The following is a 57,671-nucleotide window of genomic DNA, read 5'->3' as shown; positions in this document are numbered from 1 at the left end:
AACTCACGGCCACTCCCGCGCTGTAGTTGTACGCCGCGCCGTTCGATGCGGAGTAACTCGTTCGACGATCGCCCGCAGCGACGCGCACAATGTTCTTCCACGTGCCTGTCCTCGTGCCAGTCCCGGTGTAGCCGTAAGGCACTCCAGTGGACGAGGTCATGCAAGCGCTCGTCGTCGTGCATCCGGGAGTGACCGGAGTCAATGCACGAGTCGATGCGGTGTATGCAGCGAGGACCTCACCGGAGTCCGGATCAACGAGCGCCTGGACGTTCCCCCCGCGGTCGACGATCTTCTCGAACGCCTCCGGAGACTGCGTGCCCCGCAGCGCCGCGAGGCGCGCATCCACAATTGCGTAGCTGTTCGCTTCCGGAGCGGCTGACGCCGCCTGTGGTGCGAACACGATGCCAGCCACCACGATCCCCGATGCCATCAGTGCAACGTTTTTCGTCTTCATACTGAATGCCTCCCAATGTTGGCAAAGTTGCCTGTCGCAACGTAGCAGCAACCCGAACTCTGGACAATGGATATCGCACATCGATGATCACGGAGTGGCCGTCGAGTATCGTGTGGGACACCATGCAGACAAAGCCAGACCGCCGCCGCGTCGTCCTCCTCGGCAGCACTGGGTCGATCGGCACCCAGGCGCTCGACGTCATCGAGCGGAACCCCGACCGCTTCGAGGTCGTCGGCCTCACCGCGGGGTCCAACGCCGACCTCATGGCCGAACAGGCCGCCGCCCACGGGGTCCGCGACACCGCACTCGGCGCCCCCGACGCGGAGCGCCTCGTCCGGAGCGTCGAGGCGGACGTCGTCCTCAACGGCATCACCGGCTCGGTCGGCCTCGGCCCGACGCTCGCCACGCTCGAGACCGGCGCGACGCTGGCCCTGGCGAACAAGGAGAGCCTGATCGTCGGGGGCGCGCTCGTGCAGGCTGCCGCGGCGCCCGGCCAGATCGTCCCGGTCGACAGCGAGCACTCCGCCATCGCGCAGGCGCTCCGTTCCGGCACCGACACCGAGGTCCGGCGCCTGGTCCTGACGGCGAGCGGCGGACCGTTCCGTGGCCGTTCCCGCGACGAGCTGCGGGGCGTCACCCCGGCCGAGGCGCTCGCCCACCCGACGTGGGACATGGGCCTCGTCGTCACCACGAACTCGGCGACGCTGGTGAACAAGGGCCTCGAGGTGATCGAGGCGCACCTGCTCTTCGGCGTCCCCTACGACCGCATCGACGTCACGGTGCACGCGCAGTCGATCGTGCACTCGATGGTCGAGTTCACCGACGGTTCGACGATCGCGCAGGCCTCGCCGCCGGACATGCGTCTGCCGATCGCGCTCGGTCTGGCATGGCCGCACCGCGTGCCCGGTGTGGGCGTCCCGCTCGACTGGACGACGGCGAGCACCTGGACGTTCGAGCCGCTCGACACCGATGCGTTCGGCGCGGTCGCGCTCGCGAAGCGCGTCGGGGTGCTCGGCGGGACGTACCCGGCGGTCTTCAACGCGGCGAACGAGCAGGCGGTCGCGGCGTTCCACGCCGGTGCGATCGGGTTCCTCGACATCGTGGACACGGTCGAGCGGATCGTGGAGTCGCACACGCCGGGGGAGTCGTCCCTCGCGGGTGTGCTCGCCGCGGAGCGCTGGGCGCGCGACGCCGCCGACCGCGCGTTGGCACGCTGACCGACGGGCAGCGCTGACACGCATCTGGCCGGGAGGCTCGACCCACCACCCAGCGCACGCTCGGCTGGTTCTTTGGCTGCGTCCCGTACGCTCGTCCGGTGACCGTCGGAACCGTGCTCCTCTTCGTCCTCGGCGTGGTCGTCTTCATCGTCGGCCTGCTGATCTCGATCGGGCTCCACGAGCTCGGTCACCTCGCGTTCGCGAAGCTGTTCCGCGTCAAGGTGACGCAGTACTCGCTCGGGTTCGGCAAGGCGATGTGGTCGTTCCGTCGCGGCGAGACCGAGTACGGCATCCGACCGATCCTGCTGGGTGGCTACATCTCCATGGTCGGGATGCTGAAGCCCCGCGCCTCGGGCCGGGCGATCACGAACACCGGCATGTACAGCGCGTTCGTGCAGGACGCCCGCCAGGCCAGTGCCGAGCAGATCGCCGAGGCCGGCGGGGACGACTCCCGTGCGTTCTACCGGCTCACGCCGTGGAAGCGCATCATCGTGATGGTCGCGGGCCCGGCGATGAACCTCGTGATCGGCATCGTGCTCTTCGGCGTGCTGCTGGTCGGCTTCGGCGCCCCGACGACGACGTTCACCTCGAGCGTCGACTGCGTGCTGCCGACGACGGCGACCACGACGTGCTCCCCGAACGACGCGGTGTCCCCGGCGAAGGAAGCCGGCATCGAGTCCGGTGACGTCGTCCTGGCGGTCGGCGGGGTCGAGGACCCGACCATCACCCAGGTGTCGGACACGTTCCAGAAGGCCGCGGACAAGTCGGTCACGGTGGTCGTCGAGCGCGACGGCTCGCGGAAGACGCTCGAGGTCACGCCGGCCCTCGCCACCCGCGACGTCTACGACGCCGAGGGCAAGGTCGTCAAGAACGACGACGGCACCACGAAGACGCAGCAGGTCGGCGTGGTCGGCGTGTCGATCGGCCAGACGCTGGTGCGGCAGCCCGTGACCTCCGTCCTGCCGGCGACCGGCGCGCAGATCGCCGCGTCGGCGCACCTCATCATCGACCTGCCGCAGCGGCTCGTCGCGGTGTGGAACGCGGCGTTCGGCAGTCAGGCGCGCTCCGCCGACAGCCCGGTCTCGGTGGTCGGCGTCGGTCGTGCGATCGGCACGGTGTCCTCGATGAGCGGCGTGCCGGTGGTCGACAAGATCTACACGATCCTCGGTCTGCTCGCCTCGCTGAACATCGGGCTGTTCGTCCTCAACATGGTGCCGCTCCTGCCGCTCGACGGCGGGCACATCGCGGGTGCACTGTGGGAGGCCGTGAAGCGCCGGTCGTTCAAGCTCGTCGGCAAGGCGGACCCGGGGCCGATCGACCTCGCGAAGACGATGCCGCTGACGATGGCGGTCGTGGTGCTCCTCGCCGGGATGAGCGCGCTGCTGATCTACGCCGACATCGTCCGGCCGGTCAACCTCTTCGGCTAGCCCGCGCCGGTACCAGGACGCACGACGCCGCTACGCTCAGCCCATGAGCACAGCGCCCGAGGTCCGCACCGTCGAGCGGCAGGGCATCGACGTCATCGCCGAGTCCGAGCGGAAGGGGCGCCCGCGCGGGCTGTTCTGGCCGTGGTTCGCGGCGAACATCTCCGTGCTCGGCCTGAGCTACGGCTCGTTCGTCCTCGGCTTCGGCATCTCCGCCGCTCAGGCGACGATCGTCGCGGTCGTCGGCGTGGTGTTCTCGTTCCTGCTCTGCGCGATCGTCGCGATCGCCGGCAAGCGTGGGTCCGCCCCGACGATGGTCCTCAGCCGTGCCGCGTTCGGTGTCCGGGGGAACCGGCTGCCGTCGTTCCTCAGCTGGATCCTCACCGTCGGGTGGGAGACGTCACTGGCAGCGCTGGCGGTCCTCGCGACGTCGACGGTCTTCCGCGAGCTGGGCTGGGACGACGGTGTCGTGACGAAGCTCGTCGCCCTGGTCGTCGTCGCCGCGCTCGTGATCGGCGCGGGCATCGCCGGGTTCGACGTGATCATGCGCCTCCAGACGTGGATCACCGTCATCACCGCGGTCCTGACGGTCGTCTACATCGTGCTCGTCGCACCGTCGATCGACCTCGGCGCGATCGGGGCCCTGCCGGCGGGCAGCGCGCAGAACGTGATCGGCGCGCTCGTCCTCGTGATGACCGGCTTCGGGCTCGGCTGGGTGAACGCCGCGGCGGACTACTCGCGGTACCTGCCGCGGTCGTCGTCGACCGGTGGCGTGGTCTGGTGGACGACCTTCGGCGGTGCGCTCGCGCCGGCCGTCCTGGTCGTCGTGGGGATCCTGCTCGCCGGCTCGTCGAAGGACCTCAACACGGCGATCAGCGCCGACCCGATCGGGGCACTGACGACGCTGCTGCCGGTCTGGTTCCTCATCCCGTTCGCGATCGTCGCGATCCTCGGGCTCGTCGGCGGCGCGGTGCTCGACATCTACTCGTCGGGCCTGGCGCTCCTGAGCGCGGGCATCCGGATCCCGCGTCCGGTGGCGGCCGGGGTGGACGGCGTGTTCATGATCGCCGGCGCCGTGTACGTGGTGTTCTTCGCGACCGACTTCATCTCCCCGTTCCAGGCGTTCCTCGTCACGCTCGGCGTCCCGATCGCGGCCTGGTGCGGGGTGTTCGTCGCCGACGTCGTGCTGCGCCGGACGGCGTACGCCGAGGCAGAGCTGCACGACCGCCGTGGCCGCTACGGTGACGTCCGGTGGGGCGCGATCGGGCTCGTCGTCCTCGGGACCGCGCTCGGCTGGGGGCTCGTGACGAACACGTACGGCGTGCCGTCCTGGCTCAACTGGCAGGGGTACCTGCTGGAGCCGTTCGGCCTCGGCGGGCGGGACGGCGCGTGGGCGTACGCGAACCTCGGCGTGCTCGTGGCCCTGGTCGTCGGCTTCGTCGGCACGCTCTTCTCCCGCGGCGCGATCCGGAGCCAGGAGGCCGGGACGGTCTCGCGGGAGTCCGGGACGAGCGCGCACGAGCCGCGGACGAGCACACCGGGACCCCGGGCATGACCCAGCTGGACACCGACGACGCCTGGCTCGTCGCGATCGACATGCAGCACGTGTTCACCGGGGACAGCCCGTGGGCGACCCCGGGGTACGACCGAGCCGCAGCGGGCATCGAGCGACTCCTGCCGCGGTTCGCCGGCCGCACGGTGTGCACCCGCTTCGTCGCGCCGGTGCACCCGCAGGGTGCGTGGGTCGACTACTACCGGGACTGGCCCTTCGCGCTGGTGCCCGCGGACGACCCGCTCTACGACCTGACGGAGCCGTTCGCGGCACTGGACGGCCCCGTCGTCACCGCGACGACGTTCGGCAAGTGGGGGACGAGCCTCCAGGCCGTCGTCGGTGACCAGCAGCACCTGGTGCTCACCGGCGTCTCGACCGACTGCTGCGTGCTGTCGACCGCGTTGGCGGCGGCGGACGCGGGCGTCCGGGTGACCGTCGTGGCGGACGCGTGCGCCGGGGTCAGCGACGCGGACCACGAACGGGCGCTCGACGTGATGCGGCTGTACGGCCCGCTCGTCACCGTCGTCGACACCCTGTGAGCCAGCGCGCGGTCGTGTCGGCACGAGCGCGTAGAGTTCGAATCGTGCCCGCAGTGAATCTCGGTATGCCCAAGGCCCCCGAAACCCTCGCCCCCCGCCGCAAGTCCCGCCAGATCAGGGTCGGCAAGGTGCTGGTCGGTGGTGACGCGCCGGTGTCCGTGCAGTCGATGACCACCACACCGACGACGAACATCAACGCGACCCTGCAGCAGATCGCCGAGCTCACCGCCTCGGGCTGCGACATCGTGCGCGTGGCCGTCCCCAGCCAGGACGACGCCGACGCGCTGCCGATCATCGCGAAGAAGTCGCAGATCCCGGTGATCGCGGACATCCACTTCCAGCCGAAGTACGTCTTCCAGGCGATCGACGCCGGCTGCGCCGCGGTCCGCGTGAACCCGGGCAACATCCGCAAGTTCGACGACCAGGTCGGCGCCATCGCGGCGGCGGCCAAGGCGGCGAACGTCAGCCTCCGCATCGGCGTGAACGCCGGGTCGCTCGAACCGAGCCTCCTCCAGAAGTACGGCAAGGCCACCCCGGAAGCGCTCGTCGAGTCCGCGGTGTGGGAAGCGTCCCTGTTCGAGGAGCACGACTTCCACGACTTCAAGATCTCGGTCAAGCACAACGACCCGATCGTGATGGTCAAGGCGTACCGCCAGCTCGCCGAGCGCGGTGACTGGCCGCTGCACCTCGGCGTGACCGAGGCCGGCCCGGAGTTCCAGGGCACGATCAAGAGCGCCACGGCGTTCGGCATCCTCCTCGGTGAAGGCATCGGCGACACCATCCGCGTGTCCCTGTCGGCACCCCCTGCGCAAGAGGTGAAGGTCGGCCTGCAGATCCTGCAGTCGCTGAACCTCCGCGAACGCAAGCTCGAGATCGTCTCCTGCCCGAGCTGCGGCCGCGCGCAGGTCGACGTCTACCAGCTCGCGAACGACGTCACCTCGGGGCTCGAGGGCATGACCGTCCCGCTCCGCGTCGCCGTGATGGGCTGCGTCGTGAACGGTCCCGGTGAAGCCCGCGAAGCCGACCTCGGTGTCGCCTCCGGCAACGGCAAGGGCCAGATCTTCGTCAAGGGCCAGGTCATCAAGACCGTGCCGGAGTCCGAGATCGTCGCGACCCTCATCGAAGAGGCGAACCGCCTCGCCGACGAGATGGGCCCGGCGGCAGGGACCGGCAAGCCGCTCGTCGTCACCTCGTAGCCAGGCGCGCGAGCAGGCTCCGGCACCGCCGCTAGGCTTGCCCCGTGGTCACTCGGCTTTCGCATCTGTTCCTCCGTACGCTCCGCGACGACCCCTCCGACGCCGAGGTGACGAGCGCCAAGCTGCTCGTCCGCGCCGGGTACATCCGTCGCCAGGCCCCCGGCATCTTCGCCTGGCTGCCGCTCGGACTCCGCGTCCGCGCGCGCATCGAGGGGATCATCCGCGACGAGATGCAGGCGGCCGGTGCACAAGAGGTGCTGCTGCCGGCGCTCGCCCCGCGCGAGCCGTACGAGGCGACGAACCGCTGGACCGAGTACGGCGACGGCATCTTCCGTCTGCAGGACCGCAAGGGCGCCGACTACCTCCTCGCCCCGACGCACGAAGAGCTCTTCGCGCTCCTGGTGAAGGACCTGTACTCCTCGTACAAGGACCTCCCCGTCACGCTGTTCCAGATCCAGGACAAGTACCGCGATGAAGCGCGGCCCCGTGCGGGTCTCCTCCGTGGTCGCGAGTTCACGATGAAGGACGCCTACTCCTTCGACGTCACCGACGAGGGGCTCGACACGAGCTACCAGACGATGCGCGACGCCTACGAGCGCATCTTCGCCCGCCTCGGCCTCGAGTACGCGATCGTCAAGGCCGACGCCGGTGCGATGGGCGGCTCGAAGTCCGAGGAGTTCCTGCACCCGATCGCCGTCGGTGAGGACACCTTCGTCCGGAGTGCCGGTGGCTACGCGGCCAACGTCGAGGCCTACGTCACCCCGGTCCCCGACGCGCTGCCGATCGACGGCCAGCCTGAGCCGGTGCTGCTCCCCGCCGCCGACACCCCGACCATCCAGACGCTCGTCGACCACGCGAACCAGGTCGCCCCGCGCGACGGCGCGCCGTGGACCGCTGCCGACACGCTGAAGAACGTCGTGCTGGCGCTGACCCACCTCGACGGCACGCGTGAGGTCGTCGTCGTCGGCCTCCCCGGCGACCGCGACGTGGACCTCAAGCGCGCCGAGGTGGCGTTCGCCCCGGCCGAGGTCGAAGCCGCCGGCGACGACGACTTCCGGAAGCACAAGGGCCTCGTGAAGGGCTACATCGGCCCGCAGGTGCTCGGCGCCGACAGTGCGACCGGCATCCGTTACTTCGTCGACCCGCGGGTCGTCGACGGCACCGCGTGGCTCACCGGTGCGAACGAGCGCGGCGTGCACGTGTCCGGCCTGGTCGCCGGCCGTGACTTCGTCGCCGACGGCGTCGCCGAGGTCTCCGACGTCCGCGCCGGCGACCCGGCACCCGACGGCTCCGGCCCGCTCGAGACCGCGCGCGGCATGGAGATCGGGCACGTCTTCCAGCTCGGCCGCAAGTACGCCGAGGCCCTCGGGCTCAAGGTGCAGGACGAGAACGGCAAGCTCGTGACCGTCACGATGGGCTCGTACGGCATCGGCGTGACGCGCATCCTCGCGATCCTCGCCGAGGCGCACAACGACGAGAAGGGCCTCGCCTGGCCGAAGCACGTCGCACCGTTCGACGTGCACGTGGTCGCGACGGGCAGGGACACCACGGCCTACGACCTGGCGACGAGCGTCGTCGCCGAGCTCGAGGGCGACCGCTTCGACGTCCTCTACGACGACCGGCCGAAGGTCTCGCCCGGCGTGAAGCTCCGCGACGCCGAGCTCCTCGGCATGCCGATCGTCGTCGTCGCCGGTCGCGGAGCGGCCGACGGCATCGTCGAGCTCTGGAACCGCGCGAGCGGCGAGCGCACCGAGGTGCCGGTCGCCGAGCTGCTGGACGCGGTCCGCGCGATCTAGCGGGTGGCGTGTCGCGCACCGGTCGCGACCGAGAACACGGCCTGGAGGCTCGTGGCGGGCCCCGCCACGAGCCTCCAGGCCGTTGACGGGCACGGTCCGCGACCCGCAGTGCGGTAGTCTGGACGCCGACTTCTGCGCGGTACCAGTGCGCCGGAGCGACTCAGCTGAATACGGAGGCCCTCGGTGAAGATCGATCTCGCAGTCCTGCGACTCATGGAGCGTGAACGGGAGATCCCGTTCGAAGAACTCGTCCAGATCATCGAGTCGGCCATCCTGACCGCGTACCACAAGCACACCGCCGAGAACGGCGAGCCGGCGGACGCGCAGTCGCGGGTCGAGCTCGACCGCAAGTCCGGTGAGGTCAGCGTCTTCGTGCCGGAGCGCGACGACGAAGGCACCGTCATCGGCGAAGCCGTCGACCAGCCGAGCGACTTCGGTCGCATCGCGGCGTTCGCGGCGAAGCAGGTCATCAACCAGCGTCTCCGCGACATCGGCGACGACAAGATCCTCGGCCAGTTCCGCGGCAAGGAAGGCGACATCGTCGCGGGCGTGGTCCAGCAGGGCCCGAACCCGAAGATGGTGCACGTCGACCTCGGCACCGTCGAGGCGATCCTGCCCCCCGAGGAGCAGGTGCCCGGCGAGACCTACGCGCACGGCTCGCGCATCCGCGTGTACGTGACGAGCGTCGGCCGTGGCCCCAAGGGCCCGCAGATCATCGTGTCGCGCACGCACCCGGGCCTGGTCCGGAAGCTCTTCGCGCTCGAGGTCCCGGAGATCGCGTCCGGCGTGGTGGAGATCACCTCGCTGGCCCGCGAAGCCGGTCACCGCACCAAGCTCGCGGTCAAGGCGAACGAGCCCGGCGTGAACGCCAAGGGTGCCTGCATCGGTGAGCTCGGCGCCCGCGTGCGGGCCGTGACGACGGAGCTCGGTGCCGAGAAGATCGACATCGTGGACTGGTCCCCGGACCTCGCGACGTTCGTGGCGAGCGCGCTGTCGCCGGCGAAGGTGACGAGCGCGTTCGTGCTCGACGTCTCGACGAAGGCCGTCCGCGCCCTGGTGCCGGACTACCAGCTGTCGCTCGCGATCGGCAAGGAAGGGCAGAACGCCCGTCTCGCCGCGAAGCTCACGGGCGCGCGCATCGACATCCAGCCGGACAGCATCCTGGACGACGACGAGTCCTGATCGACATCCAGTCAGGTCGTGGGCAGCATCCTGGACGACGACGAGTCCTGATCGACATCCAGTCAGGTCGTGGGCAGCATCCTGGACGACGACGAGTCCTGATCGACCAGTCCGAGAACGCGCGTCGGACCGCGTCGGCGCACGGCGTTTCGCCCGTGGCGATGCGGATCCGGGCGCGCCGGATCGCGGTCGTCAGAGGGGAGGAGTAGAGTGGTCGCCGTCAGAACGTGCATCGGCAGTCGTCGTCGCGCGCCCCGATCCTCCCTCCTCCGAGTCGTCGCCCTTGGCGAAGACCGTGTGGTGGCGGATCCGAAGGCAGTCATGCCGGGCCGGGGAGCGTGGCTCACACCGACCGTCGAAGCGTACGAACTGGCCGTCAAGCGCAAGGCTTTCCGCCGGGCGCTGCGGCTGGAACGTGAACCGGACACGTCTGCGGTGCTCGATCACCTGCGGAGCCTGCCCGACGTGGGACCCAACCACGCGGCGCAGGACGTTGCAGAAGAGCGCCCGGACACGACAGAACAGGCTGAACGGCTTATGGACAACTGATGAGCGGCTCGAAATGAGACCCATCATCCAGTGAGTCCTGCCCCTTGACGGGGTGGGACCCGTGAAGGAGAACAGTGGCGAAACCACGCGTACACGAGATCGCAAGCGAGCTCGGCGTCGACAGCAAGACCGCACTCGAGAAGCTCAAGGAGCTGGGCGAGTTCGTCAAGGGACCGAGCTCGAGTGTCGAGCCCCCCGTGGCACGGAAGCTCCGTGCCGCACTGCAGGCCGAGGGTGCTTCGGCATCCGCGAAGCCCGCAGCCGCAGCAGCCCCCGCTCCGGCGGCGGCGAAGTCGGCCGCACCGAAGCCCGGTGGCCCGAAGCCCGGCCCGAAGCGTCCCGCTCCGGCCCCGGAGCCCGAAGCCCCCGCGCAGCCGGCCGAGAACACCGACGTGCCCGTCACGCCGGCCCCCAAGTCCGTCGCGCAGCGGCAGGCCGAAGCCGAAGCAGCGCGCAAGGCCGCTGCCGAGGAGAAGGCAGCCGCCCCCAAGGACTCCGGTGACGCTCCGAGCGCGCCGAAGAACGACGCCGTCAAGCCGGGCAGCGCGAAGCCCGCGGCGGCCGGTCCGAAGCCGGGTGGCCCGAAGCCGGGTGCCCGTCCGGGCAACAACCCCTACGCGTCCAGCCAGGGCATGGGCTCGCGCCCGCCGCGCCCCGGCAACAACCCGTACTCGTCCAACCAGGGCATGGGTCAGCGTCCCGCCGGCGGTGCCGGTGGTGGCGGGATCCCGCGTCCGCAGCCCCCGCGTCCCGGCGCACCCCGTCCGGGTGCTCCGCGTCCGGGTGGTCCCGGTCAGGGCAACCGTCCGAACGGCTTCGGGCAGCGCCCGGGCCAGGGTGGCGGCGGTCGTGGCGGCCCCGGTGGCGGTCGTCCCGGTGCCGGTGGCGGCGCTGGTGGCGGTTTCCCGCGTCCGGCGTTCAGCGGCCCGCGTCCCGCCGGTGGCGGCGGTCGTGGCCGTGGCCCCGGTGGTGGTACCGCCGGTGCGTTCGGTCGCGGTGGCGGCAAGAGCCGTGCCCGCAAGTCGAAGCGGACGAAGCGCGCCGAGTACGAGATGCGGCAGGCGCCGTCGCTCGGCGGTGTGCAGGTCCCGCGCGGCGACGGCAACACGGTCGTCCGTCTGCGTCGTGGTGCGAGCATCTCGGACTTCGCGGACAAGATCGACGCGAGCCCCGGCAACCTCGTGACGGTGCTGTTCCACCTCGGTGAGATGGCGACCGCCACGGAGTCCCTCGACGAGGCGACCTTCGAGGTCCTCGGCGAAGAGCTCGGCTACAGGATCCAGATCGTGTCGCCGGAAGACGAGGACCGCGAGCTCCTCGAGGGCTTCGACATCGACATCGACGCCGAGTACGCCGACGAGGACGACTCCGTCCTGCAGCAGCGTCCCCCGGTCGTCACCGTCATGGGTCACGTCGACCACGGCAAGACGCGCCTGCTCGACGCCATCCGCAACTCCAAGGTGGTCGAGGGCGAAGCCGGCGGCATCACGCAGCACATCGGTGCGTACCAGATCGTCGCGGAGCACGAGGGCATCGAGCGTCCGATCACGTTCATCGACACCCCGGGTCACGAGGCGTTCACCGCCATGCGTGCCCGTGGTGCGCAGGTGACGGACATCGCGATCCTCGTGGTCGCGGCGGACGACGGCATCATGCCCCAGACGATCGAGGCGCTGAACCACGCGCAGTCGGCCAACGTGCCGATCGTGGTCGCGGTGAACAAGATCGACAAGGAAGGCGCGAACCCGGCGAAGGTCCGCCAGCAGCTCACCGAGTACAACCTGGTGGCCGAGGAGTACGGCGGCGACGTCATGTTCGTCGACGTCTCCGCGCGGCAGAACATCGGCATCCAGGAGCTCCTGGACGCCGTGCTGCTCACCGCTGACGCCGGGCTCGACCTGCGTGCGAACCCCGACAAGGACGCCCGCGGTGTCGCGATCGAAGCACGCCTGGACAAGGGCCGCGGTGCAGTCGCCACGGTGCTCATCCAGTCGGGCACCCTGCACGTCGGCGACGCGATCGTCGCGGGAACGGCCTACGGCCGCGTCCGTGCGATGGCGGACGAAGACGGCAACCCGGTGACCGCCGCGACGCCGAGTCGTCCGGTCCAGGTGCAGGGCCTGTCCTCGGTGCCCCGCGCCGGTGACACCTTCCTCGTCACGGAAGAAGACCGAACCGCCCGTCAGATCGCTGAGAAGCGTGAAGCGGCCGAGCGCAACGCCCAGCTGGCCAAGGCCCGCAAGCGCATCTCGCTCGAGGACTTCACCCGTGCACTCGAAGAGGGCAAGGTCGACTCGCTCAACCTCATCATCAAGGGTGACGTCTCCGGTGCTGTCGAAGCACTCGAGCAGTCGCTCCTCGACATCGAGGTGGACGACAGCGTCCAGCTGCGGATCCTGCACCGCGGTGTGGGTGCGATCACCGAGTCGGACATCGACCTCGCCACGATCGACAACGCCATCGTCATCGGCTTCAACGTCCGTCCGGACGTCAAGGCCCGTGAGCGTGCGGCGCGTGAAGGCATCGACGTCCGGTTCTACTCGGTCATCTACAACGCACTCGAGGACATCGAGCAGTCCCTCAAGGGCATGCTCAAGCCCGAGTACGAAGAGGTGCAGTCCGGTGTCGCCGAGATCCGCGAGGTCTTCCGGTCCTCGAAGTTCGGCAACATCGCGGGTGTCATCGTCCGCTCCGGCACGATCACGCGCAACGCCAAGGCGCGCGTCATCCGTGACGGCGTGGTCCTTGCGGACGGGCTGGCCATCGAGTCGCTCCGTCGCTTCAAGGACGACGTCACCGAGGTCCGTACGGACTTCGAGGCGGGTATCGGTCTGGGCAAGTACAACGACATCCAGATCGGTGACGAGATCGAGACCACCGAGCTCGTCGAGAAGCCGCGCGACTGATCGTGTGACTACCCTGGGCCCCGGCCTCCCTCGCGGGAGGTCGGGGCCCACCCATTCCCAAGGAGGAACCCATGGCTGATCCGCAGCGCGCACGCAAGATGGCCGACCGCATCAAGGAAGTCGTCGCACGTCGACTGGACAAGGGTCTGCGCGACCCGCGTCTCGGCTTCGTGACGATCACCGACGTCCGCGTGACCGGTGACCTGCAGCACGCGTCGGTCTTCTACACCGTGTACGGCACCGACGAGGAGCGCGCCGACTCCGCCGCCGCGCTCAAGGCCGCGACCGGCATGCTCCGCACCGAGGTCGGCAAGAACATCACGGCGCGGCTCACCCCGTCGCTCGAGTTCATCGCCGACGCCCTGCCGGACACCTCCGCGCACCTCGAGGACCTGCTCGCGCAGGCCAAGATGCGCGACGAGCAGGTCCGCTCGGCATCGGTGGGCGCCACGTTCGCCGGCGACGCCGACCCGTACAAGCGCGACGAGGACGACGACGAGTCCGAGGAACAGGCCTAGGCGGCGCCGCCGGGCAGCTGGTAGCCGCTCGCGTCGTCACCCACCGCGAGACCATCGCGGAGGAGCGACGCGAGCGCCCGGTCCCGCTGCTCGGCATCCGGCCAGACCATCGCGATCTCCGCGGGGGTGACGGGGACGTCGCTCGCGCGGAGTTCGGCCATCACGAGACCCCGCACCTGCCGGTCGCTGCCGGCGAACTTCGCCTGCTTCGGCGCGCGCGGGCCGTCGTGCTCCGGGTAGCCGGCCGCACGCCACGCGCAGCGGTCCGCGATCGGGCAGGCGTCGCACGCGGGGGAGCGTGCGACGCAGACGAGCGCACCGAGTTCCATCACCGCGGCGTTCGTCGCGGCCGCGTCCTCGCGGTCCTCCGGCAGGACCGAGGCCATCAGCGGCAGGTCCTGCTTCGCGTTCGCCGGTCCGGGTTCGCCCTGCCCGAGGAGCGCCCGCGCGAGCACCCGGCGCACGTTCACGTCGACGACGGGGTGCCGGTCGCCGTACGCGAAGACCGCGACCGCCCGCGCCGTGTAGTCACCGATGCCGGGCAGCGCGAGGAGCGCGTCGACGTCCCGGGGCACCACGTTGTCGTGCTGCTCGGCGATCGCCGTCGCCGCCGCGTGCAGCGCGAGCGCCCGTCTCGGGTAGCCGAGCCGGTCCCAGGCACGCACCGCGTCCGACGGCGGTGAGTCCGCGAGGTCGCGAGGCGTCGGCCACCGGGTGAGCCATGCCTCCAGGCGGGGGATCACGCGTGCGACCTGCGTCTGCTGCAGCATGATCTCGCTGACCAGCGTGCCCCAGGCGGGGAAACCGGGACGGCGCCAGGGGAGGTCGCGCGCCTCGGCGCGGAACCACGCGACGAGCGGGGTCGCGATGTCGGGCCGCGTCGCGCCCTGCAGACCGGTCGCGTTCTCCACAGGCTGACGGGAGGCTCGACTCGCGTTCACCACGACAGCCTACGGTGGGTGCATGGCACGCTGGGCACCCGAAGAGACCGACACGATGGCTGCGATCGCGGGAGAGGTGATCGCACAGGTCGGCACGAACCGCACTGTCGTCGGCATCGACGGGCAGGACGGCGTCGACCTCGAACACGTCGCCGCGGCCCTGGTCGCCGGCTTCGAGCAGCACGGCGTCTCGGCGATGGCCGCTGCCGCTCCCTCCGCCGACGTGGACGCGCTGCGCTCCGGGCTCGTCGCGCCGTTCCGGTCCACCGGTGCGGGTGACGGGGTCCTCGTGGTGCACGGCCACGGCGTCCTCGGCGCCGGTGCGCGCGGCCTGTGGCGCTGGTCGCTCTGGGTGGAGCAGGAGTCCGGTCGGCTGGAACGCCGCGCCGACGTCAAGATCGCCGCGTCCGCGGTGCTCGACGTCACCGACCCGGCGCACCCGCGTCGCGAGTGGAACGATGCCTGCTGACGTGCGCTGGTAATCTCCTCGGGTGCTCGTAACCGCTCCCGACGGCATCCTCCTCGTCGACAAACCGCAGGGGATCTCCAGCCATCGCGCGGTCTCGATCGCCCGACGCCGTCTCGACCTCAAGAAGATCGGCCACGCCGGCACCCTCGACCCGATGGCGACCGGATTGCTGCTCCTCGGAGCCGGTCCGTCCACGCGGCTCCTGACGCACCTGGTCGGCCTCGACAAGACCTACACGGCGACCATCCGGCTCGGCGTCTCCACCGACTCGGACGACGCCGACGGCGACCCCGTGGCGGCGGTGGGCGTGTCCGGCGCGGACGTCTCCGAAGCCGCGGTCGAAGCGGCCGTTGCACAGCAGCGCGGTCCCATCTCGCAGGTCCCGTCGACGGTCAGCGCGATCAAGGTCGACGGTCGACGCGCCTACGACCTGGCGCGGAAGGGCGAGGAGGTCACGCTCAAGGCCCGGGCGGTGACGATCTCGCGGTTCGAGGTCACCGGTCGGAACGAGGACGTCGTCTCCGTCGACGGGGTCCCCACGAGCGTGGTCGACCTCGACGTCGTCGTGGCCTGCTCGTCCGGCACCTACGTGCGGGCGCTCGCCCGCGACGTCGGTGCGACCCTCGGCACCGGGGCGCACCTCACGGCCCTCCGCCGGACGCTGGTCGGCCCGTTCTCCGTCGACGACGCGATCGACCTCGAGGACGACGCCGTCGACGTCCGCGCGGCCCTTGTCCGCCCGGCCGAGATCGCCCGACAGCTGTTCCCGGTCGTCACGCTCGACGCCGCCCGCGCGAAGGACCTCGCCGACGGCAAGCGCATCGACGCCGACCACCCGGACACCGACGGCCCGGTCGCGGCCGTCACCGCACGCGACGACCGGCTGATCGGTCTCGTCTCCGTGCGCCGCGGACTGCTGCGGGTCATCACCAACTTCCCCACGGCGTCAGGAGCGAACGCGTGATCGAGTGGTTCATGTGGGTGCAGCTCGTGCTGGCCTGCGTCGTCGGCGTGTTCGCCGTCGTCGTCGGCTTCATCGGCTGGAAGCCCAACGACTACACCGTCGGGTCGCTCGTGCTCATCGAGCTCCTGCTCATCGCGCAGCTCGTCGTGTCGCTGGTGCAGCCAGCGGTCGGGAACCCGGCGACGGGCAACCTGCTCGAGTTCTGGGTCTACGCGGTGTCGGTGCTGCTCGTCCCGCCGGCCACGATCGTCTGGGCGCTCATCGACCGCACGCGGTGGAGCACCGTCGTGCTCGGCGCGGGCGCGTTCACCGTGGCCGTGATGGTCTACCGGATGTACCAGATCTGGTTCGCCCTGAACTGAGGTGTGCGGTCCGTGACGCGTGCGGCCTGTGCGGTCTGCAGTCTGCGGTCTGTGACGTGTGCAGTCTGCGGTCTGTGACGTGTGCGGTCGGCGGTGTCGTCGGTCGTCGGTAGAATCGGTGCAATGGCGACCAAGTCCTCCCTCGCGACCGGCATCGGGCGCGTCCTCATCGCCGTCTACGGCATCCTCGCCCTGGCAGCGACGGGCCGCAGCGTCGTCCAGATCGCCGAGAAGTTCTCCTTCGCGCCGTTCTCGTACACGCTGAGCGCCATCGCCGCCGTCGTGTACATCGTCGCGATGATCGCCCTCATCGTGCCCGGACGCTTCTGGTACCGGGTCGCCTGCGTCACCATCGTCTTCGAGATGACGGGCGTGCTCGTGATCGGGACCCTGTCGCTCTTCGACCACGCGCTGTTCCCCGACCTGACGATCTGGTCGTACTACGGCATGGGCTACGCCTTCGCGCCGCTCGTGCTGCCGATCGCGGGCCTCTGGTGGCTCCGGAAGCACCACCGCACCGCCGGAGCACCCGTCACCGAACCCGAGCCCGCCGTGGCGGCCGGCGAGTAGGCGGGGGAGCGACATGCAGTACTACGAAGACGTCGAGGACGTCGCCCAGGGCTTCGGGCCGAGTGCCGTCACCATCGGCAAGTTCGACGGCGTGCACGTCGGGCACCGTGCGGTCATCGCGCACCTCGAGCGCGCCGCCCGCCAGCAGGGACTCGTGTCGACGGTCGTGACGTTCGACCGGCACCCGCTGAGCATCATCGACCCGGCGAAGGTCCCGCCCGCCCTGACGAGCATCGCGCAGCGTCGCGAGCTCCTCGACGACGTCGGTGTGGACGCCGCCCTGCTGCTGCGGTTCGACGCGGAGCTGCAGTCCTGGTCGCCGGAGACCTTCGTCGCCCGGATCCTCGTCGACACCCTGAACGCCAAGCTCGTCTTCGTCGGCAGCGACTTCCGGTTCGGGGCGAAGGGCGCCGGCGACGTCGCGCTCCTCCGGTCCCTCGGCGCCCAGCACGGCTTCGCGGTCGAGCTGATCGACGACGTCGACCTCATCGACGACGTCCGTCCCGCGGGTGAGCGCCGCGTCTCCTCGACGTGGATCCGGGAGCTCCTCGGCGAAGGCCGCGTCGCCGAGGCGGCACGGCTCCTCGGGCGTGAGCACGCCGTCCGCAGCGTCGTCGTCCGCGGGAACCAGCGCGGCCGCGCGATGGGGTACCCGACCGCGAACCTCGACCCGTCGTGCGAGGGGTTCGTCCCCGCGGACGGTGTCTACGCCGCACGCGTGCTGCACAACGGCACGACGTACCCGGCGGCGGTGTCGGTGGGGAACAACCCGACGTTCGAGGGGGTCCCCGCGAAGCAGATCGAGGCGCACCTGCTCGACGTCGACATCGACCTCTACGGGGACACCATCGCGGTGCTCTTCGTGTCGTACGTCCGCGGCATGGTGAAGTTCGGCTCGATGGACGAGCTCGCGACGCAGATGCGTCAGGACGACCTCGACATCCGCACCCTGCTCGGGCTCCCCGCCCCGGTCTGACCCGCGGTGCGCCGGGCGCGCACGACGCGGCTCTGTGCGCGCGACGCCGCGGTGTGCGCGAGACGCCGCTGTGTGGGTGAGACGCCGCGGTCTCCGGCGGCGTCTCGGCACGCGGGCGGCGTCTCGGGGCGCGGACGACAGCGGCCCCGCGACCGGATGGTCGCGGGGCCGCTGTCGTGGTGCCGTGATCAGCCGCCGAGGGCGTCGAGCCAGATCTTGCGGGCGTCCAGGGCTTCCTGCGCGTCCTTGATCTTGCGGGCGTCGCCGGAGGCCTTCGCTGCTTCGAGTTCGGCCTCGAGCTTGCCGATCGCGTCCTCGAGCTGGCTCGCGAGCCCGGTCGTGCGGGCCTTGCGCTCCGGGTTCGACTCGCGCCAGTGCGCGTCCTCGAGCCCGCGGACGTGGTCCTCGACGGCACGGAGTCGGTCCTCGACACGACGGACGTCGGCGCGGGGGACCCGGCCGATCTCGTCCCAGCGACGCTGGATGTCGGTCAGGGACTTCCGTGCGGCGGCACGGTCCTGCTGCTGCAGGAGCGGTTCGGCTTCGGCGACGAGCGCGAGCTTGGCCTCGAGGTTGGCGGAGTACTCCTCGTTCTCCGCGGCGCTCTCGGCGTGGCGCTGCTCGAAGAGGACGTCACCCGCGGCCTTGAAGCGGGCCCAGAGTGCGTCGTCGTGGCGCTTGCCCGCACGACCGGCGCGCTTCCAGTCGTCGAGGAGCTGGCGGTACGTCGGGATCGCGTCGGAGCCCCGGGGCGCGAGTGCCTCGGCCTGCTGGACGAGTTCCTGCTTCCGGGTCCGGGCGTCGCGGTGCTGCGCGTCGAGGTCCGAGTAGAACGCACGACGGTGCTGGTCCACGGTGGAGCGGGCCGAGCGGAACCGCTTCCAGAGCTCGTTGGCCTCGTTCTTGGGGATGCGCGGTCCCTCGTGCTGGTGCTGCTGCCAGCGCGAGAAGACGTCGTCGAGCTGCGCGGTGATCTGCTTCCACTGCGCGCGTGCCGGGTCGACGGCCGCCAGCGCCTCTGCCTCTTCGACGAGGCCGGTGCGGAACGCGAGCGCCTCGGTCAGCGCCTGCTGCGCCTGTTCGGCCTGCTCCTTGGTGAGCGACCCGAGCTGCTCGGACAGCGCCGCGACGCGGTCTTCGAGCGACTTGATGTCGCCGACGACCCGCGCTTCGGTGACGAGCGCCGTCAGGTGCTCGACCGTCCGGGCGACGTCGTTCGCCGATGCGCCGCGCTGCACGCGCTGCTCGGCGATCTTCACCTGGCCTTCGAGGTCGGCGTACTTCCGGGCGAAGTACGCGAGCGCTTCGTCGGCGGTGGCGTCCGGGTACTCACCCACGACACGCTCGGTGTCCTGGTACCGGACGTACACGGTGCCGTCGTCGTCGACGCGCCCCCAGGTCGTTGCTTCGTCAGATCCCACAGGTCTCGCCTCGATCGTGGTCGTGCATCACCGACGTCACCGTCGGCACGGTCAGGAAGCCACCCTATTGCACGGGCGGCCCCAGCGGCCCGCCGATGCGCTCGGCTGTGGACTACTGGTCCTGCTTGATGGTCGCCGCGGTGATCGTGGTGGCCACCTTCGGGGCACCGGTGCCGTCCGAACTCGCGTCCGAGATGCCCTTCGACGTGATCTTCGACTGGAGCTCGGAGAGCCCGCTCGTGACCTTGCCGACGACGGTGTACCCACCGGTGGAGCCGTCGAGCGTGGTGTCGCCGTAGACGATGAAGAACTGGGTGGACTGCGAGGACGTCGAGGAGCTCCGCGCGATGGCGATCGTGCCCTTGTCGTAGACGTCGTCGCTCGGGGTGTTCTCGATCGGGCCGTACTCGAAGCCGGCGTCACCCGTGCCGTCGCCGTTCGCGGAGCCGCACTGCAGGAACTTGAACCCGTCGGTGTCCGCGAGCCGGTGGCAGGTGGTGCCCTCGTAGAACTGCTTGCGGATGAGGTCGATCTCGACGCTCGTGGCCTGCGGCGCCTTCTTCCCGTCGAGCTCGATCCCGAGCTTGACGTCCTTGTTCAGCGTGATCGAGCCGGTCCACGTGCTGTTCTTCGCGATCGACTTGCTCGGCACGTCGCCCGTGTTGCTCGCGGTGGCGCTGGCGGAGGGGGTGGGCGTCGTGGTCGCACTGGCACTGGCGGACGCCGAGGCGCTGGCCTTCCCGGACGGCTGCGAGCCGGCGAAGGCGAGTTGCGACCCGGTGGCGAGGGCGGCGACGACGACGAGAGCAGCCAGTCCGACGAGGTTGTCGCGGCGACGGCGACGACGTTGGCGGTCGTGGAGGCCCTGTCGTGCCTCGTAGAGGCGGAGCCGCTCGCGCGCCTCGCGGTTGTCACGCGCCTGGTTCTTGGGTGCCACGGTGCTGATCTGCCCTCTCGTCGCAGTGTGCGACGAGCGTATCGGACCCCTCCCTATGAAGGAGGTGTCGGTGCGCCCGCCTACGATTGAGGACATGGCAGCGGACCGATCGGGCATGAACGCGCCCACGACCGGCGGTCGGACCGGCCTGGCGCAGGGCTCGGTGCCGCTCGCCGTGCGGATGCGGCCGACCAGTCTCGAGGAAGTGGCCGGGCAGCAGCACCTCCTCGGCCGGGGCTCGCCGCTCGTGCAGCTCGCCACCGGGACGCGGGAGAACCCCGGTGGCGTCTCCGTCATCCTCTGGGGGCCGCCCGGCACGGGCAAGACCACCCTGGCCCAGGCGATCGCCCGGCAGTCCGGGCGGGAGTTCGTCGAGCTCTCCGCGGTCACCGCCGGCGTCAAGGACGTGCGCGAAGTGATGGAGAAGGCCCTCACACACCGTGACCTCTACGGCTCGACGACGGTGCTGTTCCTCGACGAGATCCACCGCTTCAGCAAGGCCCAGCAGGACGCCCTGCTGCCCGGCGTCGAGAACGGCTGGGTGATCCTCATCGCCGCGACGACCGAGAACCCCTCGTTCTCGGTGATCTCCCCGTTGCTCTCCCGTTCGCTGCTGCTCACCCTGAAGCCGCTCACCGACGCCGACCTCGGGATGCTCGTCGACCGCGCCGTGGCGGACCCGCGTGGCCTCGGCGGCTCCGTGGTCCTCGGCGACGAAGCCCGGTCCGCGATCGTCCGGCTCGCGTCCGGTGACGCCCGTCGTGCGCTGACGGCCCTCGAAGCCGCCGCCGCGTCCGCCGGTGCGGCGCAGGACGACGACGACGACCAGGTCCCCGTCGTCGACGCGGACACCGTCGCGGCCGCGGTCGACCGGGCACTGCTCCGCTACGACCGGCAGGGCGACGAGCACTACGACGTCATCAGCGCGTTCATCAAGTCGGTGCGGGGGAGCGACGTCGACGCCGCGCTGCACTACCTGGCTCGGATGATCGAAGCGGGGGAGGACCCCCGGTTCATCGCCAGGCGGATCATCATCTCCGCGTCGGAGGACATCGGCATGGCGGACCCGCAGGCGCTGCCCATCGCGGTCGCCGCCGCCCAGGCCGTCCAGCTGATCGGCATGCCCGAGGGCCGGATCCCCCTCGCCGAAGCCGTCGTCTACCTGGCGACCGCACCGAAGTCGAACGCCGCCTACAACGGCGTGAACGCCGCGATGGCGGACGTCAAGGCGGGGCGGATGGGCGTCGTGCCGAACCACCTCCGGGACGCCCACTACGCCGGTGCGAAGCGGCTCGGGCACGGCAAGGGCTACATCTACTCGCACGACGCCGAGCACGGGGTCGCCGAGCAGCAGTACCTCCCGGACGCGCTCGAGGGCACCGAGTACTACACGCCGACCACGAACGGCTACGAGCGTGAAGTCGGTCCCCGCCTCGACCGGCTCCGGAAGATCACGCGTGGCGCTTCTGGCGACGCCTGAACCCTGCTATCGTTGACGGGCCTAAGTCCTGGTCCTCGCGTGCGGCTGCGTCGAGGACAGAGTGTCGCCTCCACCTCGTGTGGTCCCGCGGCACGGGGGCAGAGGTTCGGGCTGTAGCCGTCCGATCCCACAGGCTCATCCCTCTGGATCCCGTCACGGGGTTCGTCGACACGTGCGCGTGCCGAGACCCGCGACAACTTCAGTTCAGTACAGAGAAAAGGACCCTGTGTCTACCAAGTCACGCACCCGCAGCAAGACCCGCCTGTCGCGCGCGCTCGGCATCCCGCTGACGCCGAAGGCGGCCCGTTACCTCGAGAAGCGCCCCTACGGGCCCGGTGAGCACGGCCGTACGCGCCGTCGTGCGGACAGCGACTACGCCGTCCGCCTCCGTGAGAAGCAGCGTCTGCGCGCCCAGTACGGCATCCGCGAGAAGCAGCTCCGCATCGTCTTCGAAGAGGCCCGCAAGACCAACGGCCTGACCGGTGAGAACCTGGTCGAGCTGCTCGAGCAGCGCCTCGACGCCCTCGTGCTCCGTGCCGGCTTCGCCCGCACGACCTCGCAGGCCCGTCAGCTGATCGTGCACCGCCACATCCTGGTGGACGGCAAGCTCGTCGACCGCCCCTCCTTCCGCGTCAAGGAGGGCCAGCTGATCCACGTCAAGCAGCGCTCCGAGTCGCTCGAGCCCTTCCAGGTCGCCGCTGCCGGTGGCCACCAGGAAGTCCTCCCGAAGGTCCCGGGTTACCTCGAGGTCGAGATCGACAAGCTCCAGGCCCGCCTCGTGCGTCGCCCGAAGCGCGCCGAGGTCCCCGTGACCTGCGAAGTGCAGCTCGTCGTCGAGTACTACGCAGCTCGCTGATCCATCGCACTGCCTGAACGGCGGGTCGTCCACTCCGGACGGCCCGCCGTTCGGCGTTCCCGGGGCTGCGGCTAAGCTGGTCGGACGCGCGCCTCGGCGTGCTCGACAAGGAGGCCCCGTGAAGCAGCTGTTCTTCGTCGCCGTCGGCGTCGTCATCGGGTTCCTCGTCGCCCACCGGGTCAGCAGGACCTCCGCAGGCGCGACGTTCCTCGCCGAGGTCGACGCCCGCACGAAGGCCTTCACGAGCGCCGTGGCCGACGGCTACCGTTCCCGCGAAGCCGAGCTCCGCACCGACGCCTGACCGTCGCGCTCACCAGCACGTCCCGCCCTCCCACGTCATCAGGAAGCACCATGCAGACCGCAGAGATCCGCCGCCGTTGGCTCCAGTACTTCGGTGACCGCGGCCACACCGTCGTCCCGTCCGCCTCGCTCGTCTCGGACGACCCGTCGCTGCTGTTCACGGTCGCCGGCATGGTCCCCTTCATCCCGTACCTCACCGGGCTGATCCCGGCGCCGTACCCCCGCGCGACGAGCGTCCAGAAGTGCATCCGCACGAACGACATCGAAGAGGTCGGCAAGACCCCGCGGCACGGCACGTTCTTCCAGATGAACGGCAACTTCTCGTTCGGGGACTACTTCAAGGAGCAGGCGATCCAGTACGCCTGGGAGTTCCTCACGGGCGCGGAGTCCGACGGAGGGCTCGGGTTCTCGGCCGACGACCTCTGGGTCACCGTGTACGAGGACGACGACGAGGCGATCGCGTTCTGGAAGCAGCACTCCTCCCTGCCCGACGAGCGCATCCAGCGCCTCGGCAAGGACACCAACTACTGGTCGACCGGGCAGCCCGGTCCGGCGGGCCCCTGCTCGGAGATCTTCTTCGACCGCGGTCCCGCATACGGCATCGACGGTGGTCCGGCGACGGACGACGACCGCTACGTCGAGATCTGGAACCTCGTGTTCATGCAGTACCAGATCGCCGACGTCCGCTCGAAGTACGACTTCGAGATCACCGGCGAGCTGCCGAACAAGAACATCGACACCGGCATGGGCCTGGAGCGCGTCGCGTTCATCAAGCAGGGCGTCGACAACATGTACGAGATCGACCAGGTCCGCCCGGTCCTCGACAAGGCGGCGGAGATCTCCGGTCGCCGGTACGGCGCGGTGCACGAGGACGACGTCCGCATGCGCGTCATCGCGGACCACGTCCGTTCCGCGCTGATGCTCATCGCCGACGGGGTCTCGCCGTCGAACGAGGGTCGCGGCTACATCCTCCGTCGCCTGCTCCGCCGCACGGTGCGCGCGATGCGCTTGCTCGGCGTGGAGACCGCGACGTTCCCGCAGCTGTTCCCGGAGTCGCGTGACGCCATGCGCGACGCCTACCCCGAGGTCGCGTCGGACTACGACCGCATCGCGCGGATCGCCTACGCCGAGGAAGAGACCTTCCTCCGCACGCTCGCACAGGGCACGACGATCCTCGACGTCGCGGTGGAGCGTGCGAAGCAGGACGGCCAGCCGTCGATCGGCGGCGACACCGCGTTCCTGCTCCACGACACGTTCGGGTTCCCGATCGACCTGACGCTCGAGATGGCGGAGGAAGCGGGGGTCCACGTCGACCGCACCGCGTTCGACACCCTGATGTCCGAGCAGCGTGCCCGCGCCAAGGCGGACGCGAAGAGCAAGAAGACCGCCCTCGCGGACCTCAGCGTGTACAGCGCGTTCCGGGCCAGGGGCGAGACCACGTTCCTCGGCTACGACGCGCTCGAAGCCGAGTCGAACGTGCTCGGCATCATCGTCGGCGGCGTCAGCGTCGACCGCGCCGTCGTGGGCGACATCGCCGAGGTCATCCTCGGGGAGACCTCGCTCTACGCGGAGTCCGGCGGCCAGGACGCGGACCAGGGCTCGATCATCGGCAACGGCTTCGACCTCGAGGTCCTCGACGTCCAGCGCCCGGTCTCCGGCCTCTGGAGCCACACCGTGCAGGTGCGCTCGGGCGAGGTCGGTGTCGGCGACGCGGCCACCACTGTCGTCGACGCGGAGTACCGCCGCGGTGCCACGCAGGCGCACTCGGCGACCCACCTCGTCAACGCCGCACTCCGTGACATCCTCGGCCCGGAGGCGCTGCAGGCCGGCTCCTACAACAAGTCCGGCTACATGCGCCTCGACTTCTCCTGGAGCCAGCCGATCTCGCTCGCGACGCGCTCCGAGATCGAAGAGGTCGTGAACACCGCGATCCGCTCCGACCTCGAGGTCTCGACGCGCGTGCTGCCCCTCGACCAGGCCAAGGAACTCGGCGCCCAGGCGCTCTTCGGCGAGAAGTACGGCGCCGAGGTCCGCATGGTCGACATCGGCGGCCCGTGGTCCCGCGAGCTCTGCGGTGGAACGCACGTCGCCTCGAGCGCGCAGGTCGGTCTGGTCAACCTGGTCGGTGAAGCCAGTGTCGGGTCGACCAACCGTCGTGTCGAGGCGCTCGTCGGCCTCGAGGGCTTCCGCGACCTCGCGGTCGAGCGCACCATCGTCTCGCAGCTCTCGAGTGCACTGAAGGCACCCCGCGACGACCTCCCGACCCGCGTCCAGTCCCTGATGGAGGACCTCCGCACCGCGCAGAAGCGCATCGCGGAGTTCGAGTCCGCGGGGCTGCAGCAGCGTGTGCCGACCATCGCCCGCCAGGCGACGACGATCGGCGGCACCACGGTCGTGGCCGAGTCGGTCGACGGCCTGAAGTCCGGTGACGACCTCCGCGCGCTCGCGACCGGTGTCCGTGGTCAGCTCGGCGACGGCGCCGCCGTGGTCGTCCTCGGTGCGGTCGTCAACCACAAGCCGGTCGTCATCGTCGCCACCAACGACGCCGCGCGCGCCGCCGGTGTGCAGGCCGGCCCCCTCGCCAAGGAAGCGGCCGGTGTCCTCGGCGGCGGTGGCGGCGGCAAGCCGGACCTCGCCCAGGGCGGCGGCACGGACCCGGCGGCACTCCCGGCGGCGCTCCGGGCGGTCACCGCTCGGCTCGCGGGCTGAGCGTGTCGATCCGCTCCGGGCGTCGGCTCGGCGTCGACGTCGGCCGTGCCCGGATCGGGGTCGCCGTGTGCGACCGCGACGGCCTGATCGCGACTCCTGTGGAGACCGTCAAGCGCGACGACTCCGGCGACCTGGTCCGGATCCTCGCGATCGCGGACGAGTACGACGTGCTCGAGGTCGTGGTCGGCCTGCCGCTGTCGATGTCCGGCGGCGACACCCCGTCCACGACCGACGCACGCGAGTTCGCCGCGCGGATCGCGGAGCACCGGCCGGTGCGCCTCGTCGACGAGCGGCTGTCCACGGTGACCGCGCAGCGCGGCATGCGGCAGGCCGGGCGCAACGCCAAGAAGTCGCGGTCCGTGATCGACCAAGCGGCCGCTGTTATCATTCTGCAACATGCGCTCGACCACGAGCGCGCGTCCGGTGCCCCTCCTGGGGCCACGCTCCCCGAGTAGGGCTGCCCTCCCGCCGATCCGATCGGCGGTGCCCCCCGCGGAGCCTTCCCGACCGAGAGACCGAGGACCGTTGGCAGACGACCTGGACTGGAACGCGATCATCGCGCCCGGCAACGACGCCGAGCGGCAGGACCAGCAGTCCGCCGCAGGCGCATCAGACGACGCTCCTCGGTCCGCCGGTTCGGCAGACCCACCACTCTCCCGCCGGGAGGCTCGTGCCCGGGAAGCCGCATCGGCTCGCCGCGCTGAGCCCCCGGCTCCAGAGCCGGAACGGCCGGTCTCGCCGGCCGACGACGGCCAGGCGGAGCCGGCCGGTGAGCCGGCGGCGCCGGCCGCCGAACCGGTGGCGGAACCCACCGACGCGCTGCACCCCGAGCTGCACCCGGAGGTGCACGCGTTGCTCGGTCCGGACGACGGCGGGGCCGACGGGGGCGGTGGAGCCGCGGGAGGCGGCGGACGCGGGCGACGTGGCGGCGGCGGGCGAGCCTCCAGGCCGCCGCGGGAACCGCACCGACGGTCGCGTGGCGGACTGATCGCCGGGATCGTCATCGTCGCGGTCGTGCTGGCCGCCGGTGTCGGTGCGTACACGTTCGCGGCGCCGAAGGTGCAGCAGGTCATCGGCGCGCTGACCGGCGCCAAGGAGACCGACGACTACACCGGCTCCGGCACGTCGAAGGTCACCATCACGATCAAGCAGGGCGACATCGGCGAGGACGTCGCGAAGACCCTCCAGCGGAGCGGCGTCGTGAAGACCTCGTCCGCGTTCTACAAGCTGCTGCTGGCGTCCAGCGACGTCCAGTTCCAGCCGGGCTCGTACGCGATGAAGAAGCACATGAGCTCGAAGGCGGCACTGGCCGCGCTCCAGGACGACAAGAACAAGGTCACGGCGTCGATCGTGATCCCCGAGGGCACCGCGCTCAAGGACATCGAGGCGGGCATGGTCTCGAAGGCCGGCCTCAGCGAGGCCGAGGTGTCCGCGGCGGCGAAGGACCTCTCCGCCTACGACCTGCCGTCCGGCGTCACCACGCTCGAGGGCTGGTTGTTCCCGGCGACCTACCCGATCAACCCCGGGTGGACGGCGAAGCAGTACTTCCAGTCGATGGTCAGCACGATGAAGCAGCACCTCACCGCGGCCGGCGTCGCCGAGGCCGACCAGGAGCACGTCATCGTGTTCGCGTCGCTCGTGCAGAAGGAAGCAGGGCTCGCGGCGGACTACCCGAAGGTCGCGCGGGTCTTCCAGAACCGTCTCGACCAGGGCATGAAGCTGCAGTCCGACGCCACGGTCGCGTACGGCACCGGCAACACGCACCGGGTGACGACGACCGACGCCGAGCGGAACGACGCGTCGAACGTGTACAACACCTACCAGCACGCCGGGCTGCCGCCCGCGCCGATCTCGAACCCGGGTGACATCGCCATCAAGGCCGTCACCGCGCCCGCGACCGGCAACTGGCTGTACTTCGTGACCGTGAACCTGGAGACCGGTGAGACCGCGTTCTCGGACACGTACGCGCAGCACGAGGTCGCCGTCAAGCAGTTCCAGGCGTGGCTCCGCGCACACCCCTCGTACCAGTAGCGTGACGTCCTCCCACGGGCGCGTCTTCGAGCCGACGCCTGTGGGAGGATGGACACCATGCTTCGTTGGTTGACCGCTGGTGAGTCCCACGGACCCGAACTGATCGCGATGCTCGAGGGCCTGCCCGCCGGCGTCCCGGTGTCGTTCGAGTCCATCCGTACCGACCTCGCGCGGCGCAAGCTCGGCTACGGCCGCGGCTCCCGCATGAAGTTCGAGCAGGACGAGTTGCACGTGTCCGGCGGCGTCCGCCACGGGTACTCCCTCGGCAGCCCGATCGCCATCCGCATCGGCAACACCGAATGGCCCAAGTGGGTCGAGGTGATGAACCCGGAGCCCATCGAGAAGACCGAGCTCTCCCGTGGCCGCAGTGCGCCCCTGACGCGCCCCCGCCCGGGTCACGCCGACCTGGTCGGCATGCAGAAGTACGGCTTCGACGAAGCCCGCCCGATCCTGGAGCGCGCCTCGGCACGAGAGACCGCTGCCCGCGTCGCGCTCGGCGCCGTCGCGAAGTCCTTCCTCGCCGAGCTCGGGATCCGCAGCGTGGCGCACACCCTGCAGGTCGGGACCGTCCGCGTGCCGGACGGCACCGCGCTCCCGCAGCCGGACGACGTCGACCGCCTCGACGAGGACCAGCTGCGGTGCTTCGACGCGGAGACGTCGGCCCGCATGGTCACCGAGGTCGAAGCCGCCAAGAAGGACGGGGACACCCTCGGCGGTGTCGTCGAGGTGCTCTTCTACGGTGTCCCGCCGGGGCTCGGCTCGCACGTGCAGTGGGACCGCCGACTCGACGCACGGCTCGCCGCAGCGATCATGGGCATCCAGGCGATCAAGGGCGTCGAGGTCGGTGACGGCTTCCAGACCGCCGGCCGCCGCGGCTCCGAGGCGCACGACGAGCTCTACCGTGAAGACGGCGAGATCATCCGCACGAGCGACCGTGCCGGCGGCACCGAGGGCGGCATGTCCACGGGCACCGTGCTCCGGGTCCGCGCGGGCATGAAGCCGATCGCGACGATCCCACACGCGCTGCACACCATCGACGTCACCACGGGTGAGGACGCCTCGGCGCACCACCAGCGGTCCGACGTCTGTGCGGTTCCCGCCGCGGGCGTCGTGGCAGAGGCGATGGTCGCACTGGTGCTCGCCGACGCCGTGCTCGAGAAGTTCGGCGGCGACAACGTCGTCGAGACCAAGCGCAACCTCGAGTCGTACCTGGCCTCGATCCCGGAGACCCTGCGCTCCCGTCGGACCGAGCCGGCCGCGCACTCGTCGTCCTGGTGAGCACGGAGGGCGTCGGCACCCCGACGGCCCCGACCGCGCCCGTCGTCATCATCGGTCCGATGGGCGCGGGCAAGTCGAGCGTCGGTAAGCGGGTGGCGAAGCAGCTCGGCGTGCCGTTCACCGACACCGACCGCGTCATCGTCCGTGAGCACGGGCCGATCCCCGGGATCTTCGCGGACCGCGGGGAGCCGGCGTTCCGTGCCCTCGAGGCCGAGGCGGTCCGTCAGGCGATGGCGACCGGCGGCGTGATCGCCGTCGGTGGTGGGGCCGTCACGCACGCGGCCACCCGCGAGGCACTGGGTGGCGCGCGGGTCGTGCTGCTCACGGTCTCACCGGAAGCCGTCGCCGAACGCATCACCGGGTCCGACCGACCCCTGCTGGCGTCGGGCGGCATCGACGCGTGGCAGACCATCATGGACGAGCGCGCCGCGACCTACGCGGAACTCGCGCACACCGTCGTCGACACCTCTCGTCGGCCGATGTCCCTCGTCGTCGACGACGTGGTGACCTGGCTGACGAGCACCGAAGGAGCACCGTGACCGAGTCGATCCTGCCCGAGGGCACCACCGAGATCCGCGTCGGCGGGGACGACGGGTACGTCGTCGCGGTCGGCACCGGGCTGCTCGGCTCCGTGCCGGCGCTGCTCGGACCGCGGGTCGCGAAGGTGCTCATCGTGCACGCACCGACCCTGGGCGCCCGCGCGGAGGGACTGCGCGTGCAGCTCGTCGACGCCGGCCTCGAGGCGCTCATCGCCGAGGTCCCGGACGCCGAGGGAGCCAAGCGCGTCGAGGTCGCCGCGTTCTGCTGGCAGATCATGGGCCAGTCGGACTTCACCCGCACCGACGCCGTCATCGGCCTCGGCGGGGGAGCCGTCACCGACCTCGCCGGCTTCGTCGCAGCGACGTGGCTCCGCGGCGTGCCGTACATCGCGATCCCGACGAGCGTGCTCGGCATGGTCGACGCGAGCGTCGGCGGCAAGACCGGCATCAACACGAACGAGGGCAAGAACCTCGTCGGGGCCTTCTTCGCCCCCAAGGCGGTCGTCGCGGACATCGACCTGGTGCGCACCCTGCCGGAGAACGACGTCCTGACCGGGTTCGCCGAGATCGTCAAGGCCGGGTTCATCGCCGTCCCGGAGATCCTCGACGTGATCGAGGCCGACGTCGAGCGTGCGACCGACCCCACCACGCCGGAGTTCCGCCGCGTCGTCGAGCTGGCGATCGAACTGAAGGCGCAGGTGGTGTCGGACGACTTCACCGAGCAGGGCCGCCGCGAGATCCTGAACTACGGCCACACCCTCGGCCACGCGATCGAGCACGCGGAGCGGTACCAGTGGCGCCACGGTGCTGCGGTGTCGGTCGGCATGGTGTTCGCGGCCGAACTGGCCCGTCTCACCGGGCACCTCGACGACGCGACCGTCGATCGGCACCGGGCGATCCTGGAATCGCTGTCGCTGCCGACGACGTACCCGCTCGGCCGCTGGGAGGGGCTGCTCGCGACGATGCGCCGCGACAAGAAGGCCCGCGCCGGGATGCTCCGGTTCATCATCCTCGACGGTGTCGGCAAGCCGACCACGCTCGAGGGTCCCGAGAACCACCTGCTCTTCACCGCGTACCAGGAGGTCGGGGTCTAGCCGACCCGCTACCGGAGCACCCGGAGCGTCCGCCGCCACCACCACTTCACGTGCATCGACACCGTGACGACTCCGGTGCGCTCGTACTCCCGCCATTCGTCGACGGTCGCCCCTTCTTGCCAGGCATCGAGCACTTTGTCGTCCTCTTCGGTGCCGTTGACGTCGAACACCGGTCGGTCGGGCAGCGGGGCGAACAACGGCATCAGGGTTCCTCCTGGTCGTGCGGCGGCTGGTGGCGGTCGAGTACATGGCGCCGGAGAGCTCGGCGTGCGAGTTCCTGGACCGGCTTGGGCGCCCACCGTACGTCGATGAGGCGCTGGAGGACAGTTCTCGAGATGTCGTATTCGGACCGGCTCCGATTCGCGCGAACCGCCCAGGTCAGTCGTTCCCACGCGTGGTTCCGGTCGGCGGCGCGGCGGGCCTGGAACGCGCCGAACCAGCTGACCACGGCGGCCGCGATGGCGGCGGCAGCCGCGACGGCGGCGGCGATGAGTGCTGTGTCCATGGGACGAGCGTGACGCCCTGGCGGCGGTCGACCGACGGGGGCGAGCCGACCTGTGGAGCGGGAGCCGTGCCTCCCGGCTGTGGAGGAAGGACCCGGGGAAGCCCAGGCCGGGGGAGCATGCTGGCCGTGTGCCCAACCCACCCCGCCTGAGCGACCTCGGCGGCGGCCCGACCGTGGACGCGGGGACCCTCAGGACCCGCGCGCGCCGCTTCGCCGAACTCCTCGCCATCGCCCGCCGCCACGGCCTCGTCCCCTTCCGCCGCCTCGACTTCACCCGCGACCCGGAGACCTCCGACACGCGCCGTGACCAGGCCGAGCACCTGCGCCGCGCGCTCGAGGAAGCGGGCGGCGGGTTCGTGAAGATGGGCCAGCTGCTCTCCACGCGCGACGACCTGCTGCCCGACGAGTGGACCGAGGGGCTCGCGCACCTGCAGCGGAACGTCACGCCGGCGGACCCGACGGCGGTCGCCGAGCTCCTCGCGCGGGAACTGCACGCTCCCGTCGACCAGGTCTTCCAGTCCTTCGACAACACACCGGTCGCGGCCGCGTCCATCGCGCAGGTGCACCGTGCGCGGCTGCACGACGGCACCGCGGTGGCCGTGAAGGTGCAGCGCCCCGGCATCGACGACGCGGTCCGGCGTGACGTGGACATCGCGCTGCGGGTCGTCAAGTTCATGGCGCGCACCTCCGCCGAAGCGCGACAGGTCGGCGTGCAGGACGTCGCGGCGCAGTACGCGGCCGACCTGATCCGGCAGGTCGACTTCGGGTCGGAGCTCCGGAACCTCGAGACCCTCCGCGCGGCACAGGCCAGGAGCGCCCGTCCGGACGAGATCCGGTTCCCCGATCCCTACCCGGAGCTGTCCGGCCGGCGCGTCCTGGTGATGGAGTTCCTCGAGGGCGACACGCTCAGCGCGATCCGGGCGTCCCGCGCAGACCGCGACCTGGACGAGCCGATGCGGGCGATCCTCCGGGCGTTCCTCCGGCAGGTCGTGTTCGACGGGGTCTACCACGGCGACCTGCACCCCGGGAACGTCCTGCTGCTGCCCGACGGCCGACCGGCGCTCATCGACTTCGGGTCGGTCGGGCGCCTCGACCCGGGACTCCGCGACGTCGTGCAGGAACTGCTGGCCGCGTACATCCAGGACGACACCGCCCGCATCGCCGACGCGGTGCTGCGGATGGCACCGGTCCGACGTGCCGAGGACGAGCCGGACTTCCGTCGCGACATCGCCCGGTTCGTCGCCGACGAGCTCGGACCCGGCGCGCGCATCGGGGTGGAGACCGTCGACGACGCGGTCGAGGTGTTCGGGCGGTACCGGCTGAAGGCGCCGCCGGACTTCGTGGCGGCGGCGCGGGCACTCGCGATCTTCGAGGGGACGCTCCGCAGTCTGGTGCCCTCGTTCGACCTGCTCGAGGAGTCCCGGAACCTGGCGCGCGAGCAGATCCGCGACCAGCTCCGCCCGAGTGTCCTGCGGGACGTCGCAGCACGCGAGCTCTTCGGCCTGTTCTCGACCGTCAGACGACTGCCGCGGCGGGTCGACCGCATCGGGGAGGCGATCGAGCACGGCCGGCTCTCTGTGAACATCCGCCTCCTCTCCGACCGGCGGGACCGGCAGACCCTGTCCGGGATGATCCGGCGGGTCCTCCTGGTGCTGCTCGGGTCCGGTGCCGGGATCCTGGCGATCGTCTACCTGGCGTCGCCGGCTCGTCCCACCGCCGTCATCGGCACCGGGACGGCCGGTGGGCTGCTCGGGGGAGCGGCGGTGGTGCTGCTCGTCTGGGCCGCGATCGACGCGTGGCGTGCCCGCCGACGGGACTGAGCCGGTCGGCTACACTCGACCGGGGCGCGCAGCCGCCCGCACACTTCATTCATCAACACGAATTGGACATCGACACCCATGGCCAGTACCACTGACATCAAGAACGGCGCCGTTCTCATCATCGACGGGCAGCTCTGGTCGGTCGTCGAGTTCCAGCACGTGAAGCCCGGCAAGGGTGGTGCGTTCGTCCGCACCAAGCTGAAGAACGTCGTCTCCGGCAAGGTCGTCGACCGCACGTTCAACGCGGGCGCGAAGATCGAGACCGCGACGGTCGACCGCCGCGACTACCAGTTCCTCTACGAGGACGGCGACTCCTACGTGTTCATGGACACCGACACCTACGACCAGATCCCGGTCCCCGCGACCGTCGTCGGCGACGCGAAGAACTTCCTCCTCGAGTCCGCGATGGTCACCATCGCGATGAACGAGGGCAACCCGCTCTACATCGAGCTCCCGACGTCGATCGTCACCGAGATCGAGACCGAGCCGGGCCTGCAGGGCGACCGTTCGTCCGGTGGCACGAAGCCCGCGACGATCAAGGCCACCGGCTACCAGATCCAGGTGCCGCTGTACCTCGAGACGGACACCAAGGTGAAGATCGACACGCGCGACGGCAACTTCCTCGGCCGCGTCAACGACTAGGCGCTGACCGTATGAGTGCTCGTTCGAAGGCCCGCAAGCGCGCCCTCGACATGCTGTACGTGGCCGAGGTCCGGGAACTCCCGATCGCGGACGTCCTCGCCACGGAGACCGTCCGGCACCTCGACCAGCCCGAGCGTGCGTCCAGCTGGGACTACGCCCGGCAGGTCGTCACCGGCGTCGAGGACGCCCGCGCGGAGATCGACGCGGTGATCGTCGAACACGCCCAGGGCTGGTCGATCCCGCGGATGCCGGTCCTCGACCGCTGCATCCTCCGGATGGGCGTGTGGGAGATCCGGTTCAACCCGGAGGTCCCGGACGCCGTCGCCATCGCCGAGGCGGTCGAGCTCGCGCAGTCGCTGTCCACCGAGGAGTCGGCGGGCTTCGTCAACGGCGTGCTCGGAGCGATCGCCGGGGGCCGTGCACCGTCCGGTCGGTCGGTCGCAGGGGACCAGGAGTCCCGGTAGGGTTGACCACGTCAGCATCCTTTAAATGCCGTCCTGAGAGGCGGGGAAGGAGGTCGGCGTGGGTACCAGAACGGTCCTGCAGCACTCCGACATCATGCGTGCTCTGACACGCATCGCGCACGAGATCCTCGAGGCCAACCACGGCGCCTCGGACCTGGTGCTCCTCGGCATCCCGACCCGGGGTGCCGTCCTCGCGGAGCGGCTCGGCCGCATCCTCGCGGACATCGAACCCGAGTGGGACGGCCGCGTCGGCACGCTCGACGTGACGATGCACCGCGACGACCTCGGTCGCGGCATCGGCCGGGCGCCGCACCGGACGACCATCCCCGCCGGCGGCATCGACGGCCGGGTCGTCGTCCTGGTCGACGACGTGCTGTACTCGGGGCGCACGGTCCGAGCGGCCCTCGACGCCCTGCAGAACATCGGTCGGCCGCGGGCGGTCCGCCTCGCCGTGCTCGTGGACCGCGGGCACCGGGAACTCCCGATCCGTGCGGACCACGTCGGCAAGAACCTGCCGACCGCGTCCGACGAGCGCGTCACCCTCCGGCTCACCGAGACCGACGGCGCCGACGAGGTCGTCATCGAACAGCCGCAGCAGCCGCAGCAGCCGCAGCAGCAGCAGCCTGCACAGGGAGGCGTCGCGTGAAGCACCTCCTCTCCACCGCCGACCTCTCCCGTGCCGACGCGATCCAGATCCTCGACGTCGCCGAGGAGATGGCCGAGGTCAACCAGCGCGAGGTCCGGAAGCTCCCGGCCCTCCGCGGCAAGACCGTCGTGAACCTCTTCTTCGAGGACTCCACCCGCACGCGGATCTCCTTCGAGGCCGCCGCGAAGCGCCTCTCCGCCGACGTCATCAACTTCGCCGCGAAGGGCTCCAGCGTCTCCAAGGGCGAGTCGCTCAAGGACACCGTGCAGACCCTCGGCGCGATGGGCATCGACGGCATCGTCATGCGCCACGGCGCCTCCGGTGCACCCCGGGTGCTCGCCGACGCGGACTGGATCGACGTCCCGGTGGTGAACGCCGGCGACGGCACGCACGAGCACCCGACGCAGGCGCTCCTCGACGCGTTCACGATGCGGCGGCGGCTGCACGGCGCCGGCAGTCGCGGGCAGGCGCTCGACGGGGTCCGTGTCCTCATCGTCGGCGACGTGCTGCACAGCCGCGTCGCCCGCAGCAACGCGTGGCTCCTCCGCACCCTCGGCGCGAGCGTGACCTTCGCGGCCCCGCCGACACTGCTGCCCGTCACGACGACCCCGTTCGGCGCCGCCGTGCACCACGACCTCGACACCGCCCTCGCCGAGGACCCGGACGTCGTGATGACGCTCCGCATCCAGCAGGAGCGCATGAACGACGCCTTCTTCCCGAACCCGCGCGAGTACACGCGCCACTGGGGCCTGACCGCCGCGCGGTTCGCGCGGCTCTCCGAGCGCACGCTCGTGATGCACCCCGGGCCGATGAACCGCGGCCTGGAGATCGCCGGCGTCGCCGCCGACTCGCCCGCATCGACGATCGTCGAGCAGGTCGAGCACGGCGTCTCCGTCCGGATGGCCGTCCTGTACCTGGCCCTCACGGGCGACCTGGGCCTCCCGGGCGCAGGCGCCCCGTCCGGCACCGACCAGAAGGAGTCCGTCGCATGACCGCTCACCTCATCCGCGGCGCGCAGCTGGTCGACGGCTCGCGTGCCGACATCCGCCTGGAGGGACGTCGCATCACCGCGATCGGGTCCGGTCTCGACGCGGCCGGCGCCACCACCGTGGACGCGGACGGCCTGATCGCCCTGCCCGGTCTCGTGGACCTGCACACCCACCTCCGCGAGCCCGGTCACGAGGAGTCCGAGACGGTCCTGTCCGGCTCGCGCGCCGCGGCCGCCGGTGGATTCACCGCCGTGAACGCGATGGCGAACTCGAGCCCGGTCGCGGACACCGCGGGCGTGGTGGAGCAGGTCCAGGCGCTCGGCGACGACGCGGGCTACGTCACGGTCCGCCCGATCGGCGCCGTCTCGCAGGGCCTGCAGGGCACGCACCTGTCCGAGATCGGTGCGATGGCGACCTCGCGGGCGAAGGTCCGGGTGTTCTCCGACGACGGCTCGTGCGTGTCCGACCCGCTCCTGATGCGCCGCGCGCTCGAGTACATCAAGGGCTTCGGCGGTGTCCTCGCGCAGCACGCACAAGAGCCCCGTCTGACCATCGGCGCACAGATGAACGAGGGTCGTCTGTCCTCGGAGCTCGGCCTCGCCGGGTGGCCCGCCGTGGCGGAGGAGGCGATCATCGCCCGGGACGTCCTGCTCGCCGACCACGTCGGAGCACGCCTGCACGTGTGCCACGTCTCGACGGCCGGCAGCGTCGAGGTGATCCGCTGGGCCAAGTCCCGCGGGATCGACGTCACGGCCGAGGTCACGCCCCACCACCTGGTGCTCACCGAGGACCTCATCGCGGGGATCGACGGTGCTCCGGGGTACGACGCCCGCTACAAGGTGAACCCGCCGCTCCGTGCGCGTGAGGACGTGGACGCCCTCCGCGCCGCCCTCGCCGACGGCACGATCGACATCGTCGCGACGGACCACGCACCGCACACGGCCGAGGCGAAGTGCTGCGAGTGGCCGGCGGCCGCGAACGGCATGGTCGGTCTCGAGTCCGCGCTGAGCGTCGTCCAGGCCGCGGTGGTCGAGGACGGCCGCCTCGACTGGGCCGACATCGCCCGCGTGCTCTCGAGCGCTCCCGCCCGGATCGGCCAGGTCGAGGGCCACGGTCAGGCGATCGCCGAGGGCGCCCCCGCGGAGATCACCCTCTACGACCCGAGCGCGAGCCGCGAGTTCGCCGTCACCGACCTCGCCGGGCAGTCGCAGAACTCGCCCTACCTCGGGATGCGCCTGCCCGGGCGCGTCGTCGCGACGTTCCACCACGGGTACCCGACGGTGCTCGACGGCGCGGTCGTCGACGCGGAGACCATCGCAGCAGCCGCTGCCGCAGCGCGGACGGCGGTGACCGCGTGAGTGGCGATGCCGCACGCTGGCTCCTCGGCGGCGTGATCCTGCTCGCGGTGGCCGCGCTGTTCGTGGCCATGGCGCGCACGTGGCGGACGCGTGTGCGCAAGCAGACGGAAGCCGTGCCTCCCGTCAGCGTGCCGTCCGACGTCGGACCGGCGGCCGGGTCGTGGGACGGCTTCACCGTCGCGACGACCCGCGCCGACCTGCCGCTCGAACGCATCACCGCCGGCGGACTCGGCTTCCGCGGTCGCGGCGGCGTGGCCGTCCACGACGGCGGCGTCGTCCTGCACCTCGCCGGCGCGGACGACCGCTGGGTCGCCGCGGACGCGCTCCGCGGCGCCGACCGCGCCACGTGGGCCATCGACCGTGTGGTCGAACCCGGGGGACTGGTCCGTCTGCGATGGACGGCGACCGGCGCCGCAGGTGCGACGGACCTCGACACCTACTTCCGGTTCCCGGAGGACGACGCAGCAGCACTGCGGGCGCTCCAGGAGCTGGCGACGAAGCACAACCACCCGCACACCGCGGGCGAAGGGACGAACTGATGACACGCGAACGGGCCGTGCTGGTCCTCGAGGACGGCACCCGCTACGACGGATGGGCCTACGGCGCCCGCGGACGCACCCTCGGCGAGGTCGTCTTCGCAACCGGGATGACCGGGTACCAGGAGACGCTGACCGATCCGTCCTACGCCGGGCAGATCGTGGTGCAGACCGCGCCGCACATCGGCAACACGGGTGTGAACGACGAGGACCCCGAGTCCCGTCGCATCTGGGTCGCCGGGTACGTGGTGCGCGACCCCAGCCGCGTCGTGTCGAACCACCGTGCGAACGCCTCGCTCGACGACCACCTGGAGCGCGACGGCATCGTCGGGATCTCCGGGATCGACACCCGCGCGATCACCCGCCGGATCCGTGACGCCGGCGCGATGAAGGGCGGAGTGTTCAGCGGCCCGGACGCGGCCCTGTCGCCCGAGGAGCAGGGCCGGCTCGTGCGCGAGCAGGTCGACATGGCGGGGCAGAGCCTCTCCGCGGCGGTCTCCACCGCCGAGCCGTACGTCGTCCCCGCCGTCGGCGAGCAGATCGGCACGCTCGCCGTGCTCGACCTCGGCGTCAAGGCGTCGACCACGCGCTACCTCGCCGCTCGCGGCTTCGAGGTGCACGTGCTGCCGCAGGACTCGACGATCGAGGCGCTCCGCGACCTCGCGCCGGACGCCCTGTTCTACTCGAACGGCCCGGGTGACCCGGCCGCGTCCGAGTCGCAGGTCGCGCTGCTGCAGGAGAGCCTCCGCGACGGCCGCCCGTTCTTCGGCATCTGCTTCGGCAACCAGCTCCTCGGCCGCGCGCTCGGCTTCGGCACCTACAAGCTGCCCTTCGGCCACCGCGGCATCAACCAGCCGGTGCTCGACACCACCACCGGCAAGGTCGAGATCACGAGCCAGAACCACGGCTTCGCGGTCGACGCCCCCGTCGGCGAGGTGCTCGAGTCCCCGGTCGGCTTCGGTCGCGTCGAGGTCTCGCACTACTCGCTCAACGACAACGTCGTCGAGGGCCTCCGCGCGCTCGACATCCCGGCGTTCAGCGTGCAGTACCACCCCGAGGCGGCCGCCGGACCGCACGACAGCATGTACCTGTTCGACCGCTTCCGGGACATGGTCGTCGCGCGCAACGAGGGCCGTCCGCTGGACGCAGCCACCGCCGACGCGACCACCCCCGCAGCCGACGTCACGAAGGAAGGCAACTGATGCCGAAGCGCCCTGACATCAACTCCGTCCTGGTCATCGGCTCCGGCCCGATCGTCATCGGGCAGGCCGCCGAGTTCGACTACTCCGGCACCCAGGCCTGCCGTGTCCTCCGCGCCGAGGGCATCCGCGTGATCCTCGTCAACCCGAACCCGGCGACGATCATGACGGACCCGGACTTCGCCGACGCCACCTACATCGAGCCGATCACGAACGCCTCGATCGAGGAGATCATCCGCATCGAGCAGCCGGACGCGATCCTGCCGACGCTCGGCGGCCAGACCGCGCTGAACGCCGCGATCGCGCTCGACGAGGCCGGCATCCTCGCCAAGCACGGTGTCGAGCTCATCGGCGCCAAGGTCGACGCGATCCAGCGCGGCGAGGACCGGCAGCTCTTCAAGGAGCTCGTGCTCGAGTCCGGCGCCGACGTGGCCCGCAGCCACATCGCCCACACGCTCGAAGAGGCCAAGGAGTTCGCGAAGGACCTCGGCTACCCGCTCGTCGTCCGCCCGTCCTTCACCATGGGCGGTCTCGGCTCCGGCTTCGCGTACACCGAGGAAGAGCTGATCCGCTTCGTCGGTGACGGGCTGCAGTCCAGCCCGACGACCGAGGTCCTGCTCGAGGAGTCGATCCTCGGCTGGAAGGAGTACGAGCTCGAGCTGATGCGGGACAACTACGACAACACCGTCGTGGTCTGCTCCATCGAGAACGTCGACCCGGTCGGCGTGCACACCGGCGACTCGATCACGGTCGCCCCCGCGCTCACGCTGACCGACCGCGAGTACCAGAACATGCGGAACATCGGCATCGACATCATCCGTCGCGTCGGCGTCGACACCGGTGGCTGCAACATCCAGTTCGCAGTCGACCCGGCGAACGGCCGTCTCATCGTCATCGAGATGAACCCCCGTGTCTCGCGCTCCAGCGCGCTGGCGTCGAAGGCGACGGGCTTCCCGATCGCGAAGATCGCCGCGAAGCTCGCCATCGGGTACCGCCTCGACGAGATCCAGAACGACATCACCCGGGTCACCCCGGCGAGCTTCGAGCCGACGCTCGACTACGTCGTCGTGAAGACCCCGCGGTTCGCGTTCGAGAAGTTCCCGGCCGCCGACGCCACCCTGACCACGACGATGAAGAGCGTCGGCGAGGCGATGGCCATCGGCCGGAACTTCGCGACCGCCCTGCAGAAGTCGCTCCGCTCGCTCGAGAAGCGTGGCTCGAGCTTCCACTGGGACACCCCGGCGGCCGAGCTCGACAAGGACGCCCTCCTCGAGAAGTCGAAGATCCCGACCGACGGCCGCATCGTCACGGTGCAGCAGGCGCTCTACGCCGGTGCCACGGTCGAAGAGGTCTTCGCGGCGAACGCGATCGACCCGTGGTACCTCGACCAGATCGTGCTGATCAACGAGGTCGCGGCCGAGGTCCGGGACGCGGAGACGCTCGATGCGGACGCGATCCGCTGGGCGAAGGAGCACGGCTTCAGCGACATCCAGATCGCGTCGCTGCGGAGCACCGGCGACCAGCAGGTCACCGAGCAGCAGGTCCGCGACGTCCGGCACGAGCTCGGCATCCGCCCGGTCTTCAAGACGGTCGACACCTGCGCCGGCGAGTTCCCGGCCCTGACGCCGTACCACTACTCGTCCTACGACACCGAGACCGAGGTCGCCCCGTCGGGCCGCAAGAAGGTCGTCATCCTCGGCTCCGGCCCGAACCGCATCGGCCAGGGCGTCGAGTTCGACTACTCCTGCGTGCACGCGTCGTTCGCGCTGAGCGACGCCGGGTTCGAGACGATCATGATCAACTGCAACCCGGAGACGGTCTCCACCGACTACGACACCTCGGACCGGCTGTACTTCGAGCCGCTGACCACCGAGGACGTCCTCGAGGTCATCGAGGCCGAGGCCGCGTCCGGCGAACTCGTCGGTGTCGTCGTGCAGCTCGGCGGCCAGACGGCCCTCGGGCTCGCGAAGCCGCTCGAGGCCGCCGGGATCCCGATCCTCGGCACCAGCCCGACGGCGATCGACTCCGCCGAGGAGCGCGGTCAGTTCTCCGCGATCCTCGACGCGGCCGGGCTGCTCGCGCCGCGGAACGGCACCGCGCACGACCTGGAGAGCGCGACCGCCGTCGCCGAGGAGATCGGCTACCCGGTCCTCGTCCGCCCGTCGTTCGTGCTCGGCGGCCGCGGCATGGAGATCGTCTACGACGCCACCGCGATGGCCGACTACTTCGGCCGGATGGCCGACCAGGCGATCATCGGCCCGGACCTGCCGCTCCTGGTGGACCGGTTCCTCGACGACGCCGTGGAGATCGACGTCGACGCGCTGTTCGACGGCGAGCGGCTCTACATCGGCGGCATCATGGAGCACATCGAAGAGGCGGGCATCCACTCGGGTGACTCGTCCTGCACGCTCCCGCCGGTCGGTCTCGGCCGCGGCGAGATCCAGGCGGTCGTCGACGCCACCGAGAAGATCGCGCGCGGCATCGGCGTGCGCGGGCTCCTCAACGTGCAGTTCGCGATCGGCGCCGGCGTGCTCTACGTGCTCGAGGCGAACCCCCGCGCCAGCCGCACCGTGCCGTTCGTCTCGAAGGCGCTCGGCATCGCCCTGGCGAAGGCGGCCGCCCGGATCATGACCGGCACCTCGGTCGACGCCCTCGTCGAGGAAGGGCTCCTGCCCGCCCGCGACGGCGCCTTCGTGCCGGCGCAGGCCCCGGTCGCGGTCAAGGAAGCGGTGCTGCCGTTCCGCCGCTTCCGCACCGCCGAGGGCCAGGTCGTCGACTCGGTGCTCAGCCCCGAGATGCGCTCCACCGGTGAGGTCATGGGCATCGACCGCGACTTCCCGCGGGCGTTCCTCAAGTCCCAGATCGCGGCGTACGGCGGGCTGCCGACCAGCGGCACCGTGTTCGTGAGCGTCGCGGACACCGACAAGCGCGCCATCGTGCTGCCCGTGCACCGGCTGCAGCAGCTCGGCTTCACGATCACCGCGACCGAGGGCACCGCCGAGGTGCTCCGCCGCAACGGCATCCTCGTCGACGTGGTCGGCAAGTACAGCCAGGGCGGCGAGAGCGTCGTCGACCTGCTCGCGCGCAACGAGGTCGACATCGTGATCAACACGCCGAGCGGCGCGTCGGGTCGTGCGGACGGCTACGAGATCCGCGCGGCCACGGTCGCCGCGGACAAGCCGCTGTTCACGACGATCGCGCAGCTCGGCGCGGCCGTCGCGGCGATCGAGACGATCGGCACCGCGCACAGCGTGCGCAGCCTGCAGGACTACGCGCTCGAGCGGGCGGGCTGGTGACGGACCGCCACGTCGACCAGGAGCAGCCGGGAGGCCCGACGCCGTTCGGCGTCCGGCTCGCCGCCGCCATCGGGTCGCGTTCCGCCCTGTGCGTCGGGATCGACCCCCACGCCGCCACCTTGGCGGCGTGGGGGCTCGGTCGCGACGAGGCGGGGCTGACCGCGTTCGGCGCGACGCTCGTGGACGCGGCCGCCGGCCGCGCCGCGGTCGTGAAGCCGCAGGTTGCCTTCTTCGAGGCGGCCGGGGTGGCCGGCTACCGCGCGCTCGACGCGACGATCCGTCGGGCACGCGATGCGGGCCTCCTGGTCGTCGCCGACGTGAAGCGGGGCGACATCGGCTCGACCGGTGACGACTACGCGACCGCGTGGATCGACGCCGACGGGCCGTTCGCGGCCGACGCGATGACGGTGTCGCCGTACCTCGGGTACGGGTCCCTGCGCGGCACGATCGACGTGGCCCGGCGGAACGGCGCCGGCGTGTTCGTGCTCGCCGCGACGAGCAACCCCGAGGCCCGGGTGCTCCAGACGGCGGTCCTGGCAGAGGGGCCGCGTGCCGGGCGCTCCGTCGCTGCCGGTATCGTTCTGGACGTGGCAGACGACAACCCGGCCGTGGACGACCAGGCCATCGGGGACGTCGGGCTCGTGCTCGGCGCCACCCTCGACCTGACGGACTTCGGCATCGGCGCGGACGAGATCGGCACGTCGCCGGTCCTCGCACCGGGCTTCGGTGCCCAGGGCGCCCGCATCGAGGACCTCCGTGCCCTGTACGGCTCGCGTGCCGAACAGGTGCTCGTGAGCGAGTCCCGCGGGCTCCTGACCGACGGCCCGGACGGCGTGGCGGCCCTGGTGGCCGACCGTGCGGACCGGATCCGTCTGGCGCTGGCGTCCGACGGCGGGTCGGCCGCATGACGGACGACCGCACGGACCTCCCCGCGCACCGCAACCCGCCGGAGGTGGACCGGGCTGCCGCTGCCCGTGCCGCCGTCGCCGCCCGTCGCGCCCGCGCCGCCGTCAAGGCCGCCGTCGCATCGGGGGAGCGGTCCGCGCTCGACGTCGCCCGCGCCGCGTGGGACGAGGACGCCACCGCCGAGACCGCCGCGGAACGCTCGCTCCGGGTCCGCGACCTGCTGACGAGCCTGAGCGGCATCGGCCCGGCCCGTGCCGAGACCATCATGGGGACGCTCCGCATCGCACCGTCGAAGCGGCTCGGCGGACTCGGCAGCCGGCAGCGTGCCGCACTGGCCGAGTGGCTGGCCGCCCGCGGCCGGAAGCGCGGCACGTCGAAGCTCGTCGTCCTCGCCGGACCCACCGCGGTCGGCAAGGGCACGGTCAGCGCGTACATCCGCGAGCAGTACCCGGACGTGAACCTCAGCGTGTCCGCGACGACCCGGAAGCCCCGCCCGGGCGAGGTCGACGGCGTGCACTACTACTTCGTCGACGACGCCGAGTTCGACCGGATGATCCGGGAACGCGAGCTGCTCGAGTGGGCGACCGTGCACAACTCGTACCGGTACGGCACCCCCCGGCCGCCGATCGACCGCGCGCTCGACGCCGGCGACAAGGTGATGCTCGAGATCGACCTGCAGGGTGCCCGGCAGGTGCGGGACGCCATGCCCGAGGCCGTGCTCGTCTTCCTGCTGCCGCCCACGTGGGAAGAACTGGTCCGCCGGCTCATCGGCCGCGGCACCGAGTCCTCCGAGGAACAGGCCCGTCGGCTCGAGACCGCGAAGGTCGAACTCGCCGCCCAGGACGAGTTCGACGTGCGGATCGTGAACTCCGATGTCGGCACCGCGGCACGTGAGGTCGTAGACTTGTTCACTGCGCCCTAGCCGGGAGCGCGCGCCGTGCCCACGGGCACGACTCATCCTTCGTTGACTGGAGACACCATGGCCAACCCCCAGGGCATCATCGACCCGCCCATCGACGACCTGCTGTCCAAGGTCGAGTCGAAGTACGCGCTTGTCATCTTCGCGTCGAAGCGTGCGCGCCAGATCAACGACTACTACGCCGACCTGCACGAGGGCTCGCTCTTCGACAACGTCGGTCCGCTCGTCGACTCCACGATCGACGACAAGCCGCTGTCGGTGGCCCTCCACGAGATCAACGAGGACAAGCTCACCGTCACCAAGCAGCAGCCGCAGCCCACCGTCTGATCCCGGTGACGTCCAGCACGCTGCGCCTCTTCACGTCCGAGTCGGTGACGGAGGGGCACCCCGACAAGATCTGCGACCAGATCTCGGACAGCATCCTCGACGCCCTGCTCACGGTGGACCCGCACGCGCGCGTCGCAGTGGAGACCATGGTGACGACCGGACTCGTGCACGTCGCGGGTGAAGTCACCACGTCGGGCTACGTCGAGATCCCGAAGATCGTCCGCGACGTCATCACGGGCATCGGGTACAACTCGTCGGAGGTCTCCTTCGACGGCCACACCTGTGGCGTCGAGGTCTCGATCGGCGCGCAGTCGCCGGACATCGCCCAGGGCGTCGACGAGTCGCTCGACTCGCGCTCCGGCGCCGTAGACCCGCTCGACCGCCAGGGCGCCGGCGACCAGGGCATCATGTTCGGCTTCGCGACGAACGAGACCCCGGAGTACATGCCCGTCGCGATCTGGCTCGCGCACCGTCTGGCCGAGCGTCTCGCCGCCGTGCGCAAGTCCGGCGAGCTGACGTTCCTGCGCCCCGACGGCAAGACCCAGGTCACGGTCGGGTACGACGGCGTCGTCCCGAAGACCGTCGAGACCGTCGTCGTGTCGACGCAGCACTCGCCGAGCGTCACGCTCGACGAGCTCACCGCGGCGATCACCGAGCACGTCATCCGTCCGGTCCTCGACCTCGTCGACCTGGACTCCTCGCACGTCGACGTCATCGTGAACCCGACCGGCCGCTTCGAGATCGGCGGCCCCCAGGGCGACGCCGGCCTCACCGGTCGCAAGGTCATCGTGGACACCTACGGCGGTGCCTCCCGACACGGCGGTGGTGCGTTCAGCGGCAAGGACCCGTCGAAGGTGGACCGTTCGGCCGCCTACGCGCTCCGCTGGGTCGCGAAGAACGCCGTCGCCGCTGGTCTCGCCGACCGGCTGGAGGTCCAGGTCGCCTACGCGATCGGCCGTGCCGCCCCGGTCGGGCTGTACGTCGAGTCGTTCGGCACCGGTCACGTCGACGACGCCACCATCGAAGCGGCGATCCGCAGCGTGTTCGACCTCCGTCCGGCCGCGATCATCCGCGACCTCGACCTGCTCAAGCCGCGCTACGCGCAGACCGCGACCTACGGCCACTTCGGCCGCGAGCTCCCCGGCTTCACCTGGGAGCAGCTCGACCGCGTCGACGCGCTCCGCGAAGCCGCAGGACTCGTCGCCGCCGCGGTCTGACCACCGCGTGACCACCGTCGCGCGCGTCGTCCTCGACTCGCCGCTCCCGCAGTTGGACCGTCTGTTCGACTACCGGGTGCCGGCCGAGCTCGAGGACGACTGCGTGCCTGGGGTCCGCGTGAAGGTCCCGCTCCGCACCGGCGCCCGGATGTCCGACGCGTACGTGGTCGAGGTCGTCGACGAGGGCGCGTTCCCCGGGGAACTCAGTCAGATCGAGACGCTCGTGAGCCCGGTGCCGGTGCTCGCGCCGGAGATCTGGACGCTCGCCCGCGCCGTCGCCGACCGTGCCGCGGGTGTCGCGTCCGACGTGCTGCGGCTCGCGGTGCCGACCCGGCAGGTCCGCGCCGAGAAGGCCTGGCTCGCCCGGGATCCCGAGCAGGTGCTCCCCGCGGTCGACGCCCCTGTCGTCACGGGCTACGCCGAGGGGGTCGTCGAGGAGATCGTCGCGACGAACGGCCGTGCTGCCGTCGCCGCGGTCCCGCATCCCGTGCAGCTCGACGCCGCAGCCGGAGACGGGGGCTGGGTCCCCGGCTGGGCAGCCACCCTCGCGCAGGCCGCCGCCCGGACCCTCGCCACCGAGCGTTCCGCCGTCCTCGCGGTGCCGGACTTCCGCGACGTGATGGACCTCGAGCGCGCGCTGCTCGCCCTGGTGCCGGCCGAACGGGTCGTCCGGTTCGACGCGAAGCAGACCAACGGGCAGCGGGCGAAGGCGCTCCTGCAGGCCCGGACGCACCCGGTCGTCGCGATCGGGAACCGCACCGCGATGTACGCCCCGGCGAGCGACCTCGGCCTCATCGCGATGTGGGACGACGGCGACGCCTCGTTCATCGAGCAGCGCGCACCGTACGTGCACACGCGCGACGTCGCGCTCGTCCGTGCGGCGCAGTCCGGCGCGTCGCTCCTGCTCCTCGCGCACGCCAGGAGCACCGACGTGCAGCGGCTCGTCGAGCTCGGCTGGCTCGACGACGTCGTGCCGTACCGCCAGGCGGTGCCGCACGTCGTCCCGACGGCGCAGCAGGTGAACGCCGACGGTCCCGCGGCCCAGGCCCGCATCCCGTCGAGCGCCTGGCGCGCCGCGCGAGAGGCGAGCCGCACCGGCCCCGTCCTCGTGCAGGTCGCGAACCCGGGCTTCGGCACCGGGCTCGTCTGCGCGGACTGCGGGGAGCGCGCGCACTGCCGGGTCTGCGGCGGACCGCTCGGTGCCCCGACGCACGGTGCCGTCCCGCAGTGCCGGTTCTGCGGCGCCCTCGCCGCGGGGTACCGCTGCCCGACGTGCGGCGGCGGCAAGCTCAAGGCCGTCGGACAGGGGGCGCAGCGCACCGCCGACGAACTCGGCCGGGCGTTCCCCGGCACGCGCATCGTGGTCGCCGACGGCTCCCGGCCGATCGACGAGGTCCCCGCGAAGCCCGCCGTGGTGGTGGCCACCCGCGGCGCCGAACCGTCGACACCCGGCGGGTACGCCTGCGTGCTGCTCCTCGACGGCGAGAAGATGCTCGGCCGCGAAGGACTGCGCGTGCAGGAGGAGGTGCTGCGCTTCTGGACCAACGCCGCCGCGAAGGGTGCACCTGGTGCGGAGGTGTACCTCGTCGGCATCGGCGGGAAGCTCGCGACGGCGATGGCCCTCTGGCAGCTCGACGGTCCCGCGCACGACGAGCTCGTCGACCGCCGGGAACTCCTCTTCCCGCCGGCCGTCCGGGTCGCCACGCTCTCCGGCACCGAGGCCGCGGTGACCGCAGCGGTCGAGGCCCTCGGCGAGGCGCCCGTCGGTCCGGTCCTCGGTCCGGTGCCGGTGGACGACCCGATCCCGGGGACCGTCCGCGCCATCGTGCGCTTCCCCTACGCGCACGGCGCCGAGGTCGCGGCGACCATCAAGGCCGAGGTGATCCGGCGCTCGTCCACCCGTCGTGTGCTCCCCGGGGGCGCCAAGCGCCGCTCGGCCCCGGCGCTCCGGGCGCGGCTCGACGACGCCGAGCCCTTCTCCGAAGTCTGAGAGACTGGAACCCATGCGTCTCGTCGTCGCCGGCAGCCCCGCTGCGGCCGTCCCCACCCTCCGCCGGCTCGCGGCATCCGACCACGAGATCGCCGCGGTGCTCACCCGTCCGCCGACCCCGCAGGGCCGGAAGCGCGTGCTCACGCCGACCCCGGTCGCACAGGTCGCCGCGGAGCTCGGACTGCCCGTGATCGAGGCCTCCCGCGTCGACGAGGCCGTCACCGCGCAGCTCGCCGCGCTCGACGTCGACCTCGGCGTCATCGTCGCCTACGGCGCGCTGCTCCGCCGCTCCGCGCTCGACACGCCCCGACACGGCTGGGTCAACCTGCACTTCTCCGAGCTCCCCGCGTACCGCGGCGCGGCTCCGGTGCAGCGTGCGGTGATGGCCGGCGACACCCGCACGGCCGCCACGGTGTTCCAGCTCGTCGAGGCGCTCGACGCCGGTCCCGTGTACGCCTCCGAGCCGTTCACCATCGACCCCGAAGCCACCTCCGGTGAGGTCCTCGCCGCGATGGCCGAGACCGGTGCCGAGGTGGTCGCGCGGGTCGTCGACGACATCGCCGCCGGCACCGCGGTCGCCACCGAGCAGGTCGGCGAGCCGACGACGGCGCCGAAGACCACCCTCGACGACGGCCGCATCGACTTCGCGCAGCCCGCCGCGGCCGTGCACGCCCGCATCCGCGGCGTCACACCAGAGCCGGGCGCGTTCACGCACCTGGGGGAGACCCGGGTCAAGGTGCTGCGGGCGCAGCGTCCTGACCACCAGCCGGGAGGCCCGGGAGACCCCGTCCCGTCGCTCGCGCCCGGTGCGCTCCGCGTCCACGGCGGTCGGCTGTTCGTCGGGACCGCCGACGACGCGCTCGTGCTCACCGAGGTGCAGCCGGCCGGCAAGAAGGCGATGGACGCCGCCGCCTGGGCCCGTGGCCTCGGCACGCTCGACGGGAAGGTCCTCGCATGAGCCCGCACCAGCAGCAGCAGCCCCGGACCGTCCGCGGTCCGAGCGCCCGCCGTGTCGCGTACGACGTCATCCGGGCCGTCCAGGTCGACGACGCGTACGCGAACCTCCTGCTCCCCACCCGGATCCGCCGCGCCGCACTGTCAGCGCGGGACGCCGGGTTCGCCACCGAGCTCACCTACGGCACCATCCGGATGATCGGCCGCTACGACGCGATCGTCGAGGCCGCGTCCGGACGCCGTGTCGCCAACATCGAGGCCGACGTGCTCGACGTGATGCGGCTCGGCGTGCACCAGCTCCTCGCGATGCGCACCCCGACGCACGCCGCCGTCTCCGCGACCGTCGAGCTCGCCCGGGAGGTCGGCGCCCACCGTGCCACCGGTTTCGTGAACGCCGTGATGCGCAAGGTCGCCGCGAAGAGCCCGGAGGAATGGGACGCCGAGATCACCCGTGGCCTGTCCGGCGACGACCTGCTCGCGACGCGCTGGTCCCACCCGGCGTGGGTGGTGTCCTCGCTCCGCGACGCGCTGGCCGCCGAGCGGTCCCGCGACGAGCTCGTGGCACTGCTGGCCGCCGACGACGTCGCCCCGCGCGTGCAGCTCGCCGCGCTGCCCGGGCTCGCGACCGAGGCCGACGTGGCCGCGGTGACCGCTGCCGTGACGGCGACCGACGACGAACCGACGGCCGACGACGTGACCGGAGCCGAGCCTCCCGTCGGTGTCGGTGCAGAGGTCGTGGCGGACGCGGACGCCCTGCCGGTCTCGCCCGTCGGGATCCGCGGCGTCACCGGCGACCCCGCACGGGTGCCGGGCGTCGCCGCCGGACGGCTCCGCGTGCAGGACGAGGGCTCGCAGCTCGCGGCGCTGGCGCTCAGCCGGGCGTCCGCGGTGCGCGCGGGGGAGCGGTGGCTGGACCTGTGCGCCGGACCCGGCGGCAAGGCGGCGCTCCTCGCCGCCGAGGCCGCACAGGGCGGTGCGACCCTCGTCGCCAACGAGCTCGTCCCCGCGCGTGCCGGGCTCGTCCGGAAGGCCCTCGCGGACTTCGGCGAGACCGTCACCGTCGTCGAGGGCGATGCCCGTCGCTACGGTCTCGACGGCGCCGGCGTGACGTACGACCGGGTGCTGCTCGACGCGCCGTGCACCGGGCTCGGGGCGCTCCGGCGTCGCCCGGAGGCGCGCTGGCGGAAGGTACCGGAGGACGTCCAGGAGCTCGCGGTCCTGCAGGCCGAACTGCTCGACGCAGCCGTGCGGGTGCTGGCGCCCGGCGGGACGCTGGCGTACGTGACGTGCTCGCCGCACCTCGCGGAGACGCGCGGGCAGGTCGACGCGCTGATGGCGCGGCACGGTGACGTGCTCGAGCAGGTCGACACGGCCGCGGTCGTGCGGTCCGTGGCCGCGCGGGACCCGCAGGTCGCGGACGGCAACACGGCGCAGCTGTGGCCGCACCGGGTCGGTACGGACGCGATGTTCATCGCGCTGTTCCGGCGGGTGTGAGCCGGCGGCTCAGATCCGGACGCGGAACTCCATGGCGTCCTTGCGGGTCAGGCGGCCGGCCGCACGTGCCATCCGGCGGCCCTTGCCCGTCGTCCCCTCGGCACTCGTCGTGATCTGCTCCTCGGCCTCGCGGACGCGCCAGGCGAGGTCCGTGCCGCGCGCCGAGTAGGCGACCCGCTCGAACGCTTCCCGGATCCGCTTCTCGGCGGCCGCGTCGGTGGCCGCGTCCTCCGGGATCGTCGCCGCGGTGCGGAGCACGGTCTCGGTGGCGGTCAGCCCGGCGAGGACGGCCGCGTGGGTCAGGCCGAGTCCGCCGGACATCACGAGTTCGAGCTCCATCGAGACGGGACCGTCGGCGACCAGGCGCGTGAGCCGGACCTGGCCCCGGCCACCCTGGTTCGCCCAGCGCGTCGCGTCGCCGTGCGAGAGGAAGAGCGCGAAGTCGAGGACCTCCAGGACGTCCTCGAGGTCGCGGACCACCTCGGTCAGCGGGACCCCGGTGTCCTCGGCGTACTCGACCTGGACGGCGATGGACTGCGTGTCTGTGCGGCTCTGGACATCGATCACGACGTGCAGCCTAGGCGGCGGTGCTGTCGGGCGCCGGTAGGGTGGTGCGGTGACGATCCGCATCTCGCCGAGCATCCTGTCCGCCGACTTCGCGAACCTCGAGCGGGAGCTCGACCGGATCGCGACCGCCGACATGGTGCACGTCGACGTGATGGACAACCACTTCGTGCCGAACCTGACGCTCGGCCTCCCGATCGTGCAGCGCCTGCAGGAGGTCTCCCCGGTGCCGCTCGACGTCCACCTGATGATCACCGACGCCGACACCGAGGCCCCGAAGTACGCCGAGACCGGCGCCGCGAGCGTGACGTTCCACTTCGAGGCGGCGACCGACCCGATCGCCACCGCCGCCGCGATCCGCTCGAACGGCGCCCGCGCGGCCGTCGCGGTGAAGCCCGGCACGCCGATCGCCCCCGTGCTCGCGCACCTGGACGCCTACGACATGATCCTGCTGATGACCGTCGAGCCCGGGTTCGGTGGCCAGTCCTTCATGCCCGAGGTGATGCCGAAGCTCGCCGACGCACGCGCCGCGGTCGACGCCTCCGGGCTCGACGTCTGGCTCGAGGTCGACGGCGGCATCTCGGTCGAGACCGTGCCGACGGCCGTGCGGAGCGGAGCTGACACCCTGGTCGCCGGGTCCGCGGTCTACGGCGGCGAGCCGGCGCCGCGCATCCGGGACCTCCGCGACGCGGCGCAACGTGCGCTCGCGGGACGGTAGCCTGGGAGCGTGAAGACGTTCGACGAGCTGTTCGCGGAGCTGACCGAGAAGGCCGCATCGCGCCCCGAGGGCTCCGGCACCGTCGCCGAACTGGACGCCGGCGTGCACCAGATCGGCAAGAAGATCGTGGAGGAAGCGGCCGAGGTCTGGATGGCGGCCGAGTACGAGGGTGACGTCCGCACGGCTGAGGAGATCTCCCAGCTCGTGTACCACCTGCAGGTGCTCATGGTCGCGAAGGGCCTCACCCCGGCGGACGTCTGGCGACATCTGTAGGACGCGCTCCGGCGCACCCGCAGCGACGTCACCGACCCCGCCGACAGAAAGCAGACCCCCTGATGCTCCGCATCGCCGTGCCCAACAAGGGTTCCCTGTCCGAGACCGCCTCCGAGATGCTGCGGGAGGCCGGGTACGCCGGTCGCCGCGACCCGAAGGCCCTGCACCTGGTCGACGAGCGCAACGGGGTGGAGTTCTTCTACCTCCGTCCGCGTGACATCGCCACGTACGTCGGCTCCGGCGCACTCGACGTCGGCATCACCGGCCGTGACCTGCTGCTCGACTCCGGGTCCGCCGCGCACGAGGTCGACGCGCTCGGCTTCGCCGACTCCACCTTCCGCTTCGCCGGGACGCCCGGTCGGTTCTCCTCCTTGCAGGACCTCGACGGCGTCCGGGTCGCGACGAGCTACCCGGGCCTCGTGGGCGAGTTCCTCGGCCGGCACGGCGTGACCGCGACCCTGGTGCAGCTCGACGGCGCGGTGGAGAGCGCGGTGCGCCTCGGCGTGGCCGACGCGGTCGCCGACGTCGTGTCCACCGGCAGTACCCTCCGCCAGGCCGGCCTGGAGATCTTCGGCCCGGTCATCCTCGAGTCGACGGCGCTGCTCATCAGCACCGACGAGACCATCGCCGGCATCGACGTGCTGCGCCGGCGGCTGCAGGGCGTCCTCGTCGCACGCGGCTACGTGATGCTCGACTACGACATCCCGACCGACCTGCTCGAGCAGGCGACCGCGATCGCGTCGGGCATCGAGTCCCCGACGGTGTCGCCGCTGCACGGCCGGGACTGGTCCGCCGTCCGGGTGATGATCCCGAAGGACGACGCCAACCTCATCATGGACGCGCTCTACGACCTCGGCGCCCGCGCCATCCTCGTGAGCCCGATCCACGCCGCACGCCTGTGAACGCCGACGTGGCCGGCGCGCTCGGCGGCGTCGCGATCCGCGTCGTCCCCTGCCTCGACGTCTCCGGCGGCCGCGTGGTCAAGGGCGTCAACTTCCTCGACCTGCAGGACGCCGGCGACCCGGTGGAGCTCGCCGCGCGGTACTACGAGCAGGGCGCCGACGAGCTGACCTTCCTCGACGTCGGCGCGACGGTGGAGAACCGCGCGACGATGTACGAGACCGTGACCCGGACCGCCGAGCAGGTCTTCATCCCGCTGACCGTCGGCGGCGGCGTGCGGAGCGTCGACGACGTGTCCCGCCTGCAGCAGTGCGGCGCGGACAAGATCGGCGTGAACAGCGCCGCGATCGCCCGACCCGACCTCGTCGGTGAGATCGCCGACCGGTTCGGGGCGCAGGCCGTCGTGCTCTCGCTCGACGTCAAGCGCTCCGACCGGATGCCGTCCGGCTTCGTCGTCACCACGCACGGCGGGCGTACAGAGACCGACATCGACGCGGTCGCCTGGGCACGCGAAGCCGTCGAGCGGGGCGCGGGGGAGCTCCTCGTGAACTCGATCGACGCCGACGGCACGAAGAACGGCTTCGACCTCGAACTCGTCCGTGCCGTGCGCGCCGTGTCCACCGTCCCGGTGATCGCCTCCGGCGGCGCCGGGCGCGTCGAGCACTTCGCCCCGGCCGTCGACGCCGGGGCCGATGCGGTGCTCGCGGCGAGCGTGTTCCACCGCGGCGAGATGACCATCGGCGACGTCAAGGCAGCGCTCCGGGAGACCGGGCACGCCGTACGCTAGGAGCCTCATGACCGACAGCACCAGCACCAGCACCGATGCGGTCCTCGACCGCGCGCGCTTCGGTGCGGACGGGCTGCTCCCGGCAGTCGTGCAAGAGGAGTCGTCCAAGGACGTCCTCATGCTCGGCTACATGGACCGGGAAGCCCTCCGCCGCACCCTGACCGCGGGGCGGGTGACCTTCTGGTCCCGCTCGCGGCAGGAGTACTGGCGGAAGGGCGACACCTCCGGACACGCGCAGTACGTGCGCGCCGCAGCGTTCGACTGCGACGCGGACACCCTCCTCGTCACCGTGCAGCAGGTCGGTGCCGCGTGCCACACCGGGGCGCACCGCTGCTTCGACGTCGACCCGCTCGACCCGACGACCGCGACCGCACCCGACACGACGGGGGCGACCCGATGACGAACGCGACCACGTCGCCTGCCCCGGCGGTCTCCGACGAGCCGCACACGACCTCCCGTCCGGAGTTCGACGACCTGGTGGCGGACGGCCACCGCGTCGTCCCGGTGGTGCGTGCGCTGTACGCCGACAGCGAGACCCCGGTCGGCGTCTACCGGAAGCTGGCCGACGGCCGGCCCGGTTCCTTCCTGCTCGAGTCCGCCGGACAGGGCGGTCTCTGGTCCCGCTGGTCCTTCGTCGGCGTGCGGAGCTTCGGCGTCCTGACGCAGGAGGGGGACCGCGCCGCCTGGATCGACACCGGCATGAGCGCCGAGCGCGCCGTCGGGTCGCTCGACGGCGAACCGCTCCACGTCCTGGCACGGCTCCACGAGCGCTGGGCGACCCCGCGCGTCCCCGGCACACCGCCGCTCGTCGGCGGGACCGTCGGGTTCATCGGCTGGGAAGCCGTGCGGCAGCTCGAACACCTGCCGAACGTCCCGCCGGCCGACTTCGACGTCCCCGGGCAGTCGCTCGCCTTCGTCGCGGAGCTCGCCGCCCTCGACCACCGCACCGGGCTCGTGCTGCTCGTCGCGAGTGCGCTGAACGACGGCACCGACGACGCCGACACGCTGTGGGCCGGGGCGCAGGAACGACTCGACCGGATGCAGGCCGACCTCGTGCAGCCGAGCATCGCCACCGTCGCCGAGGCGTTCGAGATGGCCGAGCCGACCCCGACGCACCGGTCGACGCCGGACGAGTACATGGCCTCGGTCGTGCGCTCGAAGGACTTCATCCGCGACGGCGACGTCTTCCAGGTCGTCATCTCGCAGCGCTTCGACCACGACGTCACGGCGGACCCGCTCGACGTGTACCGGGTGCTCCGCACGCTCAACCCGAGCCCGTACATGTACTACCTGTCGCTGCAGGACACCGCGGGCAAGCCGTTCTGGATCGTCGGCGCGTCCCCGGAAGCACTCGTCAAGGTGCAGGGCGGCCGGGCGATCACGCACCCGATCGCCGGTTCACGCCCGCGCGGCGCGACGCCGGAAGAAGACGTCCGCTTCGGCGAGGACCTGCTCGAGGACCCGAAGGAGCGCGCCGAGCACCTGATGCTCGTGGACCTCTCCCGGAACGACCTGCAGAAGGTCTGCGAACCCGGCACCGTCGCGGTGACCGAGTTCATGACCGTCGAGCGGTTCAGCCACATCATGCACCTCGTGTCGAGCGTCGAGGGCGTCCTGCGTCCGGACGCCTCGGCGATTGACGTGTTCCGGGCGACGTTCCCCGCCGGGACCCTGTCCGGTGCGCCGAAGCCGCGTGCGCTGGAGATCATCGACGAGCTCGAACCCGCCAAGCGCGGGGCGTACGCGGGGGTCGTCGGCTACTTCGACTTCGCCGGGGACGCCGACCTCGCGATCGCGATCCGCACCGCGCTCATCCAGGACGGCGTCGCCCGCGTGCAGGCCGGTGCCGGTCTCGTCGCGGACTCCGACCCCGCGACCGAGCACGCCGAGGCGGTCAACAAGGCCGCGGCGCCGCTCCGGGCCGTCGCCACCGCCAACCGGATGCGGGAGGTCCGTTCGTGAAGCGCTCCCGCCCGCTCGTCGTCGTCATCGGGCTCGCCGTCGCCGGCATCGTGATGCTCTCCTGGACCCAGACGTGGTTCACGGTGCACCTCGACACGTCCGCCGCGGTCACCTCGACCGTGGTGGCCGACGGGTCCAAGGCCGTCCCGCAGTTCACCGCGCTGGCGATCGCGTCGCTCGCGCTGTTCCTCGCGATGACCATCGCCGGCAAGGTCGTCCGCATCGTGCTCGCCGCGATCGAGATCCTGCTCGGCCTCGGCATCGTGGTCTCCGGCATCACCGCGCTCCGTGACCCGGTCGGCGCCGCGAAAGGCGCCATCGGGGACGTCGCGGGCGTCAGCGACCTCGCTGCCGTCCGGCGCATCGTGACGAGCGTCGACGTGAGCGCGTGGCCGGCCGTCGGCATCGCCGGGGGAGTCCTCGCGGTGCTGCTCGGGGTCGTCGTGCTCGTCGTGCAGCGGTCCTGGCCCGGGCCGAGCCGGAAGTACGCGGCGAACCCGGCGGGGGCCGCGCCGAAGGCCGCTCCGGTCCAGCGCGACGCGATCGTGGACTGGGACGACCTGAGCGCCGGGGTGGACCCGACGGACGCCGGGCCCGACGCCGCTGTCGTGGGCGCGCACGACGCCACCGTGGTGGACGCGCCCGAGGCCGCCGTGGTGGAGCCGACCGGAGCCGACGACACGATAGGATCGGGAGTGCGCCGGTCGACCGACGGCGCCACCGACCACGAGGAGCACCGTGAGCACCACTGAGCCCGCAGAACTCGGCGAAGGCCACTCGCCGGCAGCCTGGACGTCCGTCATCATCATGCTGGTGGCGTTCGCGATCGGCACGATCTGCTTCTGGTTCAGCATCGTGTGGGGTGTCTGGGCCGCTGCCGCGCTGCTCGTCGTCGGACTCATCGTCGGCTACGTGATGGGCAAGGCCGGCTACGGCGTCAACGGTCCGAAGTACGTCGCCAAGCACCACAACGAGTAGGCCCGGCATGCCGAACGTGCTCGAGACCCTCGTCGCGGGCGCGCTCGAGGACGCCGCAGCCCGTCGCCTCGACCGCCCGTACTCGGACGTCGAACGCGACCTCGACCGGGTGGCATCGCCGCTCGACGCCCTCGACTTCCTCGCGCCCGGTGACCGGGTCAAGGTCCTCGCTGAGGTCAAGCGGGCCAGCCCGTCGCGCGGTTCGATGGCCCCGATCGCCGACCCGGCTGCCCTCGCGGCCGAGTACGAGCGTGGCGGTGCCTCCGCGATCAGCGTGCTGACCGAGGGACGCAAGTTCCTCGGCACGCTCGCCGACCTCGAAGCGGTGAAGGCCCGCGTCACCGTCCCGGTGCTCCGCAAGGACTTCATCGCCGACCCGTACCAGGTGATCGAGGCGCGGGCGTCCGGAGCGGACCTCGTGCTGCTCATCGTCGCCGCGCTCGACCAGCCGCAGCTGACCGAGCTGCACGCCCTGGCCGAGGAGCTCGGCATGCGCGTCCTCGTCGAGGCCCACTCCGCGGACGAAGTCGCCCGTGGCCTCGACGCCGGTGCCCGCATCCTCGGGATCAACGCCCGTGACCTCACCGACTTCTCGCTCGACCGCGACCTCTTCGGTTCGCTCGCCGACCGGATCCCCGCCGGGGTCGTCCGCGTCGCCGAGTCCGCGGTGTCCGGTCCCGCCGACGTCGCCCACTACCGCGCAGCGGGTGCCGACGTCGTCCTGGTCGGGGAAGCGCTCGTGACCGGCGCCGACCCCGCAGCAGCCCTCGCGTCGTTCCTCGACGCCTGACATCCCGTCCGGCCCCGCGCCGGACAGATCCGTCCGGCACCGTCCGGACTCGTCTGGAGCACCATCGTGACCTCACTCCGCGACCTCCACGGCCCGTACTTCGGCGACTTCGGCGGACGGTTCGTCCCCGAGTCCCTCGTGCTGGCGCTCGACGAGCTCGAAGCCGCGTTCCGCGAAGCCTGGGCGGACCCGGCCTTCCACGCCGAACTCGACGCCCTGCAGCGCGACTACACCGGTCGGCCGTCGATCATCACCGAGGTGCCCCGGTTCGCCAAGCACGCCGGGGGCGCCCGGGTGATCCTCAAGCGCGAGGACCTCAACCACACCGGCTCGCACAAGATCAACAACGTGCTCGGCCAGGCCCTCGTGGCGAAGCGGCTCGGCAAGACCCGCCTCATCGCCGAGACGGGTGCGGGCCAGCACGGCGTCGCCACCGCCACGGCCGCCGCCCTGTTCGGGATGGACTGCGTCGTGTACATGGGCGCCGTCGACACCGACCGTCAGGCGCTCAACGTCGCGCGGATGCGGCTGCTCGGCGCCGAGGTGATCCCGGTCGAGACCGGCTCGAAGACCCTCAAGGACGCGATCAACGACGCCCTCCGCGACTGGGTCGCGAACGTCGACTCCACGCACTACCTGCTCGGCACGGTCGCCGGCCCGCACCCCTTCCCGGAGATGGTCCGCGAGTTCCACAAGGTGATCGGCGTCGAGGCGCGTCAGCAGGTCCTCGACCTGGTCGGCCGCCTGCCGGACGCCGTCGCCGCGTGCGTCGGCGGCGGGTCGAACGCGATGGGCATCTTCGAGGCGTTCCTCGACGACGAGTCCGTCCGGCTGCACGGGTACGAAGCGGGTGGCGACGGCGTCGAGACCGGTCGGCACGCGGCGAGCATCACGCTCGGGCGTTCCGGTGTGCTGCAGGGGGCGAAGTCGTACCTGATGCAGGACGAGGACGGCCAGACCATCGAGAGCCACAGCATCTCCGCCGGCCTCGACTACCCGAGCGTCGGGCCCGAGCACGCGTACCTGGCGTCGATCGGCCGCGCGCAGTACGAGCCGATCACCGACACCGAGGCGATGGAGGCGTTCCGGCTCCTCAGCCGCACCGAGGGCATCATCCCGGCGATCGAGTCCTCGCACGCACTCGCCGGCGCGATGAAGCTCGGCAAGGAGCTCGGAC

At 71.3% G+C, this 57,671-nt stretch carries 57 protein-coding genes (2 of these 57 cut by a window edge); 50 read left to right on the top strand and 7 right to left on the bottom strand.

From position 1 onward, the window contains the following. Positions 1-454, bottom strand: the 5' portion of a protein-coding gene (locus tag EDF27_RS14495) for a hypothetical protein (protein WP_132049579.1). 38 nt of this gene lie to the left of the window's left edge; 454 of the gene's 492 nt are visible here — the first part of the coding sequence; it begins with the start codon at positions 452-454; its stop codon lies off the left edge, out of view. A 122-nt stretch (positions 455-576) separates the two neighbouring features. On the opposite strand from EDF27_RS14495, the gene EDF27_RS14490 reads away from it, so the two are divergent. The 10 genes from EDF27_RS14490 (at position 577) to rbfA (ending at position 13,333) form a co-directional block, all read left to right on the top strand. Then, the gene (locus EDF27_RS14490) at positions 577-1,671 is read left to right on the top strand and encodes a 1-deoxy-D-xylulose-5-phosphate reductoisomerase (RefSeq protein ID WP_132049576.1); all 1,095 of its coding nucleotides are present in this window, start codon (positions 577-579) and stop codon (positions 1,669-1,671) included. Between the two features lie 98 nt (positions 1,672-1,769). Then, positions 1,770-3,098, top strand: coding sequence for a site-2 protease family protein (locus EDF27_RS14485; RefSeq protein WP_207909639.1), 1,329 nt, complete (start codon positions 1,770-1,772; stop codon positions 3,096-3,098). A gap of 43 nt (positions 3,099-3,141) precedes the next feature. Then, positions 3,142-4,650, top strand: coding sequence for a cytosine permease (locus tag EDF27_RS14480; RefSeq protein WP_132049573.1), 1,509 nt, complete (start codon positions 3,142-3,144; stop codon positions 4,648-4,650). Next, the gene (locus EDF27_RS14475; RefSeq protein ID WP_132049571.1) at positions 4,647-5,186 is read left to right on the top strand and encodes a cysteine hydrolase; all 540 of its coding nucleotides are present in this window, start codon (positions 4,647-4,649) and stop codon (positions 5,184-5,186) included. The genes EDF27_RS14480 and EDF27_RS14475 overlap by 4 nt, the downstream gene beginning before the upstream one ends. Positions 5,187-5,251: 65 nt before the next feature. After that, the gene (ispG, locus tag EDF27_RS14470) at positions 5,252-6,382 is read left to right on the top strand and encodes a flavodoxin-dependent (E)-4-hydroxy-3-methylbut-2-enyl-diphosphate synthase (RefSeq protein ID WP_132049832.1); all 1,131 of its coding nucleotides are present in this window, start codon (positions 5,252-5,254) and stop codon (positions 6,380-6,382) included. Between the two features lie 44 nt (positions 6,383-6,426). Then, positions 6,427-8,178 (top strand): proline--tRNA ligase, encoded by a 1,752-nt coding sequence (locus EDF27_RS14465; protein WP_132049569.1) that lies wholly within the window; start codon positions 6,427-6,429, stop codon positions 8,176-8,178. A 183-nt stretch (positions 8,179-8,361) separates the two neighbouring features. Further along, the gene (gene nusA, locus EDF27_RS14460; RefSeq protein ID WP_123653584.1) at positions 8,362-9,360 is read left to right on the top strand and encodes a transcription termination factor NusA; all 999 of its coding nucleotides are present in this window, start codon (positions 8,362-8,364) and stop codon (positions 9,358-9,360) included. A gap of 210 nt (positions 9,361-9,570) precedes the next feature. Beyond that, the gene (locus EDF27_RS14455; RefSeq protein ID WP_123704276.1) at positions 9,571-9,909 is read left to right on the top strand and encodes a YlxR family protein; all 339 of its coding nucleotides are present in this window, start codon (positions 9,571-9,573) and stop codon (positions 9,907-9,909) included. A gap of 74 nt (positions 9,910-9,983) precedes the next feature. Next, a complete protein-coding gene (gene infB / locus EDF27_RS14450; protein WP_123653582.1) occupies positions 9,984-12,815 on the top strand; it encodes a translation initiation factor IF-2 in 2,832 nt (943 codons plus the stop codon). 71 nt (positions 12,816-12,886) lie between these two features. Further along, on the top strand, positions 12,887-13,333 hold the full coding sequence (rbfA, locus tag EDF27_RS14445) for a 30S ribosome-binding factor RbfA (protein ID WP_123653581.1): 447 nt from the start codon (positions 12,887-12,889) through the stop codon (positions 13,331-13,333). Here the strand turns inward: rbfA and EDF27_RS14440 are convergent. Then, entirely contained in the window at positions 13,330-14,244 is a 915-nt protein-coding gene (locus EDF27_RS14440) for an A/G-specific adenine glycosylase (protein WP_243698367.1), read from the bottom strand. The two genes, rbfA and EDF27_RS14440, sit on opposite strands and share 4 nt — an antisense overlap. Before the next feature lie 52 nt (positions 14,245-14,296). On the opposite strand from EDF27_RS14440, the gene EDF27_RS14435 reads away from it, so the two are divergent. The 5 genes from EDF27_RS14435 to EDF27_RS14415 all read left to right on the top strand — a co-directional run bounded on the left by EDF27_RS14435 (position 14,297) and on the right by EDF27_RS14415 (position 17,615). Continuing rightward, positions 14,297-14,743, top strand: coding sequence for a hypothetical protein (locus tag EDF27_RS14435; protein ID WP_132049567.1), 447 nt, complete (start codon positions 14,297-14,299; stop codon positions 14,741-14,743). A gap of 22 nt (positions 14,744-14,765) precedes the next feature. Continuing rightward, complete coding sequence (gene truB, locus EDF27_RS14430; RefSeq protein ID WP_123653579.1) at positions 14,766-15,707, top strand: tRNA pseudouridine(55) synthase TruB; 942 nt, start codon at positions 14,766-14,768, stop codon at positions 15,705-15,707. After that, a complete protein-coding gene (locus EDF27_RS14425; protein WP_123653578.1) occupies positions 15,704-16,069 on the top strand; it encodes a hypothetical protein in 366 nt (121 codons plus the stop codon). The genes truB and EDF27_RS14425 overlap by 4 nt, the downstream gene beginning before the upstream one ends. Before the next feature lie 123 nt (positions 16,070-16,192). Beyond that, positions 16,193-16,639, top strand: a complete 447-nt coding sequence (locus EDF27_RS14420) for a hypothetical protein (RefSeq protein ID WP_123704279.1) — start codon at positions 16,193-16,195, stop codon at positions 16,637-16,639. A 13-nt stretch (positions 16,640-16,652) separates the two neighbouring features. Beyond that, complete coding sequence (locus EDF27_RS14415) at positions 16,653-17,615, top strand: bifunctional riboflavin kinase/FAD synthetase (RefSeq protein WP_132049565.1); 963 nt, start codon at positions 16,653-16,655, stop codon at positions 17,613-17,615. Between the two features lie 188 nt (positions 17,616-17,803). On the opposite strand, the gene EDF27_RS14410 is transcribed toward EDF27_RS14415, so the two are convergent. Together EDF27_RS14410 and EDF27_RS14405 are read right to left on the bottom strand one after the other, a co-directional pair. Further along, positions 17,804-19,036: a DUF349 domain-containing protein gene (locus tag EDF27_RS14410; RefSeq protein ID WP_185017092.1), complete on the bottom strand. Its 1,233-nt coding sequence runs from the start codon at positions 19,034-19,036 to the stop codon at positions 17,804-17,806. A 112-nt stretch (positions 19,037-19,148) separates the two neighbouring features. Further along, entirely contained in the window at positions 19,149-19,973 is an 825-nt protein-coding gene (locus EDF27_RS14405) for a peptidylprolyl isomerase (RefSeq protein WP_132049563.1), read from the bottom strand. Positions 19,974-20,088: 115 nt separating this feature from the next. Between EDF27_RS14405 and EDF27_RS14400 the strand changes: the two genes are divergently transcribed. The 9 genes from EDF27_RS14400 to aroB all read left to right on the top strand — a co-directional run bounded on the left by EDF27_RS14400 (position 20,089) and on the right by aroB (position 30,260). Then, entirely contained in the window at positions 20,089-21,453 is a 1,365-nt protein-coding gene (locus EDF27_RS14400) for a replication-associated recombination protein A (protein WP_132049828.1), read from the top strand. A 226-nt stretch (positions 21,454-21,679) separates the two neighbouring features. Next, positions 21,680-22,309: a 30S ribosomal protein S4 gene (gene rpsD / locus EDF27_RS14395; protein WP_071300659.1), complete on the top strand. Its 630-nt coding sequence runs from the start codon at positions 21,680-21,682 to the stop codon at positions 22,307-22,309. A gap of 118 nt (positions 22,310-22,427) precedes the next feature. Then, complete coding sequence (locus EDF27_RS14390; RefSeq protein WP_123653574.1) at positions 22,428-22,610, top strand: hypothetical protein; 183 nt, start codon at positions 22,428-22,430, stop codon at positions 22,608-22,610. Between the two features lie 50 nt (positions 22,611-22,660). Further along, entirely contained in the window at positions 22,661-25,318 is a 2,658-nt protein-coding gene (gene alaS / locus EDF27_RS14385) for an alanine--tRNA ligase (protein ID WP_132049561.1), read from the top strand. A gap of 8 nt (positions 25,319-25,326) precedes the next feature. Beyond that, positions 25,327-25,773, top strand: a complete 447-nt coding sequence (gene ruvX / locus EDF27_RS14380; RefSeq protein WP_165931529.1) for a Holliday junction resolvase RuvX — start codon at positions 25,327-25,329, stop codon at positions 25,771-25,773. A gap of 70 nt (positions 25,774-25,843) precedes the next feature. Further along, positions 25,844-27,349 (top strand): endolytic transglycosylase MltG, encoded by a 1,506-nt coding sequence (gene mltG / locus EDF27_RS14375; protein WP_132049559.1) that lies wholly within the window; start codon positions 25,844-25,846, stop codon positions 27,347-27,349. A 57-nt stretch (positions 27,350-27,406) separates the two neighbouring features. Next, a complete protein-coding gene (gene aroC, locus EDF27_RS14370) occupies positions 27,407-28,627 on the top strand; it encodes a chorismate synthase (RefSeq protein WP_132049557.1) in 1,221 nt (406 codons plus the stop codon). Continuing rightward, the gene (locus tag EDF27_RS14365) at positions 28,624-29,166 is read left to right on the top strand and encodes a shikimate kinase (protein ID WP_279433194.1); all 543 of its coding nucleotides are present in this window, start codon (positions 28,624-28,626) and stop codon (positions 29,164-29,166) included. The genes aroC and EDF27_RS14365 overlap by 4 nt, the downstream gene beginning before the upstream one ends. 11 nt (positions 29,167-29,177) lie before the next feature. Beyond that, on the top strand, positions 29,178-30,260 hold the full coding sequence (gene aroB / locus EDF27_RS14360; protein ID WP_132049824.1) for a 3-dehydroquinate synthase: 1,083 nt from the start codon (positions 29,178-29,180) through the stop codon (positions 30,258-30,260). A gap of 8 nt (positions 30,261-30,268) precedes the next feature. Here the strand turns inward: aroB and EDF27_RS14355 are convergent, their stop codons facing one another. Together EDF27_RS14355 and EDF27_RS14350 are read right to left on the bottom strand one after the other, a co-directional pair. Beyond that, positions 30,269-30,463, bottom strand: coding sequence for a hypothetical protein (locus tag EDF27_RS14355; RefSeq protein ID WP_123653569.1), 195 nt, complete (start codon positions 30,461-30,463; stop codon positions 30,269-30,271). Next, a complete protein-coding gene (locus EDF27_RS14350; protein WP_132049555.1) occupies positions 30,463-30,765 on the bottom strand; it encodes a hypothetical protein in 303 nt (100 codons plus the stop codon). The genes EDF27_RS14355 and EDF27_RS14350 overlap by 1 nt, the downstream gene beginning before the upstream one ends. A gap of 128 nt (positions 30,766-30,893) precedes the next feature. Here EDF27_RS14350 and EDF27_RS14345 point away from each other — a divergent pair, with 128 nt between their 5' ends. The 16 genes from EDF27_RS14345 (at position 30,894) to EDF27_RS14270 (ending at position 49,522) form a co-directional block, all read left to right on the top strand. Next, complete coding sequence (locus EDF27_RS14345; RefSeq protein ID WP_132049553.1) at positions 30,894-32,585, top strand: AarF/UbiB family protein; 1,692 nt, start codon at positions 30,894-30,896, stop codon at positions 32,583-32,585. A gap of 78 nt (positions 32,586-32,663) precedes the next feature. Beyond that, positions 32,664-33,227: an elongation factor P gene (efp, locus tag EDF27_RS14340; protein ID WP_123653567.1), complete on the top strand. Its 564-nt coding sequence runs from the start codon at positions 32,664-32,666 to the stop codon at positions 33,225-33,227. 11 nt (positions 33,228-33,238) lie between these two features. After that, on the top strand, positions 33,239-33,691 hold the full coding sequence (nusB, locus tag EDF27_RS14335) for a transcription antitermination factor NusB (protein WP_123704287.1): 453 nt from the start codon (positions 33,239-33,241) through the stop codon (positions 33,689-33,691). A 58-nt stretch (positions 33,692-33,749) separates the two neighbouring features. Further along, positions 33,750-34,337 (top strand): bifunctional pyr operon transcriptional regulator/uracil phosphoribosyltransferase PyrR, encoded by a 588-nt coding sequence (gene pyrR / locus EDF27_RS14330; RefSeq protein ID WP_132049550.1) that lies wholly within the window; start codon positions 33,750-33,752, stop codon positions 34,335-34,337. Further along, complete coding sequence (locus tag EDF27_RS14325) at positions 34,334-35,329, top strand: aspartate carbamoyltransferase catalytic subunit (RefSeq protein ID WP_132049547.1); 996 nt, start codon at positions 34,334-34,336, stop codon at positions 35,327-35,329. The genes pyrR and EDF27_RS14325 overlap by 4 nt, the downstream gene beginning before the upstream one ends. Beyond that, positions 35,326-36,684, top strand: coding sequence for a dihydroorotase (locus EDF27_RS14320; RefSeq protein ID WP_132049545.1), 1,359 nt, complete (start codon positions 35,326-35,328; stop codon positions 36,682-36,684). The genes EDF27_RS14325 and EDF27_RS14320 overlap by 4 nt, the downstream gene beginning before the upstream one ends. After that, positions 36,681-37,223, top strand: coding sequence for a hypothetical protein (locus tag EDF27_RS14315; RefSeq protein WP_132049543.1), 543 nt, complete (start codon positions 36,681-36,683; stop codon positions 37,221-37,223). The genes EDF27_RS14320 and EDF27_RS14315 overlap by 4 nt, the downstream gene beginning before the upstream one ends. Next, complete coding sequence (carA, locus tag EDF27_RS14310; protein WP_123653561.1) at positions 37,223-38,422, top strand: glutamine-hydrolyzing carbamoyl-phosphate synthase small subunit; 1,200 nt, start codon at positions 37,223-37,225, stop codon at positions 38,420-38,422. Before EDF27_RS14315 ends, carA begins: the two co-directional genes overlap by 1 nt. Next, positions 38,422-41,715 (top strand): carbamoyl-phosphate synthase large subunit, encoded by a 3,294-nt coding sequence (gene carB, locus EDF27_RS14305; RefSeq protein ID WP_132049541.1) that lies wholly within the window; start codon positions 38,422-38,424, stop codon positions 41,713-41,715. Before carA ends, carB begins: the two co-directional genes overlap by 1 nt. Then, positions 41,712-42,623, top strand: coding sequence for an orotidine-5'-phosphate decarboxylase (pyrF, locus tag EDF27_RS14300; protein ID WP_132049539.1), 912 nt, complete (start codon positions 41,712-41,714; stop codon positions 42,621-42,623). The genes carB and pyrF overlap by 4 nt, the downstream gene beginning before the upstream one ends. Then, on the top strand, positions 42,620-43,543 hold the full coding sequence (gene gmk, locus EDF27_RS14295; protein ID WP_123653557.1) for a guanylate kinase: 924 nt from the start codon (positions 42,620-42,622) through the stop codon (positions 43,541-43,543). Before pyrF ends, gmk begins: the two co-directional genes overlap by 4 nt. 57 nt (positions 43,544-43,600) lie before the next feature. Continuing rightward, positions 43,601-43,867, top strand: coding sequence for a DNA-directed RNA polymerase subunit omega (rpoZ, locus tag EDF27_RS14290; RefSeq protein ID WP_056124209.1), 267 nt, complete (start codon positions 43,601-43,603; stop codon positions 43,865-43,867). Between the two features lie 5 nt (positions 43,868-43,872). Continuing rightward, complete coding sequence (metK, locus tag EDF27_RS14285) at positions 43,873-45,084, top strand: methionine adenosyltransferase (protein WP_185017084.1); 1,212 nt, start codon at positions 43,873-43,875, stop codon at positions 45,082-45,084. 7 nt (positions 45,085-45,091) lie between these two features. Continuing rightward, positions 45,092-47,074, top strand: a complete 1,983-nt coding sequence (locus EDF27_RS14280) for a primosomal protein N' (RefSeq protein WP_132049537.1) — start codon at positions 45,092-45,094, stop codon at positions 47,072-47,074. Positions 47,075-47,087: 13 nt separating this feature from the next. After that, positions 47,088-48,032, top strand: a complete 945-nt coding sequence (gene fmt / locus EDF27_RS14275; RefSeq protein ID WP_132049535.1) for a methionyl-tRNA formyltransferase — start codon at positions 47,088-47,090, stop codon at positions 48,030-48,032. Beyond that, a complete protein-coding gene (locus EDF27_RS14270; protein ID WP_132049533.1) occupies positions 48,029-49,522 on the top strand; it encodes a transcription antitermination factor NusB in 1,494 nt (497 codons plus the stop codon). The genes fmt and EDF27_RS14270 overlap by 4 nt, the downstream gene beginning before the upstream one ends. Positions 49,523-49,531: 9 nt before the next feature. Here the strand turns inward: EDF27_RS14270 and EDF27_RS14265 are convergent, their stop codons facing one another. Then, complete coding sequence (locus tag EDF27_RS14265; protein ID WP_132049531.1) at positions 49,532-50,089, bottom strand: hypothetical protein; 558 nt, start codon at positions 50,087-50,089, stop codon at positions 49,532-49,534. Positions 50,090-50,138: 49 nt separating this feature from the next. Between EDF27_RS14265 and rpe the strand changes: the two genes are divergently transcribed. The 10 genes from rpe to trpB form a co-directional block, all read left to right on the top strand. Beyond that, complete coding sequence (rpe, locus tag EDF27_RS14260) at positions 50,139-50,804, top strand: ribulose-phosphate 3-epimerase (RefSeq protein WP_123653552.1); 666 nt, start codon at positions 50,139-50,141, stop codon at positions 50,802-50,804. A 9-nt stretch (positions 50,805-50,813) separates the two neighbouring features. Then, the gene (locus tag EDF27_RS14255) at positions 50,814-51,077 is read left to right on the top strand and encodes a phosphoribosyl-ATP diphosphatase (RefSeq protein ID WP_071275117.1); all 264 of its coding nucleotides are present in this window, start codon (positions 50,814-50,816) and stop codon (positions 51,075-51,077) included. A 62-nt stretch (positions 51,078-51,139) separates the two neighbouring features. Further along, positions 51,140-51,979 carry an ATP phosphoribosyltransferase gene (gene hisG, locus EDF27_RS14250; protein ID WP_123653551.1) on the top strand — a complete coding sequence of 280 codons (840 nt, stop codon included), beginning with the start codon at positions 51,140-51,142 and terminating at the stop codon, positions 51,977-51,979. Beyond that, positions 51,976-52,764, top strand: coding sequence for an imidazole glycerol phosphate synthase subunit HisF (hisF, locus tag EDF27_RS14245; protein ID WP_243698366.1), 789 nt, complete (start codon positions 51,976-51,978; stop codon positions 52,762-52,764). The genes hisG and hisF overlap by 4 nt, the downstream gene beginning before the upstream one ends. A gap of 7 nt (positions 52,765-52,771) precedes the next feature. After that, complete coding sequence (gene hisI / locus EDF27_RS14240; protein ID WP_132049529.1) at positions 52,772-53,164, top strand: phosphoribosyl-AMP cyclohydrolase; 393 nt, start codon at positions 52,772-52,774, stop codon at positions 53,162-53,164. Then, the gene (locus EDF27_RS14235) at positions 53,161-54,726 is read left to right on the top strand and encodes an anthranilate synthase component I (protein ID WP_132049527.1); all 1,566 of its coding nucleotides are present in this window, start codon (positions 53,161-53,163) and stop codon (positions 54,724-54,726) included. Before hisI ends, EDF27_RS14235 begins: the two co-directional genes overlap by 4 nt. Continuing rightward, the gene (locus EDF27_RS14230; RefSeq protein ID WP_132049525.1) at positions 54,723-55,478 is read left to right on the top strand and encodes a Trp biosynthesis-associated membrane protein; all 756 of its coding nucleotides are present in this window, start codon (positions 54,723-54,725) and stop codon (positions 55,476-55,478) included. Before EDF27_RS14235 ends, EDF27_RS14230 begins: the two co-directional genes overlap by 4 nt. Next, a complete protein-coding gene (locus EDF27_RS14225; protein ID WP_123653547.1) occupies positions 55,465-55,704 on the top strand; it encodes a DUF6704 family protein in 240 nt (79 codons plus the stop codon). Before EDF27_RS14230 ends, EDF27_RS14225 begins: the two co-directional genes overlap by 14 nt. A gap of 16 nt (positions 55,705-55,720) precedes the next feature. Then, positions 55,721-56,494 carry an indole-3-glycerol phosphate synthase TrpC gene (trpC, locus tag EDF27_RS14220; RefSeq protein ID WP_132049822.1) on the top strand — a complete coding sequence of 258 codons (774 nt, stop codon included), beginning with the start codon at positions 55,721-55,723 and terminating at the stop codon, positions 56,492-56,494. Between the two features lie 66 nt (positions 56,495-56,560). Further along, positions 56,561-57,671, top strand: the 5' portion of a protein-coding gene (gene trpB, locus EDF27_RS14215) for a tryptophan synthase subunit beta (RefSeq protein WP_123653546.1). The gene runs 104 nt beyond the window's last position; 1,111 of the gene's 1,215 nt are visible here — the first part of the coding sequence; the start codon lies at positions 56,561-56,563; its stop codon lies beyond the right edge, outside the window.

Source organism: Curtobacterium sp. PhB136, from assembly GCF_004346855.1.
Classification (GTDB): domain Bacteria; phylum Actinomycetota; class Actinomycetes; order Actinomycetales; family Microbacteriaceae; genus Curtobacterium.
This window is presented reverse-complemented; position numbering and strand designations above follow the sequence as displayed.

What these genes read in the sequence shown, in the direction of transcription:
- EDF27_RS14490 (WP_132049576.1), top strand. Translation starts at nt 577, where the DNA reads ATGCAGACAAAGCCAGACCGCCGCCGCGTCGTCCTCCTCGGCAGCACT.
- EDF27_RS14480 (WP_132049573.1), top strand. Translation starts at nt 3,142, where the DNA reads ATGAGCACAGCGCCCGAGGTCCGCACCGTCGAGCGGCAGGGCATCGAC.
- EDF27_RS14475 (WP_132049571.1), top strand. Translation starts at nt 4,647, where the DNA reads ATGACCCAGCTGGACACCGACGACGCCTGGCTCGTCGCGATCGACATG.
- ispG (WP_132049832.1), top strand. Translation starts at nt 5,252, where the DNA reads ATGCCCAAGGCCCCCGAAACCCTCGCCCCCCGCCGCAAGTCCCGCCAG.
- rbfA (WP_123653581.1), top strand. Translation starts at nt 12,887, where the DNA reads ATGGCTGATCCGCAGCGCGCACGCAAGATGGCCGACCGCATCAAGGAA.
- EDF27_RS14435 (WP_132049567.1), top strand. Translation starts at nt 14,297, where the DNA reads ATGGCACGCTGGGCACCCGAAGAGACCGACACGATGGCTGCGATCGCG.
- EDF27_RS14420 (WP_123704279.1), top strand. Translation starts at nt 16,193, where the DNA reads ATGGCGACCAAGTCCTCCCTCGCGACCGGCATCGGGCGCGTCCTCATC.
- EDF27_RS14415 (WP_132049565.1), top strand. Translation starts at nt 16,653, where the DNA reads ATGCAGTACTACGAAGACGTCGAGGACGTCGCCCAGGGCTTCGGGCCG.
- EDF27_RS14400 (WP_132049828.1), top strand. Translation starts at nt 20,089, where the DNA reads ATGAACGCGCCCACGACCGGCGGTCGGACCGGCCTGGCGCAGGGCTCG.
- alaS (WP_132049561.1), top strand. Translation starts at nt 22,661, where the DNA reads ATGCAGACCGCAGAGATCCGCCGCCGTTGGCTCCAGTACTTCGGTGAC.
- aroC (WP_132049557.1), top strand. Translation starts at nt 27,407, where the DNA reads ATGCTTCGTTGGTTGACCGCTGGTGAGTCCCACGGACCCGAACTGATC.
- EDF27_RS14355 (WP_123653569.1), bottom strand. Translation starts at nt 30,463, where the DNA reads ATGCCGTTGTTCGCCCCGCTGCCCGACCGACCGGTGTTCGACGTCAAC.
- EDF27_RS14350 (WP_132049555.1), bottom strand. Translation starts at nt 30,765, where the DNA reads ATGGACACAGCACTCATCGCCGCCGCCGTCGCGGCTGCCGCCGCCATC.
- efp (WP_123653567.1), top strand. Translation starts at nt 32,664, where the DNA reads ATGGCCAGTACCACTGACATCAAGAACGGCGCCGTTCTCATCATCGAC.
- nusB (WP_123704287.1), top strand. Translation starts at nt 33,239, where the DNA reads ATGAGTGCTCGTTCGAAGGCCCGCAAGCGCGCCCTCGACATGCTGTAC.
- EDF27_RS14320 (WP_132049545.1), top strand. Translation starts at nt 35,326, where the DNA reads ATGACCGCTCACCTCATCCGCGGCGCGCAGCTGGTCGACGGCTCGCGT.
- carA (WP_123653561.1), top strand. Translation starts at nt 37,223, where the DNA reads ATGACACGCGAACGGGCCGTGCTGGTCCTCGAGGACGGCACCCGCTAC.
- carB (WP_132049541.1), top strand. Translation starts at nt 38,422, where the DNA reads ATGCCGAAGCGCCCTGACATCAACTCCGTCCTGGTCATCGGCTCCGGC.
- gmk (WP_123653557.1), top strand. Translation starts at nt 42,620, where the DNA reads ATGACGGACGACCGCACGGACCTCCCCGCGCACCGCAACCCGCCGGAG.
- rpoZ (WP_056124209.1), top strand. Translation starts at nt 43,601, where the DNA reads ATGGCCAACCCCCAGGGCATCATCGACCCGCCCATCGACGACCTGCTG.
- fmt (WP_132049535.1), top strand. Translation starts at nt 47,088, where the DNA reads ATGCGTCTCGTCGTCGCCGGCAGCCCCGCTGCGGCCGTCCCCACCCTC.
- EDF27_RS14270 (WP_132049533.1), top strand. Translation starts at nt 48,029, where the DNA reads ATGAGCCCGCACCAGCAGCAGCAGCCCCGGACCGTCCGCGGTCCGAGC.
- hisG (WP_123653551.1), top strand. Translation starts at nt 51,140, where the DNA reads ATGCTCCGCATCGCCGTGCCCAACAAGGGTTCCCTGTCCGAGACCGCC.
- hisI (WP_132049529.1), top strand. Translation starts at nt 52,772, where the DNA reads ATGACCGACAGCACCAGCACCAGCACCGATGCGGTCCTCGACCGCGCG.
- EDF27_RS14235 (WP_132049527.1), top strand. Translation starts at nt 53,161, where the DNA reads ATGACGAACGCGACCACGTCGCCTGCCCCGGCGGTCTCCGACGAGCCG.